The 55211-nt window shown below is 63.1% G+C and carries 59 protein-coding genes and 1 pseudogene (1 of these 60 running past the window's edge); 21 read left to right on the top strand and 39 right to left on the bottom strand.

Features of this window, described 5'->3' with window-relative positions:
* A pseudogene (locus tag HDE77_RS14965) lies at positions 1 to 189 on the top strand (IS481 family transposase); the annotation flags it as partial.
* A 291-nt stretch (positions 190 to 480) separates the two neighbouring features.
* On the opposite strand, the gene folE2 reads toward HDE77_RS14965, so the two are convergent.
* From folE2 to efp, 6 genes are all read right to left on the bottom strand, one after another.
* Complete coding sequence (gene folE2 / locus HDE77_RS14970) at positions 481 to 1428, bottom strand: GTP cyclohydrolase FolE2 (RefSeq protein ID WP_184418539.1); 948 nt, start codon at positions 1426 to 1428, stop codon at positions 481 to 483.
* 99 nt (positions 1429 to 1527) lie between these two features.
* The gene (locus tag HDE77_RS14975) at positions 1528 to 2391 is read right to left on the bottom strand and encodes a squalene/phytoene synthase family protein (RefSeq protein ID WP_184418541.1); all 864 of its coding nucleotides are present in this window, start codon (positions 2389 to 2391) and stop codon (positions 1528 to 1530) included.
* Positions 2388 to 3068, bottom strand: coding sequence for a phosphoglycolate phosphatase (gene gph / locus HDE77_RS14980; RefSeq protein ID WP_184418543.1), 681 nt, complete (start codon positions 3066 to 3068; stop codon positions 2388 to 2390). The genes HDE77_RS14975 and gph overlap by 4 nt, the downstream gene beginning before the upstream one ends.
* An 11-nt stretch (positions 3069 to 3079) precedes the next feature.
* Complete coding sequence (gene ubiG / locus HDE77_RS14985) at positions 3080 to 3787, bottom strand: bifunctional 2-polyprenyl-6-hydroxyphenol methylase/3-demethylubiquinol 3-O-methyltransferase UbiG (protein ID WP_184418545.1); 708 nt, start codon at positions 3785 to 3787, stop codon at positions 3080 to 3082.
* A 90-nt stretch (positions 3788 to 3877) separates the two neighbouring features.
* The gene (locus HDE77_RS14990; RefSeq protein ID WP_184418547.1) at positions 3878 to 5209 is read right to left on the bottom strand and encodes a TRZ/ATZ family hydrolase; all 1332 of its coding nucleotides are present in this window, start codon (positions 5207 to 5209) and stop codon (positions 3878 to 3880) included.
* 229 nt (positions 5210 to 5438) lie between these two features.
* A complete protein-coding gene (gene efp, locus HDE77_RS14995; RefSeq protein ID WP_184418549.1) occupies positions 5439 to 6005 on the bottom strand; it encodes an elongation factor P in 567 nt (188 codons plus the stop codon).
* A 178-nt stretch (positions 6006 to 6183) separates the two neighbouring features.
* On the opposite strand from efp, the gene epmB reads away from it, so the two are divergent.
* Together epmB and HDE77_RS15005 are read left to right on the top strand one after the other, a co-directional pair.
* Entirely contained in the window at positions 6184 to 7206 is a 1023-nt protein-coding gene (gene epmB / locus HDE77_RS15000) for an EF-P beta-lysylation protein EpmB (RefSeq protein WP_184418551.1), read from the top strand.
* 133 nt (positions 7207 to 7339) lie between these two features.
* Positions 7340 to 9382, top strand: coding sequence for an EAL domain-containing protein (locus tag HDE77_RS15005; protein ID WP_184418553.1), 2043 nt, complete (start codon positions 7340 to 7342; stop codon positions 9380 to 9382).
* 291 nt (positions 9383 to 9673) lie between these two features.
* Here HDE77_RS15005 and rplS read toward each other — a convergent pair whose 3' ends face one another.
* From rplS to ffh, 5 genes are all read right to left on the bottom strand, one after another.
* Positions 9674 to 10087 carry a 50S ribosomal protein L19 gene (rplS, locus tag HDE77_RS15010; protein WP_184418555.1) on the bottom strand — a complete coding sequence of 138 codons (414 nt, stop codon included), beginning with the start codon at positions 10085 to 10087 and terminating at the stop codon, positions 9674 to 9676.
* Positions 10088 to 10135: 48 nt separating this feature from the next.
* A complete protein-coding gene (gene trmD, locus HDE77_RS15015; protein WP_184418557.1) occupies positions 10136 to 10909 on the bottom strand; it encodes a tRNA (guanosine(37)-N1)-methyltransferase TrmD in 774 nt (257 codons plus the stop codon).
* Between the two features lie 47 nt (positions 10910 to 10956).
* Positions 10957 to 11472, bottom strand: coding sequence for a ribosome maturation factor RimM (gene rimM, locus HDE77_RS15020; RefSeq protein ID WP_184418559.1), 516 nt, complete (start codon positions 11470 to 11472; stop codon positions 10957 to 10959).
* A gap of 2 nt (positions 11473 to 11474) precedes the next feature.
* The gene (gene rpsP, locus HDE77_RS15025; protein WP_077444504.1) at positions 11475 to 11729 is read right to left on the bottom strand and encodes a 30S ribosomal protein S16; all 255 of its coding nucleotides are present in this window, start codon (positions 11727 to 11729) and stop codon (positions 11475 to 11477) included.
* A 217-nt stretch (positions 11730 to 11946) separates the two neighbouring features.
* The gene (ffh, locus tag HDE77_RS15030) at positions 11947 to 13335 is read right to left on the bottom strand and encodes a signal recognition particle protein (protein WP_184418561.1); all 1389 of its coding nucleotides are present in this window, start codon (positions 13333 to 13335) and stop codon (positions 11947 to 11949) included.
* Between the two features lie 110 nt (positions 13336 to 13445).
* Here ffh and ccsA point away from each other — a divergent pair, with 110 nt between their 5' ends.
* Together ccsA and purU are read left to right on the top strand one after the other, a co-directional pair.
* Positions 13446 to 14243: a cytochrome c biogenesis protein CcsA gene (gene ccsA / locus HDE77_RS15035; protein WP_184418769.1), complete on the top strand. Its 798-nt coding sequence runs from the start codon at positions 13446 to 13448 to the stop codon at positions 14241 to 14243.
* A gap of 1 nt (position 14244) precedes the next feature.
* Positions 14245 to 15096, top strand: a complete 852-nt coding sequence (purU, locus tag HDE77_RS15040) for a formyltetrahydrofolate deformylase (protein ID WP_184418563.1) — start codon at positions 14245 to 14247, stop codon at positions 15094 to 15096.
* 194 nt (positions 15097 to 15290) lie between these two features.
* On the opposite strand, the gene radA is transcribed toward purU, so the two are convergent.
* The 7 genes from radA to HDE77_RS15075 form a co-directional block, all read right to left on the bottom strand.
* Positions 15291 to 16676: a DNA repair protein RadA gene (radA, locus tag HDE77_RS15045; protein WP_184418565.1), complete on the bottom strand. Its 1386-nt coding sequence runs from the start codon at positions 16674 to 16676 to the stop codon at positions 15291 to 15293.
* Between the two features lie 294 nt (positions 16677 to 16970).
* On the bottom strand, positions 16971 to 18059 hold the full coding sequence (gene alr, locus HDE77_RS15050; RefSeq protein WP_184418567.1) for an alanine racemase: 1089 nt from the start codon (positions 18057 to 18059) through the stop codon (positions 16971 to 16973).
* A 46-nt stretch (positions 18060 to 18105) separates the two neighbouring features.
* A complete protein-coding gene (locus HDE77_RS15055; protein ID WP_184418569.1) occupies positions 18106 to 19500 on the bottom strand; it encodes a replicative DNA helicase in 1395 nt (464 codons plus the stop codon).
* A 264-nt stretch (positions 19501 to 19764) separates the two neighbouring features.
* Complete coding sequence (gene rplI / locus HDE77_RS15060) at positions 19765 to 20223, bottom strand: 50S ribosomal protein L9 (RefSeq protein ID WP_184418571.1); 459 nt, start codon at positions 20221 to 20223, stop codon at positions 19765 to 19767.
* Positions 20224 to 20357: 134 nt separating this feature from the next.
* Positions 20358 to 20588, bottom strand: a complete 231-nt coding sequence (gene rpsR / locus HDE77_RS15065; RefSeq protein ID WP_007081973.1) for a 30S ribosomal protein S18 — start codon at positions 20586 to 20588, stop codon at positions 20358 to 20360.
* A gap of 14 nt (positions 20589 to 20602) precedes the next feature.
* A complete protein-coding gene (rpsF, locus tag HDE77_RS15070; RefSeq protein WP_184418573.1) occupies positions 20603 to 21034 on the bottom strand; it encodes a 30S ribosomal protein S6 in 432 nt (143 codons plus the stop codon).
* 272 nt (positions 21035 to 21306) lie between these two features.
* Positions 21307 to 21633: an iron-sulfur cluster assembly accessory protein gene (locus tag HDE77_RS15075; protein ID WP_184418575.1), complete on the bottom strand. Its 327-nt coding sequence runs from the start codon at positions 21631 to 21633 to the stop codon at positions 21307 to 21309.
* 188 nt (positions 21634 to 21821) lie between these two features.
* On the opposite strand from HDE77_RS15075, the gene asnS reads away from it, so the two are divergent.
* The 7 genes from asnS (at position 21822) to HDE77_RS15110 (ending at position 28025) form a co-directional block, all read left to right on the top strand.
* A complete protein-coding gene (gene asnS / locus HDE77_RS15080; protein WP_184418577.1) occupies positions 21822 to 23237 on the top strand; it encodes an asparagine--tRNA ligase in 1416 nt (471 codons plus the stop codon).
* A 14-nt stretch (positions 23238 to 23251) separates the two neighbouring features.
* Positions 23252 to 24148, top strand: a complete 897-nt coding sequence (locus HDE77_RS15085) for a MalM family protein (RefSeq protein WP_184418579.1) — start codon at positions 23252 to 23254, stop codon at positions 24146 to 24148.
* Positions 24145 to 24459 carry a hypothetical protein gene (locus HDE77_RS15090; protein WP_184418581.1) on the top strand — a complete coding sequence of 105 codons (315 nt, stop codon included), beginning with the start codon at positions 24145 to 24147 and terminating at the stop codon, positions 24457 to 24459. Before HDE77_RS15085 ends, HDE77_RS15090 begins: the two co-directional genes overlap by 4 nt.
* An 18-nt stretch (positions 24460 to 24477) precedes the next feature.
* A complete protein-coding gene (locus HDE77_RS15095; protein WP_184418583.1) occupies positions 24478 to 25269 on the top strand; it encodes an SDR family oxidoreductase in 792 nt (263 codons plus the stop codon).
* A gap of 144 nt (positions 25270 to 25413) precedes the next feature.
* A complete protein-coding gene (locus tag HDE77_RS15100) occupies positions 25414 to 26880 on the top strand; it encodes an aldehyde dehydrogenase (RefSeq protein WP_184418585.1) in 1467 nt (488 codons plus the stop codon).
* Between the two features lie 42 nt (positions 26881 to 26922).
* Complete coding sequence (gene can, locus HDE77_RS15105; protein WP_343206127.1) at positions 26923 to 27591, top strand: carbonate dehydratase; 669 nt, start codon at positions 26923 to 26925, stop codon at positions 27589 to 27591.
* Entirely contained in the window at positions 27588 to 28025 is a 438-nt protein-coding gene (locus HDE77_RS15110) for a Rid family hydrolase (RefSeq protein WP_184418589.1), read from the top strand. Before can ends, HDE77_RS15110 begins: the two co-directional genes overlap by 4 nt.
* A gap of 78 nt (positions 28026 to 28103) precedes the next feature.
* Here HDE77_RS15110 and HDE77_RS15115 read toward each other — a convergent pair whose 3' ends face one another.
* The 5 genes from HDE77_RS15115 to HDE77_RS15135 all read right to left on the bottom strand — a co-directional run bounded on the left by HDE77_RS15115 (position 28104) and on the right by HDE77_RS15135 (position 32621).
* On the bottom strand, positions 28104 to 28364 hold the full coding sequence (locus HDE77_RS15115; protein ID WP_184418591.1) for a hypothetical protein: 261 nt from the start codon (positions 28362 to 28364) through the stop codon (positions 28104 to 28106).
* A gap of 309 nt (positions 28365 to 28673) precedes the next feature.
* Positions 28674 to 28919, bottom strand: a complete 246-nt coding sequence (locus tag HDE77_RS15120) for a hypothetical protein (protein ID WP_184418593.1) — start codon at positions 28917 to 28919, stop codon at positions 28674 to 28676.
* Positions 28920 to 29107: 188 nt separating this feature from the next.
* Positions 29108 to 29887, bottom strand: coding sequence for an N-formylglutamate deformylase (gene hutG, locus HDE77_RS15125; RefSeq protein WP_184418595.1), 780 nt, complete (start codon positions 29885 to 29887; stop codon positions 29108 to 29110).
* A gap of 43 nt (positions 29888 to 29930) precedes the next feature.
* Complete coding sequence (gene gorA, locus HDE77_RS15130; RefSeq protein WP_184418597.1) at positions 29931 to 31277, bottom strand: glutathione-disulfide reductase; 1347 nt, start codon at positions 31275 to 31277, stop codon at positions 29931 to 29933.
* Between the two features lie 84 nt (positions 31278 to 31361).
* Positions 31362 to 32621, bottom strand: coding sequence for an FAD-dependent oxidoreductase (locus tag HDE77_RS15135; RefSeq protein WP_184418599.1), 1260 nt, complete (start codon positions 32619 to 32621; stop codon positions 31362 to 31364).
* A gap of 180 nt (positions 32622 to 32801) precedes the next feature.
* Between HDE77_RS15135 and HDE77_RS15140 the strand changes: the two genes are divergently transcribed.
* On the top strand, positions 32802 to 33377 hold the full coding sequence (locus HDE77_RS15140; protein ID WP_184418600.1) for a C40 family peptidase: 576 nt from the start codon (positions 32802 to 32804) through the stop codon (positions 33375 to 33377).
* A gap of 151 nt (positions 33378 to 33528) precedes the next feature.
* Here HDE77_RS15140 and HDE77_RS15145 read toward each other — a convergent pair whose 3' ends face one another.
* Both HDE77_RS15145 and HDE77_RS15150 read right to left on the bottom strand, forming a co-directional pair.
* Positions 33529 to 34014, bottom strand: a complete 486-nt coding sequence (locus tag HDE77_RS15145; protein WP_184418602.1) for a peptidylprolyl isomerase — start codon at positions 34012 to 34014, stop codon at positions 33529 to 33531.
* A gap of 77 nt (positions 34015 to 34091) precedes the next feature.
* The gene (locus tag HDE77_RS15150; protein ID WP_184418604.1) at positions 34092 to 35327 is read right to left on the bottom strand and encodes an MFS transporter; all 1236 of its coding nucleotides are present in this window, start codon (positions 35325 to 35327) and stop codon (positions 34092 to 34094) included.
* Between the two features lie 344 nt (positions 35328 to 35671).
* Here HDE77_RS15150 and HDE77_RS15155 point away from each other — a divergent pair, with 344 nt between their 5' ends.
* Complete coding sequence (locus HDE77_RS15155; RefSeq protein ID WP_184418606.1) at positions 35672 to 36997, top strand: DEAD/DEAH box helicase; 1326 nt, start codon at positions 35672 to 35674, stop codon at positions 36995 to 36997.
* Between the two features lie 341 nt (positions 36998 to 37338).
* Here HDE77_RS15155 and fghA read toward each other — a convergent pair whose 3' ends face one another.
* A complete protein-coding gene (gene fghA / locus HDE77_RS15160; protein ID WP_184418607.1) occupies positions 37339 to 38181 on the bottom strand; it encodes an S-formylglutathione hydrolase in 843 nt (280 codons plus the stop codon).
* Between the two features lie 165 nt (positions 38182 to 38346).
* On the opposite strand from fghA, the gene HDE77_RS15165 reads away from it, so the two are divergent.
* Together HDE77_RS15165 and HDE77_RS15170 are read left to right on the top strand one after the other, a co-directional pair.
* The gene (locus HDE77_RS15165) at positions 38347 to 40314 is read left to right on the top strand and encodes a DEAD/DEAH box helicase (RefSeq protein WP_184418609.1); all 1968 of its coding nucleotides are present in this window, start codon (positions 38347 to 38349) and stop codon (positions 40312 to 40314) included.
* Positions 40315 to 40451: 137 nt separating this feature from the next.
* A complete protein-coding gene (locus tag HDE77_RS15170; protein WP_184418611.1) occupies positions 40452 to 41234 on the top strand; it encodes a class III extradiol ring-cleavage dioxygenase in 783 nt (260 codons plus the stop codon).
* A 263-nt stretch (positions 41235 to 41497) separates the two neighbouring features.
* Here the strand turns inward: HDE77_RS15170 and HDE77_RS15175 are convergent, their stop codons facing one another.
* Positions 41498 to 41863, bottom strand: coding sequence for a YkgJ family cysteine cluster protein (locus HDE77_RS15175; protein ID WP_184418613.1), 366 nt, complete (start codon positions 41861 to 41863; stop codon positions 41498 to 41500).
* A 70-nt stretch (positions 41864 to 41933) separates the two neighbouring features.
* Positions 41934 to 42791, bottom strand: a complete 858-nt coding sequence (locus HDE77_RS15180) for a neutral zinc metallopeptidase (protein ID WP_184418615.1) — start codon at positions 42789 to 42791, stop codon at positions 41934 to 41936.
* 119 nt (positions 42792 to 42910) lie between these two features.
* On the opposite strand from HDE77_RS15180, the gene HDE77_RS15185 reads away from it, so the two are divergent.
* Positions 42911 to 43303: an MAPEG family protein gene (locus HDE77_RS15185; RefSeq protein ID WP_184418617.1), complete on the top strand. Its 393-nt coding sequence runs from the start codon at positions 42911 to 42913 to the stop codon at positions 43301 to 43303.
* Between the two features lie 293 nt (positions 43304 to 43596).
* A complete protein-coding gene (locus HDE77_RS15190; RefSeq protein WP_255482757.1) occupies positions 43597 to 44421 on the top strand; it encodes a CPBP family intramembrane glutamic endopeptidase in 825 nt (274 codons plus the stop codon).
* A gap of 3 nt (positions 44422 to 44424) precedes the next feature.
* Here the strand turns inward: HDE77_RS15190 and HDE77_RS15195 are convergent, their stop codons facing one another.
* The 7 genes from HDE77_RS15195 to HDE77_RS15225 form a co-directional block, all read right to left on the bottom strand.
* Positions 44425 to 44997 (bottom strand): Maf family protein, encoded by a 573-nt coding sequence (locus tag HDE77_RS15195; RefSeq protein WP_221444308.1) that lies wholly within the window; start codon positions 44995 to 44997, stop codon positions 44425 to 44427.
* A 41-nt stretch (positions 44998 to 45038) separates the two neighbouring features.
* The gene (locus tag HDE77_RS15200; RefSeq protein ID WP_184418621.1) at positions 45039 to 45488 is read right to left on the bottom strand and encodes a GNAT family N-acetyltransferase; all 450 of its coding nucleotides are present in this window, start codon (positions 45486 to 45488) and stop codon (positions 45039 to 45041) included.
* 101 nt (positions 45489 to 45589) lie between these two features.
* Positions 45590 to 46060: a 23S rRNA (pseudouridine(1915)-N(3))-methyltransferase RlmH gene (gene rlmH / locus HDE77_RS15205; RefSeq protein ID WP_184418623.1), complete on the bottom strand. Its 471-nt coding sequence runs from the start codon at positions 46058 to 46060 to the stop codon at positions 45590 to 45592.
* Positions 46061 to 46165: 105 nt separating this feature from the next.
* Positions 46166 to 46552, bottom strand: coding sequence for a ribosome silencing factor (gene rsfS, locus HDE77_RS15210; protein WP_184418625.1), 387 nt, complete (start codon positions 46550 to 46552; stop codon positions 46166 to 46168).
* A gap of 88 nt (positions 46553 to 46640) precedes the next feature.
* Positions 46641 to 47723 carry a nitronate monooxygenase gene (locus HDE77_RS15215; RefSeq protein ID WP_184418627.1) on the bottom strand — a complete coding sequence of 361 codons (1083 nt, stop codon included), beginning with the start codon at positions 47721 to 47723 and terminating at the stop codon, positions 46641 to 46643.
* Positions 47724 to 47803: 80 nt separating this feature from the next.
* A complete protein-coding gene (locus tag HDE77_RS15220; RefSeq protein WP_184418629.1) occupies positions 47804 to 48493 on the bottom strand; it encodes a DUF1345 domain-containing protein in 690 nt (229 codons plus the stop codon).
* Positions 48494 to 48620: 127 nt separating this feature from the next.
* Positions 48621 to 48896: a GNAT family N-acetyltransferase gene (locus HDE77_RS15225; protein ID WP_184418773.1), complete on the bottom strand. Its 276-nt coding sequence runs from the start codon at positions 48894 to 48896 to the stop codon at positions 48621 to 48623.
* Between the two features lie 150 nt (positions 48897 to 49046).
* On the opposite strand from HDE77_RS15225, the gene HDE77_RS15230 reads away from it, so the two are divergent.
* Positions 49047 to 49472 (top strand): OsmC family protein, encoded by a 426-nt coding sequence (locus HDE77_RS15230; protein WP_184418631.1) that lies wholly within the window; start codon positions 49047 to 49049, stop codon positions 49470 to 49472.
* Positions 49473 to 49599: 127 nt separating this feature from the next.
* On the opposite strand, the gene HDE77_RS15235 is transcribed toward HDE77_RS15230, so the two are convergent.
* Entirely contained in the window at positions 49600 to 50799 is a 1200-nt protein-coding gene (locus HDE77_RS15235; protein WP_184418633.1) for a GGDEF domain-containing protein, read from the bottom strand.
* Between the two features lie 186 nt (positions 50800 to 50985).
* Between HDE77_RS15235 and HDE77_RS15240 the strand changes: the two genes are divergently transcribed.
* Together HDE77_RS15240 and HDE77_RS15245 are read left to right on the top strand one after the other, a co-directional pair.
* Positions 50986 to 52857 (top strand): 3'-5' exonuclease, encoded by a 1872-nt coding sequence (locus HDE77_RS15240; protein WP_184418635.1) that lies wholly within the window; start codon positions 50986 to 50988, stop codon positions 52855 to 52857.
* Positions 52854 to 53174: a hypothetical protein gene (locus HDE77_RS15245; RefSeq protein ID WP_184418637.1), complete on the top strand. Its 321-nt coding sequence runs from the start codon at positions 52854 to 52856 to the stop codon at positions 53172 to 53174. Before HDE77_RS15240 ends, HDE77_RS15245 begins: the two co-directional genes overlap by 4 nt.
* Before the next feature lie 44 nt (positions 53175 to 53218).
* On the opposite strand, the gene nadD is transcribed toward HDE77_RS15245, so the two are convergent.
* The 3 genes in view from nadD to lptE are tightly spaced (at most 20 nt apart) and all read right to left on the bottom strand, a layout consistent with a single transcriptional unit that may run on beyond the window.
* Complete coding sequence (nadD, locus tag HDE77_RS15250) at positions 53219 to 53851, bottom strand: nicotinate-nucleotide adenylyltransferase (RefSeq protein ID WP_184418775.1); 633 nt, start codon at positions 53849 to 53851, stop codon at positions 53219 to 53221.
* A gap of 20 nt (positions 53852 to 53871) precedes the next feature.
* On the bottom strand, positions 53872 to 54882 hold the full coding sequence (gene holA / locus HDE77_RS15255) for a DNA polymerase III subunit delta (RefSeq protein ID WP_184418639.1): 1011 nt from the start codon (positions 54880 to 54882) through the stop codon (positions 53872 to 53874).
* Positions 54882 to 55211: the 3' portion of an LPS assembly lipoprotein LptE gene (gene lptE, locus HDE77_RS15260; RefSeq protein WP_184418641.1), read on the bottom strand. The gene runs 282 nt beyond the window's last position; the window shows 330 of its 612 coding nt (coding positions 283-612); the start codon falls outside the window, past its right edge — the gene reads right to left on this strand; the stop codon is at positions 54882 to 54884. The genes holA and lptE overlap by 1 nt, the downstream gene beginning before the upstream one ends.

Consider the following 55211-nt stretch of genomic DNA (forward strand, 5'->3'; position numbering starts at 1 on the left):
CCTCACGATACGGTGCTGATCGTGCTCAGCAATGGCGTGGTCAAATTCCAGGGGCACTACATGAAGGTCTCCAAAGCCTTGCGCGGATTACCTGTCGCCGCGCGCCCTCGCGAGACCGAAGATGGCGTCTACGAGCTGTACTTCAGCCACCACCGACTCGCCACCATTGACATGCGTGAAGCCGATTAGACTTGTTACCCATGTCCCGGCACGTCTGTTACCCATGTCTCCGGTCTATACACCACGCAAGAGAAAAGTGACTCGCCCTCCGTAGGAGGACGAAACGCTCTTGACCTCTAAAGCAAGCAAGCCAAACCGCCAAGCCAGAGCATCGCGACTGAAGTCGCTCCCACAAGAGCAGAAACATGTCACGCGTACGAAAGCACTGGGCCCCTGCCTTCGCAGGGGTGACGAGGAGTTGGCATTCCCGCGAGCACCGGCCCCTCATCCCAGCCTTCCCCCGAAGGGAGGAAGGGGTCGTTACGGCGTCGAACCGTAGCCGCCGACCACGCCCTTGCTTGCATACGCGACAGCGTCGTGCGGGTGCAGGCTTTCCTGGTGCTCGACGCGGATGTGGAAGTCATTGAGGCGATCGTCGGCGTCGAGCGTCTTCTGGATGCGTCGCGCAGCGTCTTCACAGAACATCAGGTTGCTGCCGTTGGCCAGCGCGAATGCCTGTTCGTCTTCGCGCTTCACTGCGGTCTGCACCGGCGTGCCGAGTGCGTGTTCGACGCGATCGATCAAGCCGATCAGATCGAAACCCGCGCCCTGAGCCGGACGTACACGCAGGCACGCCACGCTGCGTTGCGCGTGCGGTGTGGCGATGATGCCCTGCTCGCTACCGAGCCAGGCCAGCACAGCGGCATGATCGAGTGACTTGCCGACATCGAAATCCTTGGCGAACTGATCCTGGATCAGCTGACGCGACAGCGCCGCGGATGCCGGACAGGTTGAGGAATAAACCACTTCAGTGCCGAGTTCGAGCAGGAAGGCATCGCCCGTCAGGCTCGCCTGAATGGTGACCGGATACGCACGCCAGCCGCTGTTCTCGCTGCGCAAGGCCGGGCGACGCACCAGGTGTTCGAATCGGATGCTGAGGCAGGCACGGTCGGCCAGATCCTTGTGCGAATCGAGGAAGCCGCGCAGCAGCGCATGCAGCGACTCGGAGGTCAGCGTTTGCGTGCTCAGCGCCTGTTCGACCTGCAGGTACAGCCGCGACATGTGGATACCGCGCTTGTCCGGCCGCTTCAGGTTGACGAAGGCACCGACCTTGGCACTCGACCGCTGCACCTCGCCATCACCGGCGTCGAAATGTACGGGTACCTGGATGTCGGCCATGCCGACCCAGTCCAGCGCCCCGGCAAGATGCGGCTGCGCGTGTACGGCAACGTCGGGCAGCAGACGGACGGTATTTTCCTGGTTCGGCATGGGTAGGTCCTGACATCGACGAATGACTCGCCGAGAAGAACATCAATCTTGGGGCAAATGAGCCGGCGCACAATAGTGCTGTGGCGGAAACACTGCGTCTCAGGTCGTTCTGGCCAGCTGCCGGCGCCATGCACGGGCTCCTTGCCACGCTTGCAGCGTGGTGGCGAATCCGCTGCGTGGCTGGCCTGCCTGCAGCGTGGCCAGTGCGTCGCCTGCGCGCGCGGCGCGCCGCGCCAGATGGCTGCCATGCCCCGATTCCAGTGCCCGAAACACGCTGAGCGGGCCGGTCAGGGTGGCCGAATCACGCCAACTGACCAGGAGATCGTCCAGTTGGGCCTTGACCGCCTGTTGTCGGGCGGCGCCAGGCTCACGCAATTGCGTCCGACTCAGGCCATGCCGGGCCAGCCGCGCCATTGGCAGCGGCAGGCGGTCACGTTCGGCGTCCTGCTCCAGGCGCAGCAGCGCGTACAGCAGGTGGTTGAGGGTAGCGACTCGCGTGGCGCGCTCGATCGATGCCTCCACGCCGTACCACCACGTGGTTTCCAGTGCCGCCAGTGCGCCATGCAGCTGGGTAGCAGCGGCCAGCTGTGCAGAAAAATCTGCTGCCGTGCCCTCTTCCAGCTGCGCCATCGCAGCCAGTACCGGCGCCAGCCAGAGTTCGCTGGCGATGGCATGGGCACGTTCGTCATCGAACAGCACCTGGGTCAGCGGATGGCGGCCACCACTGGCCGCCGCGCCCGCGAGCTCTTCGGCCCACCAGTTGAGCTTGGCCACGGCCACCTGCGGCTCGCGGATGCCATAGGCCGCACCGAGCAGCTCCTGCTCCAGCGCCGCCAGCGCGATGTGGCCCGGATAGCGCTGCCCATCCACGAAGACCAGGGCGATGCGCTGTTGCGGCTGCACCGCCAGCCACTTGTCGATGAAGCTCTGCAGTACCGCGTTTTGTTCGACCCGCTCGCTCATGCCGTGACCGGTTGCAGTCGCAGCAAGGCAGCCAGCTGGGCCGGCGTGTCCAGCACCGCATCGGCGCCCCACTCGTGCGGATCGCCGCCGTCGAGATAGCCCCAGCTCACCGCCACCGTATAGAGACCGGCAGCGGCACCGGCCTGGATATCGCGACGATCGTCGCCGACAAACAGACTGTGCGCAGGATCTAGTCTTGCGAGTTCGCAGGCCAGCAGCACGGGCGCGGGATCAGGCTTTTTCACCGGCAAGGTATCGCCAGACACCACCGCGCTGGCACGGGCGGCCCAGCCGATGCGGCTGACCAGATCATCAGTGAGAAAGGCGGCCTTGTTGGTCACGATGCCCCAACGCCACCCTTGCGCCTCAATGCGCTCAAGCAGGTCGTCGATACCATCGAACGGATGCGTCTGCTGTCCCATCACGCGCTGGTACAACTCCAGGTAGCGCGGCACCAGTCCCTCAAGCGCCGACTCCCCGCGCTCGGCAAACGCGCAGCGCAAAACGGCTCGCGCACCGCGTGAAACGACTTCACGCACGGGCGCATAGGGTGGCGGTGACACGCCCTCTTCGGCGCATTGCTCGACCAGCGCGGCGTAGAGATCTGGCGCGCTGTCGAGCAAGGTTCCATCCAGATCGAACAACACGCCCTGGATATTTTCCGGCACTGGCTTCATGGCAGCGCGCGTCATACCGGCATACGACCGCTGAGCACGTAGTTGACGGCGGTAAAACGGCTGAGCCAGGCCTTGCGCTGGAGCGGGTTGTAACCTAGCCCCGAAACGTCCTCCAGCTCCAGTCCGGCATGCCGCAGCAGACGGCCCAGTTCAGACGGCTTCAGAAATTGTGCGTAATGATGGGTGCCGCGCGGCAACATGCGCATCAGATATTCGGCACCCAGGATCGCCGCGCCGAACGCGGCCGGCGTGCGGTTCAGCGTAGACATGAATAGCCATCCGCCCGGTTTCAGCATCGCCACCAGGTCATTCACCAGCGCGGCCGGGTTGGGCACATGCTCGATCAGCTCCATGCAACACACGGCATCGAAACTTGCCGGCTCGGTGGCGGCCAGATCCGCCGAGGACTGCACCCGGTAATCGATGGCGAGGTCGGACTCGTGCAGATGCAATCGGGCGACTTCAATGACCTTCTGCCCCAGATCGATGCCGGTGACCCGCGCGCCGGCCCGTGCCAGCGTCTCGCTCAACAGGCCACCACCGCAACCGACATCGGCGACGCGAGCGTCGCGCAAGTCCATGCGTGCGGCGACATAGGCGGCGCGCACCGGATTGAGATCGTGCAGCGGGCGCGACTCGCCATCCGGATCCCACCAGCGCGCTGCGAGCTCGCCGAAGCGGGCGATCTCATCGGGGCTTACGTTGGGTGCAGTCTGCATCGTCGATTCCTCAAAAGCAGTGCCGGAGTTTAGTGCGTCTGCCATTCGCGCAGCGTGAGACGCATGAGAGCTCCAGCGTTTTCAACAGGCTCAATGTGCGGCGATGCGTTCGCGCCAGGCGTGGGTCCTGGCGAGCACGGCGTCGGTGTCGATGTCGAGCAGCACACGATCGGCCAGCTTGCGTCGGCCGGCAATCCACACATCGCTGACCTGATGGCGGCTGGCGGCATAGACCAGTTGCGAGATGACGTGGAACAGCGGCTGGGTTTCCAGATCGCTCAGGCGTACGGCAGCGAGATCGGCCTGCTTGCCAACTTCGAGCGAGCCGATCTTTGCATCCAGCCCAATCGCCTTCGCGCCATTCAGCGTGGCCGTGCGCAGCGCGTACGCGGCATCGAACGCGGCGGCGTCACCCGCGACCGCTTTCGCCAGCAACGCGGCGGTACGCATCTCGCCGAACATGTCCAGATCGTTGTTCGATGCGCAACCATCGGTGCCGAGCGCCACATTGACGCCGGCCTGACGCAGCTTTTCCGCCGGGCAGAAACCCGAGGCCAGCTTGAGGTTGGACTCCGGGCAATGCACCACCGATACGCCAGCCTCGGCACAGGCTGCTATCTCGCCGTCGGTGAGCTGGGTCATATGCACCGCGATCAGCCGATCATTGATCAGGCCGAGTTTCTGCAGGCGCTGGAACGGACGCAACCCGCTCTTGTTCTTTTCTTCGGTGACCTCGTGCGCGGTCTCGTGCATGTGCAGATGCACCGGAATATCAAGCTGATCGGACAGCACGCGAATGCGTTCGAAGCTCTCGTCCGAAACGGTATAGGGCGCGTGCGGCGCGAATGCAGTGCTGACCAGCGGATCGCCACGGAAGCTGTCGTGCACCTCGCATGCGCGCTCGAAATAATCGTCCTGGGTCGTTGCCCACGCGGTCGGGAATTCGATCACCGGCAGCCCGACCACGGCGCGGAAACCCATGCGCCGGTAGGTCGCTCCGATCACGTCGGGAAAGAAATAATTTTCGTTGGCACACGTTGTGCCGCCGCGCAGCATCTCGGCCACCGCCAGCTCCACGCCGTCGCGCACGAACTCCGGCCCGATCACCTTCGCCTCGGCCGGCCAGATGTGCTGCTGCAGCCAGACCATCAACGGCAGGTCGTCAGCCAAGCCGCGCAGCAGCGTCATCGGGTTGTGCGTATGCGAGTTGATCAGGCCGGGAATCAGCACGTGTTCGCGCAGCTCGACACGCTCAAGCGGAGCATACGCAGCGCGTGCCTCGGCGATCGGCAGCAGTGCCACGATGACGCTGTCCTGTACCACGACGGCGTGATCCTCCAGAACGACGGCATGCGGCTCGACTGGGACCACCCAGCGCGCTTCGATCATCAGGTCGACTAGCTGTGGTGTCGTCGGGCTCATCGTCAACTCGCTTTATGTCAGTTTTGGATACGACAAGGGGCGGTACCTTACGGTGGCCGCCCCTTGCCTTTGATCGTCATTCCGGCGAAGGCCGGAACCTGGTGTGCTGAACTGTGCAAAGCACGCAAAATCGATTTTGTGCGCTGCGCGCCAGTAGCTCACTGGGTCCCAGCTTTCGCTGGGATGACGAGCTGGCAGAGGCGCGAACTTGGGTTCGCGCGCCAGCTCGTCACTTCACGCGGCTGAAGTATTCGCCGGAGCGGGTGTCGACCTTGATGATCTCGTCCTGGTTCACGAACAGCGGCACGCGCACCACCGCACCGGTCTCCAGCTTGGCCGGCTTGCCGCCACCGCCCGAAGTGTCGCCGCGCACGCCCGGATCGGTTTCGACGATCTTCAACTCGACGAAATTCGGCGGCTGTACCGCGATCGGCCGACCGTTCCACAACGTCACCACGCACTCTTCCTCGCCCTTCAGCCATTTGGCGGCGTCGCCAGCAGCGGCCTTGTCGGCCTGGTGCTGCTCGAAGGTTTCCTGCTGCATGAAGTGCCAGAACTCGCCATCGCTGTAGAGATACTGCATATCCGAATCGACCACGTCGGCGCCCTCGAACGACTCGCTCGCCTTGAGGGTCTTTTCCACGGTGCGGCCGTTGAGCAGGTTGCGGATGCGGATGCGGGTGAACGCCTGGCCTTTGCCCGGCTTGATGAACTCCGCCTCGACGATCGTGCAAGGGTCGCCATCGACAATGATTTTCACACCGTTCTTGACGTCGTTGAGACCGTAGGTGGCCATGCAGTGAACTCCAGATTTAATTGAGGATCTTGGTGGGGATGATCTGTTGGAGAGATCTGATTAGAGTGATCGGATAGCGATGTTCTGATGGGCAAAGGGTCCGAACAAACCCTGTGCGTCATAAACAGCGGCTAAAATGTGAGGATTGACGGGCAAATGCCCGATACCTAGGCCGCACATGATAACCGCAAGCCCCGGCGCCCGCCTAACGCGGCCCGAAACCAGCACCGCGTCCGACTGGCGGCAACTGTGGCGGGACGCCGTCACCGACGCTGGCGAATTGCTCGCCTTGCTCGGGCTGGAATCGCTCGCCGAACGCCTGCCGCCCGCTGACGCCGGCTTTGCGTTGCGCGTGCCGCGCGGCTTCGTCGCCCGCATGCGTCCTGGCGACTCGCGCGACCCGCTGCTGCTGCAGGTATTACCTCAGCTGGCCGAACTGGATGACATACCCGGCTTCGTCACCGACGCCGTCGGCGACATGGCGTCGCGCGCCGCCCAGGGCGTGTTGCACAAATACCATGGCCGCGCCTTGCTGATCGCCAGCGGCAGCTGCGCGATCAATTGCCGCTACTGCTTCCGCCGGCATTTTCCCTACGGCGAGGAAATGGCCGCCGCCGGCCAGTGGCGGCAGGCGCTGGAGCATCTGCGGCAGGACTCCTCGATTAGCGAACTGATCCTCTCCGGCGGCGACCCGTTGTCGCTGGCCACGAGCAAGCTGGAGGAACTGAGCCGCGGCCTGGCCGAACTCCCGCATGTCACCCGCCTGCGCATCCATACCCGCCTGCCGGTGGTGCTGCCGGAGCGGATCGACGCCGCGTTCCTCAGCTGGCTCGATGCACTGCCGCTGCAGAAGGTGGTGGTGCTGCACGCCAACCATGCCAACGAAATCGACGCCAGCGTCGTGGCCGCCTGCTCCCGCCTGCGCGACGCCGGGGCCACCGTGCTCAACCAGTCGGTGCTGCTGCGCGGCATCAACGACGATGCGGGCACGCTGGCCGAGCTGTCCGAACGGCTGTTCACGGCCGGCGTGTTGCCCTACTACCTGCACCAGCTCGACCGGGTACAGGGCACCGCACATTTCGAGGTTGAGGACGCCCGCGCACAGGCCCTGATGGATACGCTGCGTACGCGGTTGCCGGGTTATCTGGTGCCCAGACTGGTCCGCGAAGTCGGCGGCGACCTGTCCAAGCGCCCGCTGTAAACCGGACAAGGGTCACCTCCGTACCGTTTTCCGCTGGCGGCCATTCGCGGAATCCGTTACAAACATCAGTTATAGACGATCCTGAACATGGATCCGCGTAGCCAGCGGTGATCAACGGACAGCTCGACGCCCCATGAAAAAAGACTACGTCATCAAGATCCTCTTCATCGAAAACTCGCTTGAAGAGGCGGAACAGATCATCAGCCTGCTACGCAATACCGGCATTGCCGTTCGCCCTGCGCGCGCCACCAATGTCGAGCAGTTGCAGGCGGCGGTAAGCGAACTGGAACCGGACATCATCATGTTCGATCCCGCCGTCGCCAACCTGGAATTGCGCGAAGTCGTGCAAGTACTGGACGCGTATGGTCGCGACTATTCGCTGGTAGGCCTGGTCAGCACCATGGACAACCAGCTCGTTGCGGACCTGTTCGTGGGCGGCGCCCGCGGCGTCACCGCGCGCAGCCAGCCGAAGCAGCTGATTGCTGTGCTTCGCCGCGAATTCGACGCGCTGCAGACCCGTCGCCAGGTGCGCCGACTGGAGACCTCGTTGCGCGAATCGGAGCGTCGCTGTGATGCGCTGCTCGATTCGTCCACCGACGCGATTGCCTATGTCCATGAAGGCATGCATGTACGCGCCAATCAGGCCTATCTGAACACCTTTGGCTACGACAGTTTCGACGACCTGCTCGGACTGCCAGTGTTGGACATGATCGATCCGGCGAACACGGACGAATTCAAGTCCTTGTTGAAGAGCCACGCGCGCCAGGAGAAGTTGCCGTCCCAGCTCGCCTTGCGCGCACGTCGCGCCGACGGCAACCACCTCGACGCCACAGTGGAATTTGCGCCGGCTACGTTCGAGGGCGAGCCTTGCCTGCAGATTGTTTTCCGGCGGCAGCTGGTCGATCCAGCGGTGCTGGAGCAGCTGCAGCGGGACTCGGTCACCGGCCTGTTCAACCGCGCACGCACGCTGGAATGCGTCGACGACGTCGTCGCCGCCGCCGCGAACGGCAAGAAAGGTCAGTCCTTGCTACTGGTCGAACCGGACAATTGGGCCTCGATCGTGGCCGGCATCGGTCTTGGCAAGGCAGATGAGCTGCTGGCCGGCTTTGCCGGCCGGATCCGCATGCTGCTGGGCACCGACGACGTTGCCGGCATGCTCGCCGAGCACACCCTGGGCGTCGTGCTGGATTCGCGCTCGGACGAAGCGATCAGGGAATGGATCGCCAAACTCCAGCACAGCATCAGCAACGAGATTTTCGATGTCGGCACGCGTTCGATCAGCGTCACGGTCAGCATCGGCGGCAGCATGCTGGGCGAGAAGAACGCGAACGCCGAACTGCTGCTCAACCAGGCCAGCCAGGCCTTGCGCACCGCGCAAAGCCTGGGCGGCAGCAAGGTCGAATTGCATGATCCGGCGGCCCGTGAAAAGGCCGATGACGAGCGGGATCGCTACTGGCTTGAACTGCTGCAGCAGGCGCTGGCGCAGAACGGGCTGGTGCTCTACCACCAGCAGACAGTCAGCCTGCAGGATGCCGAGGGCGACTACTCGGAGATCCTGCTGCGCATGAACGGCCCACAAGGCGAGGTACTGCCCGGCTTCTTCATGCCGATCGCCGAAAAGCACAACCTCAACAGCGCGATCGATCGCTGGGTGCTCGACCAGGCGATCAGTGCGTTGCAGGCACGTGAAGGTCAGGGCTTGCAGACGACGTTCTTCATCAAGCTCACCGCCGCGTCGCTGCAGGATGATTCACTGCTGCCGTGGCTGGCGGAACGACTCGGCAAGGCCGCACTGAAGAATGGCCGCGTCGTGCTGGAAATGACCGAAAGCAAGGTGATGACCCTGCTGCGCCCGGCACAGGAATTCGTGAAGGAGTGGAAGAAGCTTGGCGGCCACTTCGCGCTGGAGCAGTTCGGCTCCGGCCTGAACTCGTTCCAGCTGCTCAATCACATCGATGCGGATTATCTGAAGATCGACCGCAGCTACATGGCCGAACTGCCGCGACACCCGGAAAACCAGAAGAAGGTCGCCGAGATCTGCCAGCAGGCACGCGAGCTGAAACGCCAGACCATTGCCGAATGGGTGGAAGACGCCACGAGCACGTCGCTGCTGTTCGCCTGCGGCGTGGACTTTGTGCAGGGCAACTTCCTGCAGGAGCCGCAGCGACTGGCGTAAGAGAGTCTCGAGCAGCCTCTCCTTGCTCGTCATTCCTGCGAAGGCAGGAGGCGCTGTTCAACAGCGAAGCTGGTCACCCTGTGCTCTGGTCTTCACGAACTTGAAGTGGCCGGATCAAATCGAAGTCACTGGGTCCCTGCCTTCGCAGGGATGACGAGCTGGTTGGTCGAAGTGTCCAGTGCCACCATGAGATCAACAGCGACCCGGTCGCCCGCTTAGCTTCCGACACCACAGCAAAAAACCCGCGGATCGCTCCGCGGGTTTTTTATTGGCGCAGTAGCGCCGGCCGGATTATTCGGCGGCGGAAGCGGCGGCAGCAGCAGCGGCAGCCTTGCCGGCGGCCTTGGCAGCGGCAGCAGCGGCCACGTCTTCCTTGATGCGGGCAGCCTTGCCTTCCAGACCACGCAGGTAATACAGCTTGGCGCCGCGCACTTTACCCTTGCGCTTGACGGTCACCGAGTCGATCGCCGCGCTGTGCGACTGGAACACGCGCTCCACGCCGGTGCCGTGCGAGATTTTGCGCACGGTGAAGGCCGAATGCAGGCCACGGCTGCGGCGGGCAATGACGATACCCTCGAACGCCTGTACGCGCTCGCGGTTGCCTTCCTTCACCTTGACGTTGACGATCACGGTGTCGCCAGGGCCGAATTCCGGCAGCTGGCGGGTGATCTGCTCGGCTTCGAACTGTTCAATGATCTTGTTCATGGCGCACCTGTCGGTTCACTTTAGCTATGTCAATCAATGCTGCGGTCGTCATTCGACCGCACCGTCTTGCCGCGCTTGCTCTTGTCGAGCATGTTCGCGGCGGAATTCATCCAGCAATGCCCGGGATTCAGCATCCAGCGCACGCTGTGACAACAGATCCGGGCGGCGCAACCAGGTTCGTCCCAGCGATTGTTTCAGGCGCCAACGCGCAATCGCCGCGTGGTCACCGGACAACAAAACCTCCGGCACGGTACCCAGCGCATCACGCACCGGTTTCGTGTAGTGCGGACAATCCAGCAGGCCATCCGAAAATGAATCCTGCTCGGCCGACAGCGCATCGTTCAATGCACCATCCTGCAAGCGCCCCACCACGTCGATGATCACCGCCGCAGCAAGCTCGCCGCCTGACAGCACATAGTCGCCGATGGAAAGCTCCTCGTCGACCTCGTGCGCCAGCACGCGCTCGTCCACACCTTCATAACGTCCACAGAGCAAGGCGATGCGCGGCAGTTTCGCCAGCGCGGCCACCCTATTCTGCGTCAGCCGCGCTCCCTGCGGACTGAGATAAATCACATGTACCGGTTCGGGTACGGCGTCGCGCATGGCCGCAAGGGTCGCGCGCAACGGTTCGATCAACATCACCATTCCGGGACCGCCGCCATACGAGCTGCTGTCCACGGTACGGTGCCGGTCCGTGGTGTAGTCGCGCGGATTCCAGGTTTCCACCTGCAGCAACTCGCGTTGCTGAGCGCGTCCCACGACACCGACGGCAGCACACTGACGCACGAAGTCGGGAAACAAGGTAACGACGTCGATGCGCATGATCCCTGACCTCTGTCCCGCGGACTTTATCTCACCATCCGGCGACGTCAGAATTCAGGATCCCAGTCCACCACCATGCGCCCTGCGGACAAGTCCACCGAACGCACATACGAACCCTGGACGAAAGGAATCAGCCGCTCGCGCTCGCCATCCCTAACCACCACGACGTCGTTGGCACCGGTCGCGAACAGATGGCTGACCCGTCCCAGCTTCACATCTTCCGTGGTGACGACCTCCATTCCTTCGAGATCGACCCAGTAATACTCATCTTTTGCGGGAGCTGGCAGCTGGTCACGGGTGACATAAATGTCGTTGCCGATCAGCGCCGCCGCCTGTTCCCGGTCATCCACGCCAGGCAGCTGGGCCACCATGCCCTTGCCTTGCGAACGACCTTTCACTCCCGAGATCTCCGTCTCCACGCCCGGCGCTGCAGTGAGCAGCCAAGGTTGGTAATCGAAGATCCGCATGCGAGGTTCAGCCCAGGATTCGATCTTGAGCCAGCCTTGCACGCCGTACAGCCCGACGATGCGCCCGATCAGGACGCGCCGACCAGCTGCACTCATATTCAGGCAGCCTGCTGCTTGCCGGCTTCCTTGACCAACGCGGCGACCTTGTCGGTCAGCTGGGCGCCCTTGCTTACCCATTCCTTGACGCGCTCGACGTTCAGCTCAAGGCGCTTGTCCTTGCCCGACGCAACCGGGTTGTAGTAGCCGATGTTCTCGATGTTGCGGCCGTCGCGCTTGCTGCGCTGATCGGTCACGACAACGTGGTAGAACGGACGGCCCTTGGCGCCACCGCGCGAAAGACGAATCTTGACCATAACTAAAACTCCAGAGTTGCCGAACTACGGCAGCCGCACGAGAACCGTGCGCGGTAAACGGGGCATTTTAACGGATTTTGAGGAAAAGGGAAGAGCTAGAGCCCAGGGACGAGAGGCGAGTAGCGAGGGCGCGAAGATCGGACACGAACACAACCAAGCCAGCCTGCAGCTTCATGCAGAGCGCCCTCGCTACTCGTCCCTCGCCCCTGCAATTGCCTCAGCGCGGCGGCGGCAGACCGCCCATGCCGCCCATCCCGCCCATGCCTTTCATGGCGCCGCGCATCTGTCGCATGAGGCCCTTGGTACCGCCCTTGGACAATTTGGACATCATCTTTTCCATCTGCATGTACTGCTTGAGCAGACGGTTGACGTCGGCAGGCTGAGTGCCTGAGCCGCGGGCCACGCGGGCGCGGCGCGAGCCATTCAGCAAATCGGGATGGCGACGTTCCTTCTTGGTCATCGAGCTGATGATCGCCACCATCCGCTTCATTTCGCCGTCATTGACCTTGGACTTGACGCTGTCCGGAAGACCGGCCACACCCGGCAGCTTGTCCATCAGACCGGCCAGACCGCCCATGCTGTTCATCTGTTCCAGCTGATCCTTCATGTCGTTCAGGTCGAAGCGCTTGCCCTTCATCACTTTCTGGGCAAGCTTCTGCGCCTTTTCCTGGTCGACCTTGCGCTCGACTTCCTCGACCAGCGACAAAACGTCGCCCATGCCGAGGATGCGTTGCGCCAGACGATCCGGATGGAACGGTTCCAGCGCGTCGGTCTTCTCGCCGGCACCGAGGAACTTGATCGGTCGGCCAGTGACATAACGCACCGACAAGGCGGCACCGCCGCGGGCGTCACCATCGGTCTTGGTGAGGATCACGCCGGTCAGCGGCAGGGCGTCGCTGAATGCCTTGGCAGTGGTGGCTGCATCCTGGCCGGTCATCGAGTCGACCACGAACAGCGTTTCGATCGGCGTGATCGCGGCGTGCAATGCCTTGATCTCGGCCATCATCGCCTGGTCCACATGCAGGCGGCCGGCAGTATCGACGATCAGCACATCGACCACTTCGCGGCGCGCGGCCTGCACCGCGGCCTTCGCGATGTCGACCGGATCCTGGCCGGCTTCGGACGGGAAGAATTTCACCCCGACCTGTTCGGCCAAGGTGCGCAACTGTTCGATCGCCGCGGGACGATAGACGTCGCAGCTGACCACCATCACTTTTTTCTTCTTGCGCTCGGTCAACAGGCGCGCGAGCTTGGCGACCGTGGTGGTCTTGCCGGCGCCTTGAAGGCCCGCCATCAGCACCACGGCCGGCGGCTGCTGTGCAAGGTTCAGCTCTGTGTTGGCGGTGCCCATCACCGTGGTCAGCTCGTCGCTGACCACCTTGACCAAGGCCTGCCCAGGGCTGAGGCTCTTCATCACATCCTGGCCGACCGCACGCACCTTGATCCGCTGGATCAGCGCCTGCACCACCGGCAGCGCCACATCGGCTTCCAGTAGCGCGATACGCACCTCGCGAAGCGACTCGCGGATGTTTTCCTCGGTCAGCCGGCCGCGGCCGCGCAGGCGATTGACGGTGGTGGAAAGACGTTGGCTGAGTGACTCGAACATGACGGGACCGGCGTACAGGAAAGTGCTCGATTATAGCGGACGGATCCATGACGAACGATCGTCGCACCCCGCATGCACGCCCGGCGGACCCTGTGCGACACTCTCCCGCTATGGCCATTCACGTCTTTGCCCTGTTCGCGATCGTGCTTTACCTCGCCGCCGCAGGGGGGCTGGCGCGACCCATGTTGAGTGGTGGCCGGCCAATGAATTGGCTGGCGCTGAGCCTTGCCGGCAGCGCGGTGCTGATCCACGCCGGCATCCTGCTGGGCATGCATCGCGGCGCTCTGGACCTGCACTTTTTCGCCGCACTGTCGCTGGTTGCGTTCGTGGTGTCGTCGCTGACCTTGCTGGTGAATCTCTCGCGTCCGGTCGCTGCGCTCGGCGTGATCGTGTTTCCGCTGACCGCGTTGCTGATCGCGGTGGACAGCTTCGTGGCTCCGCCAACCCTGCCGCTGGCGATGGGCTGGCAGATCAAGCTGCATGTGACGGTAGCGCTGATCGCGTTCAGCGTGCTGTCGATGGCTGCCGCATTGGCGATTCTACTGGCGGTGCAGGATCGCGCATTGCGGCATCGCCAATTCAGTCCCTGGATGCGCGCCCTGCCGCCGCTGACGCTGACCGAAGCGCTGCTGTTCCGATTGATCGCCGCGGGCTTTCTGTTGCTGACCCTGACCCTGCTCACTGGGGCACTTTTTGTCGATAACCTGTTCGGCCAGCATCTCGCGCACAAGACGATCCTGTCGATCGTGGCGTGGCTGGTTTTCGGCACCCTGCTCTACGGCCGCTGGCAGCATGGCTGGCGCGGTCAACAGGCGGTGAAGCTGACCTTGGTCGGCATGGCCGTACTGCTACTCGCCTTCTTCGGCACCAAGGCGGTGCTGGAACTGATCCTGCATCGCACCGTCTGACATGGCCGCGCAATTCGTACTGACGCTGTCATGCCTGGATCGGCCCGGCATTGTCGCTGCGGTATCCGGCCATTTCGCCACGCGAGGCGACAACATCCTGGAAGCCCAACAGTTCGGCGATACCGAAACGGGGCGGTTCTTCATGCGCCTCGTTTTCCAGCCGCTGCTGGCCGACGTGACACTGGCCAGTCTGCAGGCGGGTTTTGAAGAGATCGCCAGCCGGCTTGAGCTGCAGTGGCAAATACGTGACCGCAACGAACGACGCCGGGTGATGCTGCTGGTGTCGAAATTCGACCACTGCCTGGCCGACGTGCTCTATCGCTGGCGCATCGGCGAGCTGGCGATGAAGATTTCCGGCATCGTCGCCAATCATCCTCGCGAAACGTATCAGCACCTCGATTTCGACGACATCCCGTTCCACTACCTGCCGGCCAATGCAGCCGACAAGGATGCGCAGCTGTGGGCGCTGATCGAGCAGAGCCGCACCGACCTGGTCGTGCTGGCGCGCTACATGCAGATACTGTCCGGCGAATTGACAACGAAGCTGGCCGGGCGCTGCATCAATATCCACCACTCCTTCCTGCCCGGCTTCAAGGGTGCGCTTCCCTACCATCAGGCGCACCGACGCGGGGTCAAGCTGATCGGCGCGACGACCCACTATGTCACCGCCGAGCTGGATGAAGGACCGATCATCGAGCAGGACATCGAACGCGTCAGTCACCACGACACGCCCGATGACATGATCCGCATCGGCCGCGACATCGAGCGTCGCGTGCTCGCGCGCACTCTGCGACTTTATCTGGACGATCGCATTCTGCTCAACGGCAACAAAACCGTGGTGTTCAGCTCGTAAGTTGGTAAGCGTGGTTTGCGCCTGGATTTGCGTGCTCCGCATGCTCGTGTGGGAGCGACTTCAGTCGCGATGCTGTGGCTTTGCTGTTTGGCCTGCTTCAGAGCATCGCGACTGAAGTCGCTCCCACAAGAGCCATCGCGCACGGGGTGCGCTCCTACATCTCAAGAACAGGCATCTCAACGACAGGTGTCAATTCAGCGGCAGGCGTCGATCGCCTCCGCCAACCGTTCCACGCCAATCACCTCCATCTCGCCGACCCGCCCCTTCTTCGGCGCATTCGCCTTCGGCACGATCGCGCGTCGGAAACCGTGCGTGGCGGCCTCCTTCAACCGTTCTTCGCCGTTCGGCACAGGGCGGATCTCGCCGGACAAACCGACCTCGCCGAACGTGATGGTCTGCTCCGGTAGCGGTCGGTCGCGCAACGACGAAAGCACCGCCAGCAGCACGGGCAAATCCGCCGCAGTTTCCTGCACGCGGATACCGCCGACCACGTTGACGAATACGTCCTGGTCGTAAGCTGCCACGCCACCATGCCGGTGCAGCACGGCAAGCAGCATGGCCAGACGGTTCTGCTCCAGCCCCAGCGCGACGCGGCGTGGATTGCCCAGTGACGACTGATCGACCAGCGCCTGCACTTCGACCAACAATGGCCGTGTGCCCTCGCGGGTGACCATCACCGCACTGCCCGACGTCGGCCCGCTGTGCGCCGACAGGAAGATCGCCGATGGATTGGGCACTTCGCGAAGGCCCTTGTCGGACATCGCAAACACGCCCAGTTCGTTTACCGCTCCAAAGCGGTTCTTGAATGCCCGCAGGATGCGGAAGCGACTGCCCGATTCGCCCTCGAAATACAGCACCGCGTCGACCATGTGCTCGAGTACGCGCGGGCCGGCAATGCCGCCGTCCTTGGTGACGTGGCCGACCAGAAAGACCGACGTGCCGGTCTCCTTGGCAAATCGCGTGAGCTTGGCTGCGGATTCGCGTACCTGGCTGACTGAGCCCGGCGCCGCCGGCAGTGACTCGGTCCAGATTGTCTGGATCGAATCGATCACCAGTACCCGCGGACGAGTTTCCATGGCCTGCTCGAGAACGCGCTCGATGCACGTTTCGGCCAACGCCTGCAACGGCTCCAACGGCAGACCCAGGCGCTGCGCGCGCGAGGCCACTTGCGACAACGATTCCTCACCGGTGACATACACACTGGGCAGATGCGCACCCAGGGTACCCAGCATCTGCAGCAGCAAGGTCGATTTGCCGATACCCGGATCGCCGCCGATCAGCACCACTGAACCCTGCACCAGCCCGCCACCAAGTACCCGATCCAGCTCGCCGATGCCGGTCAGCGTGCGCGCCTCAGTCGTCAGTGCCACTGCGACGAGTGGAGTAATGCGCGCCGCGCCGGCGGCATTGCCGGCGTAGTTGGAGCGCTGCGCACCCATCGATGCATTCGCAGCCGACGCCGGCGTCAGCACGATCGAACTGAGCGTGTTCCACACCCCGCATTCGACGCACTGACCCTGCCACTTGTTGTGCTCGGCGCCGCACTCGGTGCAGACATACGCGGTCTTGGCTTTGGCCATGGAGGATTCCGACTGGGAGGCTGTGATGACGGAGAGCTTAGCCTGCCGGCATCGCAAACCGCGAGACGCATCGGCGCATGATGCGGTTAGCGAACGGTATCGCGAATGCCCTTCGACTTCGCTGCGCTCGGGGCGAACGGCTCAACTGAATCGCTTCCATGAATGTTGGGCATCGCTGCGCTCACCCCAACCTACCCGCAACAATCAGCAGCCCCGTAGGTTGGGGTGAGCGCAGCGATGCCCAACATCCCCACCACGCCCGGCACCCCCGTAAGTTGAGGCGATCAAAGCGACTTACTGTTCGTCTTCGACGAACAGCACGCGGCGGGTCATACCGCAGGTGAGGTCGTAGGAGATCGTGCCGGACTGCGCGGCGATCAGCTCCACTGGCAGCTGCGGCCCCCACAGAGTCACTCGATCACCGACCTTTGCGTGTGGCGCTTCGCGCAGGTCGAGCGTGATCAGATCCATCGAGACGCGGCCGATCAGCGGCACGCGCTGGTCGCCGACCAGCACCGGCGTGCCGGCTGCGGCGCTGCGTGGATAGCCGTCGCCGTAGCCCACCGCCGCCACGCCTACCGGCATGTCTTCGGGACAGGTCCAGGTACCGTTGTAGCCGATGCGCTCGCCGCGCTTGATCGGGTTGATCGCGATCAGGCAGGTGCTCAGCGTCATCGCTGGACGAAAACCGAAATCCGCGCCGGTCTTGCCATCCACCACCGACAATCCATACAGCAAACCCCCGGTGCGTACCCAGTCGGCGCGCGCATCGGGCCAGCCCAACACGGCGGCGGAATTGGACAGCGAGCGCGGCCCGCGCAGGTCACGTGTGGCTTCGGCGAAGCGAGCGATCTGCAGCGGCGTCTGCGTGCCATCGAATATTTCGGAATCGGAAAAATGCGTGAGCAGTCCGATCTCCGGATCGATGCCGGGCATCGCCGCGAGTTGTGCATGCACTCCGGCCACTTGTTCGGGCGCGAAGCCGAGTCGATGCATGCCGCTGTCGACCTTCAGCCACACGCGCAAACGACCGCGGGTCGATGGGGTCTGTGCCAGCCATTGCAGTTGCGTTTCGTGATGGATCGCCGCATCCAGCTGCAGCCGCTGCATCTCGGAAATATCGCGGGCACTATCGGGGCCCGACAGCACCACGATGCGCTGCTGGTGTCCTGCCGCGCGCAGGCGCAGGCCATCACCGAGCGCCGCCACCGCAAACGCATCGGCCTCGCGATCCAGCGCGCGCGCGACCCGTTCCAACCCGTGCCCGTAGGCGTCGGCCTTGACCACGGCCATCACCTTTGCGGGCGCGGCAAGCGCCTTGATGCGCGCCAGGTTGTGACGCAGCGCGCCCAGATGGACGGTGGCGACGGTGGTACGACTCATCGTGAACGGGGCATCGGCAGAGTGGCTTCCTGACGCTCGCCGGGCATCAATCGAACGACCCGGAGAACGAGTCCGGGGCGTAGTTCTCGAACTTCGTGTAGTGGCCCAGGAAGGTCAGCTTGCACGTGTCGGTGGGACCGTTACGCTGCTTGCCGATGATGATCTCGGCAATGCCCTTGTCCGGCGATTCCTTGTTGTAGTACTCGTCGCGGTAGATGAACATGATGACGTCGGCGTCTTGCTCGATCGCGCCGGATTCGCGCAGATCGGACATCATCGGGCGCTTGTCGGCGCGCTGCTCGAGCGAGCGGTTCAACTGTGACAGGGCGATCACGGGCACGTTCAACTCCTTGGCGAGGCCCTTGAGTGAACGCGAAATTTCTGAAATTTCGGTGGCGCGATTCTCTTTGTTTCCGGGCACCTGCATCAACTGCAGATAGTCGATCACGATCAGGCCCAGCCCGCCGTGTTCGCGATGCAATCGTCGCGAGCGCGAACGCAGCTCCACCGGCGACAGGCTGGGCGTGTCGTCGATGAAGATCTTTGCATCCGACAGGATCGAGATTGCATTGGAGACGCGCGGCCAGTCTTCTTCCTGCAGGTCGCCGTTACGCAGGTGCTGCTGGTGGATACGTCCGACCGAGGAGATCAGGCGGAACGCCAGCTGCGAGGCGGACATTTCCATCGAGAACACCACCACCGCCTTCTTGCTGCGCAGCGCAGCGGTCTCGGCAATGTTCAGCGCAAACGCGGTCTTGCCCATCGACGGGCGTGCCGCCACGATGATCAGGTCCGACGGCTGCAGGCCGGAAGTAAGGTTGTCCAGATCGGTGAAGCCGGTGGTGATGCCGGTAAGCTGGCCGCGATTTTCATAGCGCTCGCTGAGCAGACGGAAAGCATCCTTCACCGCCTCGCGCATGGAGACGGAATCCTTCTTGCCGCGCGTACCGGATTCGGCGATGTGGAACACGCGCTGCTCGGCGCTTTCCAGCACCTCCTGCACGCTCTTGCCTTCCGGGCGATAGCCGTCCTCGGTGATCGAGGTACCCGCGTCGATGAGCTGACGCAGCACCGACTTCTCGCGCACGATGTCGGCATAGGCGACGATATTCGCGGCGCTCGGCGTGCTGTTGGCCAGCTCGATGAGATAACCGGCACCGCCGACCATCTCGGCCAGGCCATTGCTCTCGAACCAGTCGCCCAGGGTCACCGCATCGCACGGCATGCCCTTGTTCGCCAGTTCGTTGATCGCGCGCCAGATCAGTCGGTGATCCTTGCGGTAGAAGTCCAGCTCGGCCAGCTTGTCGGCGACCTTGTCCAGCGCGTCCGGTGCCAGCATCAGACCGCCAAGCACCGCCTGTTCACCGTCGATGGAGTGCGGCGGCACCCGCAGCGCCTCGATGGCGGAAGATGACGATTTGCGCTCAGGCACGAAGGACATTGACTTACCTCACGGAGGATTACCTCACGGAAAAACGGGCACCCGCCGACATATCTCGAATGGGAGCACTGACGATCATCATACGCGGCAGCGTCTCAGCCGCCGAGACAATAACTCTGTGGATAACCTGTGCGTTGCTGTGGATAGAACGCGGGTTGTCGGCACGCTGGCGACTTTGTCGATGGCGCGGCTGTCGGTAGGCCGAGCGCCAAAACAGACGGGCGCCCGAAGGCGCCCGTCCATGACCAGCATCTTGCGTGTAGCTTACTTGTCGCTCTTGTCGCCGACCACGATCACCTTGACGGTGGTGTGCACGTCGGCGTGCAGGTGGATTGCCACGTCGAACTCGCCGGTGTGGCGAAGCGGGCCTTCGCCCAGAATCACTTCACCCTTGTTGACGGTGTGACCAACCGCGGCCAGGGCCTCGGCGATGTCGCGCGGGCCAACCGAACCGAACAGCTTGCCTTCAGCACTGGCATGCGCGGCGATTGTCACCGACGCATCGGCCAGCTTGGCCTTGCGCTCTTCGGCGTCGGCCAGCTGGGTGTTGGCCTTGGCTTCGTATTCGGCGCGACGCTGTTCGAACGCAGCCAGATTGGCGGCATTGACGCGTACGGCCTTGCCCTGCGGCAAGAGGAAATTACGACCATAACCGGGCTTCACGACGACCTTGTCGCCGAGCGTGCCGAGGTTGCGGACTTTCTGCAGAAGAATGAGTTCCATGATGCTTCCTTTTCGTTAGCGCCGGTGTGGCCCGACGCAGCCAGAGGACGGTTGTCCGAAGGATGTCTGAAGTCAGACCCGACCGAGGTCGGGCGCAACAGCTGACCGCAACACAAGGTTGCGGTCAGTCACGATCAGACGTCGTGGTTATCGGTGTACGGCAGCAACGACAGGAAGCGTGCGCGCTTGATCGCGGTGGCCAGCTGACGCTGATAGCGCGCCTTGGTGCCCGTGATGCGGCTCGGCACGATCTTGCCGTTCTCGGTGACGTACTGACGCAGCGTGTTGAGATCCTTGTAGTCGATCTCTTTGACGTCTTCGGCAGTGAAGCGGCAGAACTTGCGGCGGCGGAAAAACTTGGACATGGTCTGGATTCCTATCAGTCGTCGCTGTCGCGATCATTGTCGCGGTCATCGCGGTCACGGCCGCGGCCTTCGCCTTCACCATCGTCATCACGGCGACGGGTGGACTTGGCGTCATCCTTTTCCTTGCTCTTCAGGATGAAGGACGGCTCGATATCGGCTTCGTCACGACGCACAACCAGGTGACGCAGCACGGCATCGTTGAAGCGGAAACCCGACTCCAGCTCGTTCAGCGCGTTCTGGCTCACTTCGATGTTGAGCAGCACGTAATGTGCCTTGGCCAGATTGACGATCGGATAGGCCAGCTGACGACGGCCCCAGTCTTCCAGACGATGGATCTTGCCGCCGTCGGTCTCGATCAGCGCTTTGTAGCGCTCGATCATCGCCGGGACCTGTTCACTCTGGTCAGGGTGGACCAGAAACACAACTTCGTAATGACGCAGGGTCATCTTGGGGTTAGCTCCTTGTGGATGCGGCCTTGCGGCCTCGCAGCCTCCCGCTGGTGCGGTGAGGCAAGTACCTACCCACGCCTATGCGGCGCAGACAGAAGCGGAATAGTACGTTACTTGCGGATCGTCGCGCAAGTCGTTGATGGATAAAGGGGCGAGGGACGAGTAGCGAGGGCGCCAAAACCGAGCGACTTTGCCTGGCCGGGGGTCAAAGCTCGTCGTGAGGCATGACTCGTCGCCCTCGCTACTCGCCCCTAACCCGTGCCCCTACATCAGCTGACAGTAAAGCTCTCGCCGCAGCCGCATTCGCCGGTGGCGTTCGGGTTGTGAAACACGAAGCTGGCGTTGAGGCCCTGCCGCTGAAAATCGATCACGGTGCCCTGCACCAGCGCCAGGCTCTTGTCATTGACGATCAAAGGCAGACCGTCCACCTGCACCAGCTGGTCGCCATCCTCCATCGCCTCGGCCAGATCCACCACGTAGGCGAAACCCGAACAACCGGTGCGCTTGACGCCAAACCGCACGCCAGCGGCCGCCGGCGTGCTGGCCAGGAAATGGCGCATGCGTTCGCTGGCAGCGGGAGTGATGGTGATGTTCATGCGGGCGTAGCCAACCTTAGACGGTGATGCGGAATGCAATGCTCCGGAAACGCGCAGCCCGGGCAGCAGCTACATTATCATGGCGGTTTGTTCGTGCGTGCCAAGAGCGGCGCGCCACTTCATCGAGCTTCATATTCATCAACGACAACTAGCGCCGATATGTGGCGCTTTGGCAGGAGTTTCAATTCATGGCAGTGGTCAGCCCGGCGGTATGCAGTGTGAAGCAGGCTTTATCCGGCGCGATCGAGGCCGGCAGCGCAGTGACGGTGCGCGGCTGGGTCCGCACCCGACGCGACTCCAAAGCCGGCCTGTCGTTCGTCAACGTGACTGACGGCTCCTGCTTCGACCCGATCCAGGCGGTGGTACCGGCTACGCTCAGCAACTATGAGAACGAGGTGAAACACCTCACCGCCGGCGCCGGCGTGATTATCAGCGGTACCCTGGTGCCGTCGCAGGGCAAGGGCCAGAGTTTCGAGCTGCAGGCCGCCGAGGTGATCGTCACGGGCCTGATCGACGACCCGGAAACCTACCCGATCCAGCCAAAGCAGCACTCCATGGAATTCCTGCGCGAGGTCGCCCATTTGCGCCCGCGCACCAACCTGTTCGGCGCAGTAACCCGCGTGCGCCACACCATGATGATGGCGATCCATCGCCATCTCACCGAACAGGGCTTTTTCTGGATCAATACGCCGATCATCACCACCTCGGACGCGGAAGGCGCCGGCGACATGTTTCGCCTGTCCACGCTGGATCTGGCGAACCTGCCGCGCGACGACAAAGGCAAGATCGACTTCCGCAAAGACTTCTTCGGCCGCGAGGCGTTCCTCACTGTATCCGGCCAGCTCAATCTCGAGGCGTACTGCCTGGCCATGAGCAAGGTCTACACCTTCGGGCCCACGTTCCGCGCCGAAAACTCCAATACGCCACGTCATCTGGCCGAGTTCTGGATGATCGAACCGGAAATCGCGTTCGCCGATCTGGCCGCCGACGCCGATTGCGCGGAGGCGTTCCTCAAGGCGATCTTCAAGGCCGTGCTGGACGAGCGCGCAGACGACATGGCGTTCTTCGCCGAACGCGTGCAAGCGGATGCCATCAGCCGTCTGGAAGCATTCATCAGGGAGCCGTTCGAGCGCATCGACTACACGGATGCGATCACGATCTTGCAGAAGTCCGGCCAGAAGTTCGAATTCCCGGTGGCGTGGGGCGTCGATCTGCAGACTGAACACGAGCGTTACCTCGCTGAGAAACATATCGGCCGTCCCGTGGTCGTAATGAACTACCCGGAGCAGATCAAGGCGTTCTACATGCGTTTGAACGATGACGAGAAGACCGTCGCCGCGATGGACGTGCTGGCGCCTGGCATCGGGGAGATCATCGGTGGCGCGCAACGCGAGGAGCGACTGGACTACCTCGATCGCCGCATGGCCAAGTTCGGCCTCGATACCGCGACCTATGGCTGGTACCGCGACCTGCGCCGTTATGGCACGGTGCCGCATGCCGGTTTCGGCCTCGGCTTCGAGCGCCTGCTGGTCTACGTCTGCGGGTTGTCCAACATCCGCGACGCCATCCCCTACCCGCGTGCGGCCGGTACGGCCGAATTCTGAGCACTTTGCCCGCAATGACGTATCGACTTCCTGTCTTCGCCGCCGTGCTGGCCTGCACTGTTTTGCTGGGTGGCTGCCACAGCGTGAAAGCGCTGATTCCGCCGACTCTGCTGCCACCAGCGGAAGACACTGCTGCCGCTCTGAAACTGGCCAAGCAGCAGCTGCAACAGGCTTCGCCCTGCTGCAGCAGCTTTGCGGATTTCTCTTACCAGAACATGCTTCCATGGCAGCCGCAGAAGTTCACGCTGGGCAGCGGCAGCATGGTCGCCAACCTCAACAACGCGCACAGCTACTTCCTCGCGTTCCGCCTGCCGGACAACGCAAAACTGCCTTACCGGATCGCGTTGAAATCGGAATTGAATGGTCGCTGGCTACACTCCAGTTACCTGTTCGCGCCGACCATTGTGCTGCTCGATGCCGGCTTCCAGCCGATCGGTACCAACGACATCAACCTGTGCGAACACATGGGCTGGGGCAATGAAACCACCGGCGCGTTCGGCAGCGTCGAGGTCAGCAATGACAAGGCGCATTACGTGCTGGTCTACAGCTCGGCGGCGCAACAGTCGGGAAAGACTTATTGGGAACAATCGCCCACCGCGTTTTCCACCACCGCATCTACTCCGACAACAGTCCAGTTGGACAACACCGCCAGCTTCAGCGTGCCGCACGGACCGGACGGTACGATCTGGGTCGGCATGATGAACAAGACCTACGCCAAAGCCGTGGACAACGCGATCTGCAAAAAGCCCGCGCCAGGCGATGGTGTACTCAATACTCTGCGCGCCACGCTGCCCACCCCCTGGAGCAGCACCAGCAGCAGCGGTGGCAGCGGCAGCGGCAACAACAGCAACAACAGCAACAACACAGACACCGATACCAGCAACAAGACCGGCAGCAACAATATCCAATGATCATCCTGTATCTCGCGTTGCTGGTCGCCGGCGGCAGCCTGTTTGTGCTGTCTTACGTGGCGCAATTTCGCATCGCTGCGTTGATGCGCAGTCGCTATCCGCAGCACTGGAAGGTCGTTGCCGAACCGGAACACGGCAAGGCAAGCGCATTCCGCACCTGGGTTCGCATGCAGCATGTGTTGCGCTCACCTGCGCTACCAGCGCTGGAGGATGCGACCATCGACGGCTGGCAACGCATCTGGCGCTACAGCCCCTGGCTGGGCTGGGTATGCTGGCTGGCGGCACTCGCGATGCGCTTGCTGCTGCACTGACCACGAAGGAGTTTCTGCATGCAACTGAATCTGAGCGGGCGTCATGCCCTGGTGTGCGGCGCATCCCAAGGCATCGGTCGTGCCAGCGCAATCGAGCTGGCCGAACTGGGCGCCAATGTCACGCTGCTGGCGCGCTCCGGCGACGCGCTGCGGGCAGTCGCCGAGACTCTGCCGCGACCCTACGCCGGTCAGCGGCACGACTGGCGCAGCGTCGACATGCTGGATACGGCGGGCCTGCATGCGGCAGCCACCGATATCGCCGCCACCCAGTCAGTGCACATCCTCATCAACAACACCGGCGGCCCGCCCGGCGGCCCCGCGCATACGGCCACGCCGGACGCTTTCGAAACGGCGTTCCGTCAGCATCTGCTGGGCAACCAGACACTGCTGCAGGCGTTGTTGCCAGGCATGCGTGCCAGTGGTTACGGGCGCATCGTCAACGTGATCTCCACGTCGGTGAAAGAGCCGATCGTCGGGCTTGGTGTCTCCAATACCGTACGCGCCGCGGTCGCCGGCTGGGCCAAGACCCTGGCCGGCGAACTGGCTGCGGACGGCATCACCGTCAACAACGTGCTGCCCGGCTACACCCGCACCAACCGCCTTGATGGGTTGCTGGCCACACAGTCCAAGGCCAGCGGCCGCAGCGAGGATGAAGTCGCGCAGGGCCTGATGGCCACGATTCCGGCACACCGTTTCGGTGAGGCCAGCGAAATCGCGGCAGTGATCGCGTTTCTGTGTACGCCTGCTGCGGCTTACGTCAACGGCGTCAGCATTGCGGTGGATGGCGGTCGCACCCGTGCGCTGAGCTGATGTAGAGCGAGGGACGAGAGGCGAGTCGCGAGGGCGCCAAAACCGATCTGTGCGTGAAAACGATGTTGCGCCCTCGCTACTCGCCTCTCGTCCCTCGCTCTTCGTCCCTCGCCTTTGTGACACGCTGGTTTTAAGCTTGCCCTGATGCCTACCCTACGCTTAGCCAATCTGATTGACGGTCGCCTGCAGCCACCACTCCACGATGCATGGCTTGATGTGCATGAACCCGCCACCGGCGCGGTGTTTGCGCATTGTCCGGATTCCAGTGCGGCTGATGTTGACGCGGCGGTCGCTGCCGCCAGTCGCGCCGCGGCCGATTGGGCGAACACACCCATCGAAGAACGCGCACACCTATTGCATCGGCTTGCCGATCTGATCGAGGCGCGGCTGGAAGAATTCGCCGCACTGGAATCGCGCGATAGCGGCAAGCCGGTGAGCCTCGCACGCAAACTCGATATCCCCCGCGCGGTCAGCAATCTGCGCTACTTCGCTGCGGCGATCATGGGCTGGAGCAGCGAATCGCACGCGATGGAACCGGGCACGCTGGGTGCAAGCGCAATCAACTACACCTTGCGTCAGCCGCTCGGCGTGGTCGGCTGTATCAGCCCATGGAATCTGCCGCTGTATCTGTTCACGTGGAAGATCGCACCGGCACTGGCCGCTGGCAACACGGTCGTGGCCAAGCCCTCCGAGGTGACGCCCTGCACGGCTGCGCTGCTGGGCGAATTGTCGATTGCCGCAGGCTTCCCGCCCGGTGTGCTGAACATCGTGCAAGGTCGCGGGCCGACGGTCGGCCAGGCGATCGTGGAGCACCCTGCGGTACAGGCGATCTCCTTCACGGGAAGCACGATCACCGGTGCACAGATCGCCAGCGCTGCCGCGCCGCAATTCAAGAAAGTATCGCTGGAGATGGGTGGCAAGAATCCGGCTATCGTGTTCGCCGATGCGAATCTGGATGACGCGAACCTGGACACCATCGTGCGCTCGGGCTTCGCCAACCAGGGCGAAATCTGCCTGTGTGGCTCGCGCCTGCTGGTGCAGAAATCCATCTACGAAACGTTTCGCGAACGCTATATCGAGCGCGTGCAGGCACTGCGCGTCGGCGATCCGAACGATTCAGAAAGCAACCTCGGCGCACTGGTGTCCAGGGCACATTTCGACAAGGTGTCAGCCTGCATCGAACAGGCTCGTGTCGAAGGTGGCCATGTGCTGTGCGGCGGCCACGCGATCACCCTGCCCGGCCGCTGCGCGGACGGCTGGTTCATGGCGCCCACCGTCATTGAAGGACTGCCGTCGTCGGCGCAAACCAACCAACAGGAAATTTTCGGGCCGGTGGTCAGCCTGATTCCGTTCGAGGACGAGGCCGAAGCGCTCGCAATCGCCAACGACAGCCGCTACGGCCTGGCTGCATCGTTGTGGACACAGGATCTTTCCCGCGCCCATCGACTCGCCGGCCAGCTAGACTTCGGCATTGTCTGGATCAATTGCTGGCTGTTGCGCGATCTGCGCACACCATTTGGCGGAGCCAAGCAATCCGGAGTCGGCCGTGAGGGTGGCAGTGAAGCGCTGCACTTCTTCACCGAACCGAAAAATATCTGCATTCGTTACTGACGGAGATCGATCCATGCAAGCCACGCCGATGGAATGCCTACCGTGACCAACCCACTGCAAGAACTACTCGACGGCAACCGTCGATGGTCAGCCGCCATGAACGCGGCGGATCCAACATTCTTCGAACAGCTGGCCAAGCAGCAATCGCCGAAATACCTGTGGATCGGCTGTTCCGATTCACGTGTGCCGGCGACCCAGATCGTCGACCTGCCACCCGGTGAAATTTTCGTCCAGCGCAACGTGGCCAACGTGGTCGCGCACAGCGACCTCAACTGCCTCAGCACGATCCAGTTTGCGGTCGATGTTCTCAAGGTCGAGCACATCATCATCGTCGGCCACTACGGCTGCGGCGGTGTTCAGGCGGTGCTGGACGAGCGTCGGCTTGGGCTGGTGGACAACTGGTTGCGGCACGTCGGCGATGTGGCGGAAAAGCACTCCTCAATGCTCACCGCACTGGATCTGATGTCGGTTCGCAATGCACGTCTGTGTGAGCTCAATGCGATCGAACAGGTGACGAACACCTGCCGCACCACGATGGTGATGGATGCCTGGGAGCGCGGCCAGAGCCTCTCGGTGCATGCGTGGTGCTACAGCCTCGAGAACGGCCACATGAATGATCTTGGCATGCACGTCGATTCGCGCGCATCGCTACAGCCAGCCTATGAAGCGGCTTTGCAGCGATTGGTGCGGCCTGCGGTCGTGCGCCCGTGAACCAGGTCATCCGCACCGATGCCGCGCCGGCACCCGTAGGGGCCTATCCGCACGCACGCAAGGTAGGTGACCTGCTGTTCCTGTCTGGTGTCGGGCCGCGCCTGCCTGGCAGCAACGGGATTCCCGGCAACGTGCACGATGCCGATGGCCGGCTGATCAGTTACGACATCGAAGCACAATGCCGGCAGGTCTTCGCCAATGTGCGTGCCGTGCTGGAAGCCAGCGGCGCCGCGTGGACCGACCTGGTGGATGTCACCGTTTTTCTGACCGACATGCAGCGCGATTTTGCTGTCTACAACCGGCTGTACGCAGAGCATTTCGTCGGCGTCGATGCCTGCCGCACCACCCTGGGCATCACCGCGCTACCCACGCCGATCGCGATCGAGTTGAAGTGCATTGCGGCGCTGCCGCACGCTGAAACGCCTGCAAGATAGACGCACGTCGCACCGTGCCCATGAAAAAACCCCGCCGGTTGCACCAGCGGGGTTTCGATTCACAGCAATCCGAGCAAACTACTGCCCTGCCGTGCCAGCAGCTGCCGGAGCAGGCGGGGTGGCGGGCTGTTTCTTGGGGTACTTGCTCTTGTTCCTGGTGGTCTTGGTCTTGGTCGCCTTGGGGGCAGCAGCCGTACCGGCGGCAGCGGGTGCCGCCGCAGGAGCCATCTGCGCAGTCGCCGCCGGCGCGGCCTGCGGAGCAGCAGGCTGGGCCAGCACCGAACCGGTAAGAGCTACGCCCGCCACAAGCAATGAAGCGATTACAAGTTTACGCATCATGATGTTGAGCCTCGACGATTAGGTATCGCGGACCCGGCCGGAACCCGGCATCTCGGGTGGCGCGACGAGCAAACAATAGCAGCACTAAGGGAATATGACGCCTGAACACAACACGTAACTCCACCCCGAATCTGCAGGCGGGCATTTGACTTTCTTTTGCTCCAGATTGACACGTAACAACCTGTAATCGTTGCAAGCAGGTTGCCGCAGAGGATTGAACAATTCCTGCACGGCCAGTGCGATCCCACAACGAAAAACCCCGTCGGTTTACACCGACGGGGTTTTGATTCACCACAGATCAGCTGACTATCAGCCAGCGGTGCTGGAAGCAGCAGGAGCCGTCTTGGCAGGAGCCTTCTTGGTGTGCTTGGTCTTGTGCTTGGTGGTCGTCGCTGCCTTCGGAGCAGCAGCGGTACCGGCAGCAGCCGGGGCGGCGGCGGGAGCGGCCTGCGGGGTTGCCATCGCTGCCTGCGGGGCAGCAGCCTGAGCCAGCACAGAACCGGAAAGAGCCACGCCCGCCACGAGCAGGGAAGCGATCGCAAGTTTACGCATCATAGTGTTGAGCCTCGGACGATTAGGTATCGCGATCCCGGCCGGAACCCGGCAACTCGGGTGGCGCGACAACTCCACAATAACAGCACGAAGGGGGTACGCCACCTGAACGAAACACGGGATTTTCACCTCGCGTCTATACCCGGGCATTGACTTGCTTTTGCGCTAAATCCACCCGCAATAGCTTGCGATTATTGCAGGCTGATCTGCAACAGTTGACTGATCAAGTCCTGCACAGCGCGCGCTTTTACCTCGTCGAATTCGAAGGTCTCTTCGTCCATGTAATTGAGCTGCGAAAGTTCCAGTTGCACCGCCTGCACAGCCGCCTCGGGATTCCCGTATTGCCGGGTGATGTAACCGCCCTTGAAGCGCCCGTTGACCGCAAAACTGAAGCGCGACTGCGACTCCAGACACGCCTGCAATGTGGCTTGCAGAGTTGCACCGCAACTTGTTCCCGATGCTGTGCCAAGATTGAAATCCGGCAGTTGGCCTTCGAACAGCATCGGCACCCGGCTGCGGATGGTATGGCCTTCCCACAGCACTGCCCGGCCGTGCTCAGTGCACAGATCAGCAAGTTCTTTCGATATCGCCTGGTGATACGGCTGCCAGAAATCGTTTATCCGCTGTTGAACTTCGACGCTATCCGGCGTGTCGCCGTCCAGATAGAGCGGCTCGCCGTCAAAACCGATCGTCGACACCAGGCCTGTCTCGCGCTGGCCTGGATAGAGGGCGTGACCATCGGCGGGCCGGTTGAGGTCGATCACGTAACGCGACGCCATTGGCTTCAACAAGCTGGCGCCAAGCGCGTGCGCCAACGGCTCATACAGGCGCCCCACATGCCAGTCGGTATCCGGCGAACGCCGCGCCGCCGGGTGCATGCGCGCGGCAATCGCGTCGGGGATGAAGCTGCCGTCGTGCGGCAGGCTGATCAAGAGCGGCACGCGACCGCGCTGCAAGGTGTAGTTGGCCATACGCCACATTGTAGTGGCGATGGATGATGGCCACAGCCTGGGCTTAGCCCATCAGCACCAGTTCTTCTGCCGAGCTGGGGTGGATCGCCACGGTGGCATCCAGATCGCGCTTGTGCAGACCCAGTTTCAACGCCACGGCGAAGCCCTGCAGCATTTCCTCGACACCTGGACCCAGCGCATGGATGCCAACTACACGCTCGTCAGCACCCACGCAGACCAGCTTCATCAAGGTCTGATCGTGCCTGCCGGCCAGCTTCCATTGCATCGGGGTGAACCGGCTGCGATAAACGGTGACCTGATCACCGTGTTCGGCGCGCGCCTGCGCCTCGGTCAGCCCGACGATGCCGAGTGGTGGCTCGGCAAAGAGCACGCTGGGAATATTCCGGTAATCCATTTGCGCATCCGGCTGCCCCCCAAACAGCCGATCCGCCAGCAAGCGGCCGGCGGCAACGGCGACCGGCGTCAATGCCTTGTGCTCAGTGACATCGCCAACCGCAAGAATCCCCGTGATGTTCGTGTTCTGCCGGGCGTCCACCAGCACGTGTCCGCGCTTGTCGGTCTCCACACCGACCGTCTCCAGGCCCAAAGCCTCCGTATTCGGCACCCGCCCGACCGCCCACAGCAGCGCATCGTAAGGCCCGCGCAAACCCGTCTGGGAGTCGTCCAGCATGATGCCGTCGGCGTTACGATGCGCTGCCCGGACCACACTCTGCAGACTGATACGAATGCCTTGCACCTCCATCTGTTGCTGTAAGGCCTGCACCAGTTCGGCATCGAAATCCTGCAGCCACGACCCATGCGCCAGCATGTCCACTTCGGCGCCGAGTGCCCGCAGCAACCCGGCGAATTCCACCGCCACATAACCGCCGCCAACAATCGCGACGCGACGGGGCAGCGCACGTAGCGCAAAGATGTCGTCGGAGACCATGCCCAACTCGAAGCCGGGCAGCTCAAGCCGGCGCGGCCTGGCGCCGGTGGAAATCACGATCTGCGCAGCCTGCAACCGATCGCCATCCGACAATTCGATCGTATCGGCCGCGACAAAGCGTCCCGACTGACGCAGCAGCTGCACACCGGCTTCCTGCAAGCGCGCGGCATAGCGTTGCTCGATCACGTCGATGTAGCCCTGTCGCACCCCTCGAAAACGCTCCCAGTCGAGCGGCCCCGGCTGCGAGGCAAAGCCGAACTCGAGCGCAAGTTGCTGTGCCTGCGCCAATTGCGCGGCAAACCACAACGCCTTCTTCGGCACGCAGCCGCGGTGCACGCAGGTGCCACCCAGGCCAGCGGGATCGAGCAAGGCCACGCGGACGCCGTGCTGTGCGGCGCGGATGGCTGTGGCCAGGCCGCCTGAGCCGGCGCCCAACACGATCAGGTCATGGCTTGCGGTCATTGCTGCATCCTCGATGATTCATTGCGAAGCTAGCAGCAACGCGCCTACCTTGCCTCAAACTCACAAGCGCCTGCGCAACGCGCTCTACAAGCCAAAGCGTGCTGGCGCAAACGGTGTCGCATCGACTGGCGATGCCGGGCCGCCAAGCATCGACGCGATCAATTCGCCGGTAGCCGTCGACATGCTGACGCCGAGCATGCCGTGCGCCGTCGCGAGCAGCAGGTTCGACCAGCGTGTGCTCGGCCCGATGATCGGCACCTCATCCACGCTCATCGGCCGCCAGCCCCACCACTCTTCCAGCAACTGGGGACCTTCCGGCTCGTGCAGGCCGTTGGCCGCACCGCGCCGCAACGCATCGATCCGGGTGCGATTGAGGCCCTCGGCATAACCGGAAAATTCCATCGTGCTGCCCAGTCGGTAGCCGCTGTCCCAGGTCGTCACGCAGACGGCTGCCTCGCGCAGCACCAGCGCATGCTTCGGCGCCCGTGCGGGGCGGCTGTAGGTCAGCGAATAACCCTTGCCTGGCTGCATCGGCAGGCGCAAGCCCAGCGTTTTTCCCAGCAACGGCGACCATGCGCCGAGCGCCAGCACCACGCGATCCGCCAGGAACGCGCCACGACTGCTGTGCACCTGGCTGATGCGGCCATTGTCCGTAGTGAAGTTTTCAATCCGCGCGCCGGTCTCGATCACGCCGCCCAGCTCGCGCACGCGTCGCGCCAGTTCGGCCACGTAACGATCCGGACGTAACCGGGCATCGCCGGGATGAAACAGGCCGCCGACCACGCCAGGCTTCAGGGCGGGCTCCATCGCTTCGACGTCGTCGCCATGCAGCCTTTGCACCTCGATGCCAAGGCGATCCAGCATCGCGGCATGATGGTGTTCGTCGGCCGCGCGCTTTTTCGAGCTGCGATAGACGTACAGCACGCCTTCTTCGGTGAATTCGCAATCCAGTTTATCGTCGCGTACCAGCTCGCCCAGCAGCAGGCGTGAGCGCGACAGGATCGCCGAACGCGCCATCGTGGCGCGTTGGAAATCACCCCAGTTGCAGTGCCGTGCAAAGCCAAGCAGCCAGCGCAGGCGTGGCCCGTCAAACCGGGGATTGAGATACAGCGGAGCTTCCGCCGTGAGCATCGAACGCAGCGCCACACCGATCATTCCAGGCATCGCCAGCGGCGGTGCATGGCTGGGAGTGATCGTGCCGCAGTTCCCGTGCGAGCTGCCACAGCCGGGGGTGCCCTGCTCCAGCACGCGCACGCTGGCACCGGCCTTGAGCAAATAGAGCGCGCAGCTGAGGCCGACCACGCCGCCGCCAAGAATCAAGATATCGCTGTTTGTGGCATCCATCGGCCCATTCTAACGGTGCCGAAACACAGATCGCCTCGACGCCGGCGCAATCCGATCGAGCGCAACGCCCCGCAACCAGCTCCAGGAAGCTTGCCGCCCGATGGTTCGTCCAAATTCTGAGAACTTCCTTCCAAGTGATTGATTTGATAACCTCGGCGCCACTAACGCTGAGGTTGTTCCATGGGCTTGGATCCGGTTGCCAGCTTCGCGTCAACGTCATCGCCATGGCGCACGACGCGTCAGTTGCTGTTGGCGACCACCCTGCTATTGCTGGCCGCCTGCGCCAGCAGCCCGCATCGGCGCGAGGCGACCTTCAAGGATTCGCATTCCGCATTGGCCGATGAGCCGGCGCGGGCGCCTTCCGACGCGAGCGCGGGCACCGCGAACGATGTGTTGTTCCGTGCCATGGCACTGGTTGGCACGCCCTACCATTGGGGCGGCAACACGCCAGAAGGCGGCTTTGATTGCAGCGGTCTGGTCGGTTACGTCTATCGCCATGCTGCGTACATGCAGCTGCCGCACAGTTCACGCGAGATGGCCGCGATGAGCGGCCTGAAGGTTTCGAGGATGACCGACCTGGTCAGTGGTGACCTGGTGTTCTTCGGCAGCAGCGGCGGTATCAGCCATGTCGGCGTGTATGTCGGCAAGGGTCGCTTCGTGCATGCACCGAACAGCGGCGGTACGGTGCGGCTGGATGATATCGACGGGCCGTACTGGCGTGACCATTTTGAATATGGGAAGCGGTTGCTGGATTGAGCGACGGCTTCGTTTTCGTTGCATCGGATCCGATTGGATTTGAGGCGACGTGAACCCTCACCCCAACCCTCTCCCGATGGGAGAGGGTGCAAACGAAGAACGGCGCCCTCGGGCGCCGTTCGCTTTTACACAATAAGAGCGGGCACTCTACTCAGTGCGCGTCGGCGCCCGGCGCATGCGCGTGGCCGTGCTGGATTTCTTCTTCGGTGGCATCGCGCACTTCGCCGATACTCACATCGAAATGCAGGTCCTTGCCGGCCATCGGATGATTCAGGTCCACGTCGATCGTGCTCATGCCGACCTTGTGCACGGTTACTGCACGCTGACCGCCTTCCTTCAGCTGCAGTGCGGTCGCCATACCCGGCTTGAGGCGATTTGCCTGCGGGAAATACTTCTTCGACACGCGCTGGATCTGACCTTCCTGGCGTTCGCCGTAGCCTTCGGCTGCCGGCACATCCACTTGCAACGTATCGCCGGCCTCGTGGCCCTCGATCGCCTTTTCCAGGCCCGGAATCAGCTGGCCGTGGCCAAGCAGGATCCACAACTGTTCGTTGCGATCATGCGAACTCTCAACCTTTTCACCATCCACTGTCAGCGTGTAGTGGATCGCGATGACCTTGTCTTTGCCAGCCTTCATTGCCTGTCTCGTCGATGGGATCAAACCGGGGATTCTAGCAGCACCCCGGTCGGCAGCCCGGCATTGGCAGCCCGTGGTCAGGATGACCGCTTTACATCGCCGAAACCAACCCCGCGCGCTTCCGGACCCAACCAGGTGAGCAGCGCCAGCAACACGGCAACCGCGCCGATCCACAGCGACATCGACCACGCGAAATCGCCGCCATGCCGCTGCGCGATCCAGGTCTGCGCCGTGGCCGTGATCGCCGCCAGCAGATTGCCCATCTGGTAAGCAAAACCCGGCAGCGTGCCGCGCAGGTGATCGGGCGACAGCTCGTTGAGATGGGTCGGCACCACGCCCCAGGCGCCCTGCACCATCACCTGGATCAGGAACGCGCCCAACCCCAACAACAGCAGCGAGCCGCCGTACATCCACAACGGGATCACCGGTATCGCCAGCAGCGCGGCGATGATGATCGCCTTGCGCCGGCCAATGCGTTCGGAAAGTGAACCGAAGTACAGGCCACCAGCCAGCGCGCCAAGATTGAGCAGCGCGGCCAGCATGAAGGCGGTGGCCGAGCCGGCCGGGATGTGCAGATTCACCTGCAGGAAGGTCGGGTACATGTCCTGCGAGCCATGGCTGAACATGTTGAACGCAGCCATCAGGATCATCAGATAAAAGGCCAGCTTCCACTGCCCGCGCATCGACTCCAGCAGACTGCGCCGCGGCTGCGCGTTCTGCTGCTGCCACACCGTCGATTCGGGCACTTTGCGCCGGATATACAGCACCAGCAGCGCGGGCACGGCACCGACCACAAACAATCCGCGCCAGCCGATGTGGTCGACCAGAAGCCAGTTCGCCAACGCCGCGAGGAAAAAGCCGCAGGGGTAGCCGCTCTGCAACAGCCCGGAAATGATCCCGCGTGCCTTGGGTGGAATCGATTCCATTGCCAGTGACGCACCGATACCCCACTCGCCGCCCATCGCTATGCCGAACAGGAATCGCATTACCAGCAAGATCGTCAGCGACGGTGCAACGGCGGTGGCCAGCTCAAACACCGAAAACAGGATCACGTCGAGCATCAGGATCGGGCGCCGCCCAAAGCGATCGGCGAGCCTGCCAAACAACAGGGCCCCTAGCGGCCGTGCGGCGAGGGTCAGGAACAATGCATAAGTGACTTCGGCCTTGCCCACCCCAAACTCTTTGGCGACTGCAACAATCACGAACGTCAGCAGAAAGTAATCGAAGGCGTCCAGCGTCCAGCCGAGAAAACTTGCCAGAACCGTATGTCGCTGGGTGACGTTGAGTTCCCGCAGGGGTGCAAACAGCGACATCGGGCTTTCCTTGGATCGGATCGGCAGGTTGCCGCTATCGTATGCATGACAGAGGCAAAACGCGCAACGTCGGCGGCGCGCCAGCCACTGGACAAGTTGCAGACACCGGATCAGAGCCGGAGGCAGCACATCATCGGTACCCGATTGTTGCGAGATGGCGCCATTCGGCGCCCCGCCGGCGATCACGGCGCATCCATTCAGGTTGGCTATGGCAAAAACCAGACGCGACAGCCATTGACCGGCTATACTTGCCGGCGCAGTCGCTCTGACTGCTGCGACAACCGTCGCCCCTTCCCCCAGTTTGCAACACGGTATGAACACTCCGGGTTGCTCAGGAGTGTTACATGTCTTTCGATTCGCTGGGCCTTGCGCCCGCGTTGTTGCGTGCGCTTGCCGATTACGGCTACACCCAGGCCACCCCGATCCAGGCCGCCGCGATTCCACCGGCGCTGGAAGGTCACGACCTGCTCGCTGCCGCCCAGACCGGCACCGGCAAAACGGCTGCGTTCGCGCTGCCGCTGTTGCAGAAGCTGTCAACCAGCGGCCAGACCATGACGCGTCGCCCGCGCGCGCTGGTGCTTACCCCAACCCGCGAGCTCGCTGCCCAGGTGCATGAGAATCTGCGCGACTACGGCAAGCATATGCAGGTCAGCGCCACCACCATCTTCGGCGGCGTCAGCATGGGCCCGCAGATCAACGCGCTGCGTCGCGGCGTTGATGTCGTCATCGCCACGCCTGGCCGCCTGATGGATCACATGCAGCAGCGCACGCTGGATCTGTCCGGCGTCGAAACGCTGATCCTCGACGAAGCCGACCGCATGCTCGACATGGGCTTCCTGCCGGCGCTGAAGCGCATTCTTGCCGCGTTGCCGAAGAAGCGGCAGACGCTGCTGTTCTCGGCCACCTTCGCACCGGCGATCAAGACGCTGGCGATGGAGTTCATGCACAACCCGCGCGAGATCTCGGTGAGCTCGCCGAACACCGTGGCGACCCTGGTCAGCCATCAGGTGCATCCGGTCGATGCGTCGCGCAAGCGCGATCTGCTGCTGCATCTGCTGTCGGCCGATAGCCGCCGCCAGACGCTGGTGTTCAGCCGCACCAAGCATGGTGCCGACAAGCTTGTGACCTTCCTGAACGCGTCTGGCCTACGCACCGCGGCGATCCACGGCAACAAGAGCCAGAACGCCCGCACCCGCGCACTGAGCGATTTCAAGAGTGGCCGCGTCACCGTGCTGGTCGCCACCGACATCGCTGCCCGTGGCATCGATATCGAGCAGCTGCCGATCGTGATCAACTTCGATCTGCCGATGGTTGCTGAAGACTACGTGCACCGCATCGGCCGCACCGGCCGTGCCGGCTCCGAAGGTCTGGCCGTGTCGCTGGTCAGCCATGACGAATCCGGTCTGCTGCGCGACATCCGCAAGCTGCTCAGCCAGGATATCGCCCTCAACAACGTTGCAGGCTACGAGCCGTCGGCACCGCTGCGACTGGATGCCGGCGCACCGCGTCCGGTGCAGCGCCCGCAGCAGCGTGCACCGCAGCGCCAGCCGCGTCAGGGCAAGACCTCGACGTCGGCACGGCCGAATGGTTTTGCGCCGGCTGGCCGCGGCGATCACGCCGCCGGCAATCACAAGCGTCGCTCGAACCAGCGTCCGGCCGCCAAGGCTTGAAGCTACACGTAAGATGAGTTGGTGATACTCGAAAATGGCGGCCAGTGGCCGCCATTTTCGTTTGTGGCAACCGGATTTCTGCCGCGGCTTTGCGTTTATTGATCCGGCCCACAAGTGTTGCGTAAGAACCGTTCGCCCTGAGCGTGGCGCAGCAAAGTCGAAGGGCATCTGTGCACAACATCTTGAAGACGAAATCCATAGCGATGCCTATAGATCCGGCCCGTAAATAGTTTCCCGCGTGCCCTTCGACTTCGCTGCGCTACGCTCAGGGCGAACGGGATGGGCGAGGCAAACGGGGCAAACGTAGCAATTGCGGCCGAATCGATAAACATTCGCGGGATTCACAGCAAGCCCAAGGCCCGTGCGTGATGGCGCAGATGGTCGTCGATGAAGCTGGCGATGAAGTAATAGCTGTGGTCGTACCCGGGGTGCCTGCGCAACAGCAGCGCCTGTCCGGCCTCAGCGCAGGCCTGATCGAACAGCTCGGGTTTCAACTGGGTCTGCAGAAACTGATCGGCGTCGCCCTGGTCGATCAGGATGGTGCCGGGAAACGTCTGTCGCCGCACCAGTTCGCAGGCATCGTAGTCGGCCCACGCCCGGCGGTCGGGGCCGAGATAGCGTGACAACGCCTTGTCACCCCAAGGCACCTGACCAGGCGCCACGATGGGCGCGAACGCGGACACCGACCGGTAGCGCTGTGGATGTTTTAACGCGATGGTGAGTGCGCCGTGGCCACCCATCGAGTGCCCTAAGATCCCACTGCGCGCTACATCCACCGGAAAGTGCGCGGCGATCAATGCCGGCAACTCACTCACCACGTAGCTATGCATGCGAAACCGCGACGACCACGGCGCCTCGGTGGCATCGACATAGAACCCGGCGCCTTCACCGAACTCCCAATCACCGGTGGCACCGTCGATGCCGGTGCCACGAGGGCTGGTATCGGGCATCACCAGGACCAGGCCGTACTTTGCGGCCAGCCGCTGCGCACCGGCCTTGATCGTGGCGGTTTCCTCGCTGCAGGTCAGCCCAGCCAGGAAATACAGCACCGGGCACGGCTGCGCCGCTGCTTGCGGCGGTTGATAGACCGCCAGCCGCATCGGCCCGGCGCAGACGTCCGAGTGGTGCCGGTAAAAGCCCTGCACACCACCATGGCAGCGCTGTTCGGAGAGCGTTTCGAGCATGCCTTGGTCATCCTTATCTGGCTAATACCATCAACCCGAAGCATAACCGCGCGCCGCCGCTGCACCGCGTTCAGCTAGCGCGGCGACGCGCAAGCGTTGAGACTGGTAGAATGCACGGCTTGCGCCCCGCATTTCCGGTGCCGCTCCCTGTTTCGAGGTCCCCCCATGTCATCCCCCGTTTCCGACAACGCCCCGGTTCCGTCCGGCTTTGGCGCACTCGCTCTGCACCCCGACGTATTGCGCGTGCTGGCCGACGTCGGCTATGAATCGCCCTCGCCGATTCAGGCCGCGACCATTCCACCGCTGCTGGAAGGGCGCGACGTGCTCGGCCAGGCGCAGACCGGCACCGGCAAGACCGCCGCGTTCGCGCTCCCGATCCTGTCGCGTCTAAGCCCGCGCGCCGGCAAGCCGCAGGCACTGGTGCTGGCGCCGACGCGCGAATTGGCCATCCAGGTGGCTGAAGCTTTTCAGAAATACGCCACGCACATTCCCGGTTTCCAGGTGCTGCCGATCTACGGCGGCCAGAGCTACGGCCCCCAGCTGCACTCGCTCAAGCGCGGCGTGCATGTCGTGGTCGGCACGCCCGGTCGCGTGATCGATCATCTGGACAAGGGCACGCTGGATCTGTCCGAGCTTAAATATCTGGTGCTCGACGAAGCCGACGAGATGCTGCGCATGGGCTTCATCGACGATGTCGAGAAAGTGCTGCTGGCCACACCGCCGCAGCGCCAGGTCGCGCTGTTTTCCGCGACCATGCCGAGCGTCATCCGCAAGATCGCGCAGAAGCACCTGAAGGACCCGGTTGAGGTCACCATCAAGTCCTCCACCAGCACGGCGCCGAATATCCGCCAGCGCTACTGGTTCGTCAGCGGCATGCACAAGCTCGATGCGATGACTCGTATCCTCGAGGCCGAACCGTTCGACGCGATGATCATCTTCGCGCGCACCAAGCAGGCCACCGACGAGCTGGCCGGCAAGCTGCAGGCGCGCGGCTTGGCAGCTGCAGCGATCAACGGCGACATCGCGCAACCGCAACGCGAGCGGGTGATCCAGCAGCTAAAGGACGGCAAGCTGGACATCCTGGTTGCCACTGACGTGGCCGCGCGCGGCCTCGACGTGGATCGCATCAGCCACGTGATGAATTACGACATTCCGTACGACACCGAGAGCTACGTGCACCGCATCGGCCGCACTGGCCGTGCCGGGCGCAGTGGTGAGGCGATCCTGTTCGTCAGCCCGCGCGAAAAAGGCATGTTGCATGCGATCGAGCGTGCGACCCGCCAGCCGATCGAACAGATGCAGCTGCCCTCGGTCGACGTTGTCAACGACGTGCGCATCGGCAAGTTCAAGCAGCGCATCAGCGACATGCTGGCGGTCGGCGAACTGGGCCAGTTCCAGCAGCTGATTGAGCAGTACGAGCGGGAGCACAACGTACCGGCGATCGAGATCGCCGCCGCGCTGGCGCGCATCGCGCAGGGCGACCAGCCGTTGCTGCTGCCGCCGCAGCCGAAGCGCGAAAAATACGAACCGGCCACGCGCGAAAATACGTCGCGGGATCGCCCCTCACGTGAGCGGTCTTCAGCCGAGCGGGCACCACGCACGAGTAGCGCCCACGAACGCCGCCCCTCCGCCGAGCACGACAGCGCCGCCAGTCGTCCGCCGCGCGAGCACAAGCCGCGCGAGCATGCGGCGCGTGACGTCGCGCCAGCGCGTGACTTCGGCCAGCGGCCGGCGCGCGCGCATGCCACCGAGGAAGGCAAGCGCACCTACCGCATCGAGGTTGGCCACGAACATGGTGTGAAGCCCGGCAACATCGTGGGCGCGATCGCCAACGAGGCCGGCCTGGAAAGCCAGTTCATCGGACGCCTCAGCATCCGCGACCATTACAGCCTGATCGACCTGCCCGATGGCATGCCCGCCGAAGTCTTCGAGCATCTGAAAAAAGTCTGGGTCGTGCAACAGCAGTTGCGCATCCACGAGTGGGACGGCACCGACAACGATGCCGCCAGCGCCACGCCGCCACGAAAACCCGGCGGCTTCAAGAAGCCTGGCAGCTTCAAGCCAGGTGGCTTCAAGCCCGGCGATGGCAAACCACGGCACGCTGGTGGCGGCAAGCCGCCGCATCGCAAGTGATCCGCAGGCACCACGGATCGCCGTCGCCCGATCGTTTCGATCGGGCGACGCAACGTTTTCGTATGGCATTCGCCAGCAATGCTGGAAATAGCCGAAACGCCCATATGTCATGGCGATCCTCTTGAGATGATCCTGCCATGACCGCCCTGCCCAGCCTGTACATCTCCCACGGTTCGCCGATGACTGCCCTGCAACCCGGCCTGACCGGTGCGAGGCTGGCCGAACTGGCGGCAGCATTGCCGCATCCCAAGGCGATCGTGATCGCCAGTGCGCACTGGTTGGCGCGTCAGCCGCAAGTCGGTGGAGCGGTGCGGCCGGAAACGATTCACGACTTCTACGGCTTTCCGCAGGCATTGTTCGACATCCAGTACCCAGCACCGGGAGCGCCGGCGTTGGCGGCGAAGGTGGTGACCCTCCTGGACGCAGCCGGACTGGCGCCGACGCTCGATCCCGATCATGGCATCGACCACGGCGTGTGGGTGCCGCTGCATTTGCTCTATCCCGATGCCGATATCCCGCTGGTACCGCTGTCGATCCAGCCCGAGCTGGGGCCGGCACACCAGTACGCGCTCGGCCGTGCGCTGGCATCGTTGCGCGAGGAGGGCGTGCTGCTGATCGGCTCGGGCAGCATCACCCACAACCTGCGCGACCTGCGTGTCGGTTACAGCGATGAACGGCAGGCACCGTACGTGAAGCCGTTCATCGACTGGATCGAGCAGCGACTGGGCGCCGGCGACATTGATGCCCTGCTTGACTACCGTCATCAGGCCCCGTTTGCCGAACGCGCACATCCCACCGACGAGCACCTGTTGCCGTTGTTCTTCGCTCTCGGTGCGGCGGGAGCGAATGCGCATGCACAGCGCATCGACGCGGGCATCGACATGGGTCTGCTGGCAATGGACATCTACCGCTTCGATTGAGCCGGCTTCGATTGAGCCGTTGCGCATGGCGCAGCTGCCCGCGTAGGTTGGGGTGAGCGCAGCGATGCCCAACGCGATGCCCCGCGAGGTTCATGTTGGGCATCGCTGCGCTCACCCCAACCTACGTACGGCTCTTGTGGGAGCGACTTCAGTCGCGATGGCGCTTGTAGAGCTATCGCGACTGAAGTCGCTCCCACAGGTTCTTCTCGACGTGTTTCGCGCAGACTCGATCCTGGAGTGCGTTCAAACAAATCAACGAACGACTACGCGCCGGCATCCGACCGCTCAATCCAGTCATGCGGCGTGAGCACCGGCAATCCGTACTTGAGACGCGCCCGGTCGCATTGCGGATTGATCGTGCCGAACTCCCATGATGGGATTACCTCGCGGCACACCGATGGTCGCTGCATGTAGATGCTGCAATGTGTGGCTTCACCGACCGTGCCTCGCAATGCGACGCAGTGCGGCTGCGCGACGTTGGTGCCGCGCATCGCGAGCCGGTGTGGATCCAGCTTTTCGGTGAACTCTGGCGGCACGCTGCCGCCCAGCGAGGCTTCCGCCTCCGACCAGTGAAACGCCACACGAAAAGCGGCGCAACAGGCGCCGCAACGCAAACAGGGATGTTCCATCAAATTGACCAACGCGCACCCGCGGCGCGCAACGCGCGAAATTAAAACGTTGAAGATCTGTCAGCTTTGCCTATGGCTCGCCGGCAAACGTATTGCACTGACCCATGTCACCACTGTTGAAGCCGGCCTTGAACCATTTTACCCGTTGCGCCGAAGTGCCGTGGGTGAACGAGTCCGGCACGACGCGTCCCTGCGCTTGCTGCTGCAATGTATCGTCGCCGATCTGGCTGGCGGCATTGAGGGCGGATTCAACATCACCCGGCTGCAGCCATTGCAGGCGTTGCTGGGTGCGATTGGCCCAGACGCCGGCAAAACAGTCGGCCTGTAGCTCCTGTCGAACGGACAAGCCATCAGCACCATCCATCGGCGCACCCTGGCGGCGCGCCGCATCCACCTGGTCGAACACGCCGATCAGTTTCTGCACGTGATGACCGACCTCGTGCGCAATCACATAGGCGCGGGCGAAATCGCCGGAGGCGTGAAAGCGATCCTGCAGCTCCTGGAAGAACGCCAGGTCCAGATACACCTTCTGATCGCCCGGGCAATAGAACGGCCCTACCGCCGTCGATGCGGCGCCGCAAGCGGTACTCACGCCGCCGCTGAACAGCTCGAGCTTGGGATCGACGTAGGTTTTGCCGTTGGCGGCGAAGATGTCGCCCCAGGTCTTCTCGGTCGAGCCGAGAATCTTGCTGACGAACTCCTTCTGTTGCGGATCGACCTGCGCCGGCACCGCAGTCTGGGTCGATGCGTCGGATTGGGTGCCACCCTGGTCCAGCAGCGCCAGCGGATTCTTGAAAAAAATCCAGCCAAGGATCGCCATGATCAGGATGCCGCCCAGGCTCATGCCCCGACCGCCTCCAAAACGCGGACCGCCGCCGCCGCTGTCGACTTCGACGTTGTTGCTGCTTTCGCCTTTCTGCCAGTCCATACGTCCCCCGCTGAGAGGTGCACAACGTCCCATAACGTCACTCGACGATAACCCGTTCGCCGGGATCACGCCAAGCACTCGCTGCAGCTACAGTAGGCCCTCTTTCACGAGGACCCACCATGACCTATCTGCCCGCCCTGGTTACCCTGCTCACCATGTTCTTGTTGGCCGGCACCATGTACGCGGTCAGTCGCGCCCGTGGCCGCCATGGCATCAAGGCGCCCGCGGTCACGGGCCACCCGGCATTCGAGCGCGCTTACCGCGTGCAGATGAACACGCTGGAAGGCACCGTCATGTTTTTGCCGACGCTATGGCTGGCGGCAAACTATGGTTTCAGCGGGTGGGCGGGCATCGCCGGACTGGTCTGGCTGGTTGGCCGGGTGTGGTACGCGCTGGCCTATCTGAAGGACGAGACTAAGCGCGGCCCGGGTTTCACGGTGAGCGCGATCGCCTGGGTGGCCTTGCTGGTGATGGCGTGCATTGCGGTGTGCCGCCTCATGCTGCTCGGCTGAAGTTCGGGCATCGCGCCGGCCATCAACACGCCCTTGCAATCTTCATTGTGGTGAAGGGTGCCGGGATCACGCCGTGCATCAAGACACCTCGGACAAGAGTGCAAGTCGCTCATGCGGTCACTTCATCAGCCTCGATCTCACCGCAACCGTGCCAGATGGCAGGATTGCCCGCGCTGCCAGCATGCCGGTAGCGTGCAATCCATGAACACCACGCGCGCAGTCCGTCCCGACGACACGCGTGTCCTGCAATAACCGCGGCCCTGCTGGATGTCATGTACGCCGAAACTTCTCCCATGCCGCCGTTGATGCCTCCCGCGCGGAACGAGGGGCATGCCGATGCGCGGCCTCCGAATCTGTGGGGGGCGTTGGGACTGATCTTGCTGTATTTCGTATTGCAGGCCGTGAGTAGCACGCTGGTTGTGCTGGCCATCGAAGTTGCAGAAGGTTTCAATCTACACGGCGGCGCGGCACATCTCGGTGCCACAGCTCAAGCCCTGCTGGCGCAACCGGACGTCCAGGCAGTGACGGCCATGCTCACACTGAGTGTGAGTGCATCACTGACCTTGCTGGTGGCACACCAGAAATGGCCCCGGCTGTGGTCGCTGGCATGGCCGCCGGGTTTCGGTTTCACGCTGCCGGCACGCCCGCAGTTCTTTGTGCTGGCGGTTGTCGTGGGCCTGGCTGCTCCGATGCTGGGGGGACTACTGACCCACCTGCTTGCGCACGACCACGACGTCAGCCAGAACATCCAGCAACTCGGCCGAGCTGCGCCTCCAGGGCTGCGCATCCTGCTGGTACTTATCGTGACAAGCCTGGGGCCGCTGGTGGAAGAGCTGCTATTCCGCGGCGTGCTGCTGTCGGCACTGATCCAACTGGCGTGGATACGGCGATGGCGTGTCGGTTGGGCGGTAGTGCTCAGCTCGCTGGCATTCGCGCTGGTCCATCTGCCGGGCCTGCATTGGCAGTGGTACGCGCTGCCCCAGTTGATGCTGCTGGCGCTGGCACTGGCGTGGTTGCGGCTGCGCTCCGGCTCGATCTGGCCTGGGGTGCTGGCGCATGGTGCCTACAATCTGCTGGCGGTGGCCGCATGGTTTGCAGCGACCCACCTACCGGCTTGATCTCTACGAAGAGGCCGCATTGAAACCGCGCAACAAACGCGCGGTTTCAAATACCGGCAAACCCATCACGCCGGAGTAGCTGCCTTCCAGGTGTTCGATGAGCAGGGCACCTCGACCCTGGATCGCATAGGCGCCCGCCTTTCCGAATGGTTCGCCGGTGGCAACATAGGCTTCGATGGTCGACTCGTCCAGCGTGGTGAAACGCACGCGTGAGATGCATGTTTCGGATCGCTCTTGCGCTGCACTGACCACCCACACCGCGGAAATTACCGCATGCGTTCGGCCCGACAATCGGCGCAACATGGCGGCGGCATCGTCCGCATCCCGCGGCTTGCCGAATACTTCGTCGTCGAGCACTACTTCGGTATCCGCACCCAGCACCACGGCATCCTGCGCATTCACCAGGCTGGCCAATCCGGCACGCGCCTTGTCGCGTGCGACACGACTGACATAGTCCTGTGGCGACTCCCCCAGAGCACGCTGCTCGGGCACATCGACATGGAGAGCGGTGAAATCGATGCCGAGCTGCTCTAGCAACTGGCGACGGCGCGGCGACTGCGAGGCGAGGTGGAGCATGGAGATTCCGGATCAGCGGCAGGACGCAAGCATAGCTGCGCTCAGAGCGCCAGGCCGTACTCGCAGAACTCTCGGTCACGCTGCCAGCCCAATGATTCGTACAACGCCTGCGCCGCCGCGTTGTCCAGCGCGGTGGACAACGACAGGCTTGCCGCACCGAGCGACCGAGCCTCCTCTGCGGCCGCGTTGAGCAACGCCGCCGCCACACCCTGGCGACGCGCATTCGGAGATACGAAAAGGTCGTTGAGCAGGTACGTGCGCACCGTGCGCACTGAAGAGAACAATGGATACAGCTGGGTGAAACCGATCCCTTCACCCTGCCCATTACGTGCAAGCAGAATCAGCGATTCACGCTGCCGCGAACGCTCCTCAAGAAAGCTGCGCGCGCGCGCGAGATCCGCCGGCTGACCGTAGAACTGACGATAGCCATCGAACAGCACCGCCAAGGCTTCGAGGTCGTGGATCGTGCCTTGTTGAATCTGAAAGGACATGCGGCTGGACGGCTTGGTAGGTTGGGTTGAGCGTAAGCGAAACCCAATATCAACGCATCCTCAGTGTGTTTCGCTGACGCTCAACCCAACCTACGCACAGGTCAAGCCCTGTGATAGGGATGACCTGTTGCGATGGTGGTGGCGCGATAGAGCTGCTCGGCCAGCACCAGTCGCACCAGCATGTGTGGTAGGGTCAGCGGCCCCAGTGACCAGCTTTGTTCGGCGCGCGCCAGCACTTCGGGTGCGTGGCCGTCCGGCCCCCCGATCAGGAACGCAAGATCGCGCCCTGCCATGCGCCACTTCGACAGCTGTTCGGCCAGCTCCTCGCTGGACCACGTTTTGCCACGGCCATCGAGCGCGACGACATGCGTATCGCGCGGCAAGGCGGCGAGGATCGCCGTGCCTTCCTCGTGAATCGCGCGGGTGTCATCGCGGCCTTTGCCACGCAGGCCAGGTTTCAGTTCAACCAGTTCGAGTGGCAGCTCATGCGAGAGCCGCTTGCGGTATTCGGCAAAGCCTTCCGCCACCCAGCCGGGCATGCGTTCGCCAACAGCGATCAGGCGTGCGCGCATGCCACGCTCTTATCAAACAAAACGCGCGAAGCGCCGCGTTTGCCTCCTCTCCCCAGCCGGGAGAGAATTGAAGTGGCCCCATCTTGCGGCTCACCCCACACGAAGTCAGCCAGCTTGCGCGGTATCGGCGTCGTGCCCGTGGTCGCCCACCGTCCACAGGCGCTCGAGGCCGTAGAACTCGCGGATGCGCGGCAACATCACATGGACGATCACGTCGCCCAGATCCACCAGCACCCATTCACCCTCGACCTCGCCTTCCACGCCCAGCGGCATCACGCCCGCCTTCTTGGCAAACTTGGCGACTTCGTCGGCAATCGATTTCACATGGCGCGCCGAGGTGCCGGAGGCAATCACCAGCAGGTCAGCGATGGAGGTCTTGCCGCGAACGTCGATCTCGCGAACGTCCTTGGCTTTCAGTTCTTCCAGCGCGTCGATGACCGACTTGCGCAGGGTGGCCGTGGTAACGGACTTGTTCGTACGGGCAGTACTCAAGAGGGAGAGCCTCAATGCGTGATCGCAGCGCGAAATGGCGCGGGCGCAGTATAACCGCCCTGCCGTCAAGGGGTATTTTGGAGCCTTATCAGGGCTCCAGCGTCCGCTTGGCCAGCCGGTACTCGTACATCAGGCGGGCTACCAGTTCGGCAGCCGGTTGCGGACGGACCAGACTGGCCGCCTGCCCGCACCATTCGGACAGCAGATCACCGCGTCCGGCCGCGGCGGCGGCCCGGCGCAATGGGGCCGTGAGCGCGTTCAGTATCGGATACGGCAGACCCTGCGCGGCCGAAGGCATCGCCTCGACGAAGCGGTTGCGCAAGCCGCGCGCCGCCCGGCCTGAGAAGCCGCGGATGGTCGTGACCTGGTAATCCTCGACACGCGGCAGATCCTGCTTCCAGGCCTCGGCCGCCGAACATTCCGGGCAGGTGAGGAAGGCGGTACCCAGTTGACTCGCCGCCGCGCCCAGAATTTCAGCCGCCAGCACGCCGCGGCCATCCATGATGCCGCCGGCAGCAATCAGCGGAACATCCCTTGAATAGGCTGCCATCGCGCGCACCGCCAGCGGCAGCAGCGCAAACAGGCCGATCATGCCGTCCTCGGCATCGTGCAGGAAGGTGCTGCGGTGGCCGCCGGCTTCAGCTCCCTGCAAGGACACGGCATCGGCGCCGCCGTCGGCCCAGGCACGCGCCTCGTCTACCGTGGTCGCGGTGCCGATAACGTAGATGTCGCGCTGCTTAAGTTCGCGCAACTGCGCCGGAGTGATCACGCCAAACGCAAACATCGCCACCGCCGGTCGCGCCTCGCACAGGGCGGCGAACTGGTCGGAATAGCGCGGCGCCCATTGCGCCGGCATGCTGGTGCGCACGCCAAGGCCCTCGCGTGCCATCAACGCATCAAGCTGTTCGCGCGCTTTCGCCACCGCCTCCAGATCGGCTTCGAACGCGTCCGGCAATATGAACAGGCCGATCGCATACGGACGATCGCTGAGCGCACGGATCTGTGCCGCCTGATCGAGGATCGCCTGTGGTTCCAGATAGCCCGCGCCGAGCGACCCGAGGCCACCTGCGTTGGACACAGCCGCCACCAGGGACGGTGGCGTAGAGCCGGACATCGGCGCCTGAATCAACGGATGTTCGATATCGAGACGGCGGGTGAATGGTGAGCTCATGCTTCACGTCCTGCGGCTGATTGACGGCCAAGTATCCGCCGCTCCCGGGCGCGGAGGAAGTGAAGCCGGGTCGCTTGGACCTACCCCAGCCCGGCCACGATGTTCACCGTGATCGCGATGATGAACACGTTGAAAAAGAACGAGATCACGCTGTGCAGCAACGCCACGCGACGCAAGTATCGACTGGTGATCTGCACATCGGAAACCTGGAACGTCATGCCGATAACGATCGCGAAATAGGCGAAATCCCAGTAATCCGGCGTCTTCGTATCGGGAAACTCGAGCCCTGAATGTTTATCGCCCTGATCGCCATAAAAACCGTGCGCATAGTGGATCGCAAACATGGTGTTGAGAAACATCCAGCACAGCACCACGCTGACCGCACCGACCACCACGGTCATTGCGCCACCCGTCTTGGCCGCATGCAGCTCGTTGCTCAGTGCCACCATCACCACCGTCGACAGCACCACGCCACTCCACAGGACTCCCCAACGCCCGGAATCCTGCTCCTTCGCCTGGGTGCGCATGGCCGTCGGTGTGGCCCGGTTGAACATCCGCGCCAGGATGGACAGAAACACCACGGCGCCGAGGTCGAATCCCAGCAACACGGCAATCGTCGGCTTCAATCCGGCAACCACCAGCAAGACACTGACGACAATGAAAATCGACAGTGAAATGAGCATCCGCGGCCTGACTTTCAGAAAGTGAAATGGCTGCCAGCGGCGTTTGTTCGGTGGCGGCGTCAAGCTCGCCTTGTCTGCACCGCTCATGCGTGACACCACAACGGCGCGGTCATCGGCAGCATCACGACGACTATCGACAGATCGGCACGATTGGACAAGAAAACCTCCCGCATACCCGGCGCAATGCCCGGTCAAGCGGCCATGATAATGGGACTCACACGCACAAATCCTGATATTCCGGATGCCGTTTTATCCACGCCGATGCGTACGAACAGGCCGGCACCACCTTCCAGTGTTCTGCCCGCGCCGCCTCCATGGCCGTCTGTACCAGCGCCGACGCGATGCCGCGACTACCCACCTCAGCCGGCACCCCGGTGTGGGTGATCGTCATCACGCCAGCGGCGAGGGTGTAATCAAGCTCGCAATCCGCACCATCCACCTGCGTTTCAAATCGATGCGCGACACGATCGTGGCTAATGGTAAACGGCATACGCATCCCAACCCGGGCGAGGAAAACGCCGAGCATACGGCTTGATGGCGATAACTGCAGGTGAAACCGGAGCGCCGATTCCTTCGCGCGGTCTGCATGAACCGGCCGACACACTGACTGCTTGCCCAGCACACCCCACAGGAGAACCCTATGAAGAAATCCGCATCCGCCCACTGGTCCGGCGGCCTCATGGACGGCCAAGGCAGCATCACGACGGAAACTCCCGCGCTGCGCGAGGCGCCGTACGGTTTCAAATCCCGTTTTGAAAGTGGCCCAGGCACCAACCCGGAAGAGTTGATCGCGGCAGCCCATGCCGCATGCTTTTCGATGTCGCTTTCGCTCGGGCTGGGCAATGCCGGGCTCACGGCGGACAGCATCGATACCAAGGCCGTGGTGACGCTGGACAAGGATGGCGACGGCTTTTCGATCACCACGTCGCACCTCACCTGCAAAGCCAAGGTGCCCGGTACCGACGCGGCCACGTTCGCCAAGATCGCCCAGGCAAGCAAGGAAGGTTGTCCGGTATCGAAGGTGCTCAAGGCGACCATCACGCTGGATGCCGTGCTGGACAGTTGAACGCCAGCCAGCGCGCCCGACGGGCGTGTGTAGATTGGCGGTGAGCGTATGCGAACCCCAACTGGGCAGGCCTCGATGTCGGGTTTCGCTGGCGCTCAACCCAACCTACAAAGCGACTCCGCTGGACTTAGGCTGGCAACGCAAGGTCGTCATCTTCGAACGCTGCGGTCGCCATCACCCGATTGCGACCCGCACGTTTGGCGGCGTACAGCGCCTTGTCGGCGCGTTTCAACACCGCCGACCCATCACTCTCGGCCGGCGCGGCCACGGCTACCCCGACCGACACGGTAAGTTGCAGCACATGGTCATCGATCAGCATCGGGGTGCTCTCGACCATCAGCCGGATGCGCTCGCCGAGCAGTAATGCAGCGGGCAGATCGATCCCCGGCGACAGCACCACGAACTCCTCACCGCCGACGCGGCCGATCACGTCGCTCTCGCGCAAGGTGGCTCGAATGCGCGATACCAGCGCGCGCAGCACCTTGTCGCCGCTGCTGTGACCGAAACGGTCGTTGACACTCTTGAAATGGTCGGCATCAAGCATCAACACGCCTAGCGATTGTCGCTGCCTGATGGCCCGATCCAGCAGTTGCGCGGTTGATTCGTCGATCGCCAGCCGGTTGTTCACCCCGGTCAGCGGATCGATCCGCGCCAGCGTATGCAACTCCTGCTGCAGGATCTCGTTGTAGAGCAGCAGAAACCCGATGCTGGCAAACAGGGGTTGTTGTCCGGAGAACAGGATGTAAATGAAATTGGTGGCGGACGGCGCGCTGATCTGATCGGGCGGATTGACGCCCAGCCAGAGCTCGCCGTTGCGCCACACCACGAGCACGAACGCCAGCACGCTGATCAGTAGCAGCAGATTGCGTGCCCGCGAGCCCCGTGGCTGCAAGCGGCTGCGCAGTGCCTCGATGTTCAGCAGGATATAGAGCGCGACGGCGAAGGAACCCCACAATACCCGGTGGCGATAGTCCACTTCGATCAGACCGAACCATGCGACGCCCAGCCAGCCGACGACGCCAATCGCCAGTACCAGGCGCCACCGCAACGGTTCGCCAAGCAACATCCGCAGCGCGACGACGCAGATGCCCTGCGAGATCAGGCTGAGCCCATTGCCGCCCAACAGCAGCAGTAGGGGCGAAACATAGGCACGCAACACCAGGATGCCCCAGCCCGCCGCTTCCAGCCCCAGGGCAAGAGCGCGGATGCGCAAGCTGGTACGTGCGCGACCCACATCACCGTGGATACCGACCCATAGCATCAACGCCAACACCGCAGCCTGCACGGCGGTGATCAGCGACAGCGTGTCGATATGAAGAGGCAGCATGCGCGCTCGGGTCAGATGGGACGGGTTGATCCTTTGTTGCCTGTTGTACCACCCCTTCGGTCGGCCACGCTTGCGCGGCTATCACGGTAGCGATGGTCATGTTATCGGCCGATTCCGAGAAACTTGAGCGTTGACAGGCCGCCGCGTTTCGCTACTTTCAGTGGCTGGAATCTCTCTGGAAGCAGGATGGCCACGCTCATTCCGACCCGAAACGGCTGTCTACCCCGCATGACCGGAGGCGAGAAGCGCTTTTCCGAACGATTGGAGACCAAGCTCGAAGACGACTATCTGCTCTGGTACGACGTGCCGGTGGGGCTGAAACAGCGCCGTCCTGATTTCGTCGTCTTCCATCCGCGTCGCGGCATGCTGGTGCTGGAAGTGAAGGACTGGAAGCCGGACACCATCCGCCACGCCGACAGTACCCAGTTCACCCTGATCACCGATCGCGGGCTGGTGAAGGAGGCCAATCCGCTGCTGCAGGCACGTGCTTACGCGCTGGAAATCGGCGTTGTCCTGGAACGCGACCCCGCACTGCGCCACCCTCCCTCCAGCCATTACGCCGGCAAGCTGGTGATGCCATGGGCATACGGCGTGGTGCTGGCCAACATCAGTCGCCAGCAGTTCGTCGACGGCGAACTTGACGCGGTGATCCCGGGGCACCTGGCGATCTGCCGAGACGAGATTTACGACGGCGTCGAGCCCGAAGCGTTCCAGGAGCGGCTATGGGCGATGTTCCCCCAGGTATTTCCCACGGCGTTGACCCTGCCGCAAATCGACCGCGTACGCTGGCATCTGTTTCCGGAAATTCGCGTTTCGCCCGGCGAAGGCCAGTTCGGCCTGTTCGACAACATCGCGACCGGCACCACCAAGTCATTGGAAATCCCCGACCTGATCAAGGTGATGGACGCACAACAGGAACAGCTCGCCCGCTCGCTTGGCGACGAGCATCGGGTCATCCACGGCGTCGCCGGCTCCGGCAAGACCATGATCCTGGGCTTTCGCGCAATGCAACTGGCGTGCGAACTTGCCAAACCGGTACTGGTGCTTTGCTACAACAAGACGCTGGCCGCGCGCCTCGGCCAGCTGATGGGTGAGCGCGGCCTGGCCGACAAGGTCGACGTGCGCAACTTCCATTCGTGGTGCTACCAGATGCTCCAGGCCTACCACGTGCCGCTACCGGAGAAAGACGAGAACTATTTTCCGGCGATGGTCGCGAAGGTCATGGAAGGGGTCGAACGCGGTCAGATTCCGCGCTTCCAGTATGGCGCCGTGCTGATTGACGAAGGTCACGACTTCGAGCCGGACTGGTACAAGCTGATCGTGCAGATGATCGACCCCAACACCAACTCGCTATTGGTGCTGTATGACGATGCGCAAAACATCAATGGCAGTGCCAGTCGACGCAAGTTCACCTGGAAGAGTCTCGGCGTGCAGGCGCAGGGACGCACGACCATCCTCAAGCTCAACTACCGCAACACGCTGGAAATCCTTGCCGTCGCGCGCAGCTTCGCGAACGAACTGCTCGATGCACAGGCCGGCCAAGACGATGGCGTCCCGCTGATCGCGCCGGAAAGCGCAGGCCGCAGGGGCGCGTTGCCGGAGCTGATCCGGGTCGAACACGCCCGCGACGAACTGCCCTGCCTGGTGCAGCGCATCCGCGATGAGCAGGCCCGTGGTCGCCGCCTCGACGACATCGCGGTGCTTTATCGCTATGGCTGGCAAGGCGACAAGCTGCGCGAAGCATTGACCCGCGCCGACATTCCCTGCCGCCTCGCCGAGGGCAAGGACAAGAGCTCGCTGTTCTTGGTCAAGGATTGCGTGAAGCTGATCACCATGCACTCCAGCAAGGGCCTGGAGTTTCCGCTGGTGATCATCCCCTACCTCGGCCAACTGCCGAAACCCGGCGAAGACGAATCGCATGAGGCCCGTCTGCTCTACGTTGCCATGACCCGCGCCACCGAACGCCTGCTGCTGATCCATCACGAAGATTCGGTATTCAGCAAGCGCATCCGCGATTCGATCAACGAAGTGCAGGGGCAGCTGGAGCTTAGTGCGTGAAATCGCGACCACCGCCGCTGTCGCGCATCATCGCGATTTGGGCCACGTTAACGGCGTGTGCCGTCATCGGCTTCGTTATTTATTCACACGGCCGAGCGCCTGACGAACTGGTCATGGCGAACACATGGGGCTTCCAGATCGTCGTGGCACTGCTGTTCGTCGGTGTTCCAGCGGTAATGTTGTTAATCGCGTGCTTACTTGTCGGCTCATTGATCTGGTGTCGCCGACCAACGGAATCCCTGCTTACCGTCAATCCTGACGAAAGTGGAAATGGCTATACAAGCCAGGAGCCTACTGATGAACAACACCCACTCTGACACCACTGAGTGATTGATCGCCAGAGCCCTCCACGGAAAAATGCTCAGCGGCGATACGGCGCCAGCAAACGGGGGTCCTCAAACAGACCCCCAGGCAGCAGATAGCGCGGATCGCGTCCGGCGGCGAGCAGCTCGCGGATGCGGGTGGCGGAGATTTCCAGCGGAGTGACCGCCAGCTCGATCAACTTGCCGGCGGACGTCTGTCTCAACGCGGCCGCATCATCGACACGGCGGTCGGCAATCATGTGCTGCAGTTCATCGGGGAGCTTGGCCTCCATGCCGGGCCGTCTCAACACACCGATGTGCGCCACATCGAACAACTCGCGCCAGCGATGCCAGCTCGGCAAGCCGGCGAACGCATCCGCACCGAGCAGCAGCACCAGCGGACGCTCGCCCTGCTCTCTACGCAATTCAGCAAGCGTATCGATCGTGTAGGACGGGCCGCCTCGTTGCAGTTCGCGAGTATCCAGCGTCAAGCGCGACTGGCCCTGCAAGGCGGCGCTCAGGATCGCCACACGCTGCTCCGCCGATGCGATCGGTGCGGCCCGGTGCGGCGGCACGCTGGCCGGCAGCAGCCGCACTTCGGCATCGAGCAGTTCCGAAGCTTCCCAGGCCACGCTCAGATGCCCCAGGTGCACCGGGTCGAACGTGCCACCGAAAATGGCGAGGGGGGACACCTTTTCTTTTTTTCGCTGGTTCACGCCAACGCCTGCGCCGCCCGCGGCTCGGCGATGGCTGCGATCAGGCGCTCCGCTTCCTGCCAGGCATCACCGGCTTCACGGCCCTTTGCCATGCGGTCGATGCGCGAGGCGCGGGCAAGGCATTGCAGCCAGTGTTCTCGTGGCGCACGGCGCAGCGCCTTGCGGAACAGTTGTTCGCGCGCGGGCCACAGGTGCTCAATGCGTACCTGTGCGGCGAGATCGTTCGCATTGGCCAGGCGCAGCGCCAATTGCAGCTGATTGACCAGCCAGCCCATCAGCGCAATCAATTCGTCACCTTCGGCGCGCAGGCCGGCGAGCACACGCAACGCACGCGCGCCGTCGCCAGCAAACGCGGCGTCGGTGAGCTTGAAGGCGTCGTAGCGAGCGCTATCGGCAACCAGGGTTTCCATCTCGACGGCATCGATGCGACCGTGCCCGTGCAGCACGGCGAGCTTGTCGATTTCCTGCGCGGCGGCGAGCAAATTACCCTCCACGCGCTGTGCCAGCAGTGCCGCAGCATCGGGTGTGGCGGTCAGCCCGCGGGTCGCGAGTCGCGCGCCGATCCACGCGGCCCATTCGTTCGGTCGCGGTGCGTTGAACACCACCATCGTGCCGCTGGCGTCGAGCTTTTTGCTCCACGCGCCGTCGTGCTTGTTGCTCCACTCCATCGCGGTGACCAGCAAAGTGACATCCGGCGGTGGATCGGCGCAAAACGCGTTGATGGCCTTGGCGCCCTCGATGCCGGGACGGCCACTGGGCAGGCGCAGATCGATCAATCGACGGGTGGCAAACAACGACATGCTAGCGCCGGCCCGTGCCAGATCGTTCCAGTCGAAATGCTGACCGACGTCGAGCACCTCACGTTCGCTGTAACCGAGCTTTTTCGCCTGCGCGCGCAACGCGTCGGCCGCCTCCAGCACCAGCAGCTCCTCGCCGGCAAGCAAATACACCGGCGCCAGGTGGTCAGCCGTCAACGCCTTCTGCCACTGGCCGTGACTGAGCGGCATCAGCGCGCGCTGGAGGTGGTCGCCGGGGCGGCTACAGGCGTGATGGGCGCCGGCGTAGCCGTGGTTGAGCCAGCGGCCGGCGGCGCGGCCACTTCACGTTTGTTGACCGCCTGCAAGCGGAACATGATCGCCTGCACCATATCGCTGATCAGGCTGCCCTGGATCTCCTGCACTTCCGAAGCGTTACCGATGGTCTGGGTGGCGTCGTAGCTGTATTCACGCGACATGCTGATGGTCTGCATGGGCATCAGCGTGTTCCCCTTGGGGTCGACCAGGTCGAATCGCACCTGATAACGAACGGCGTATTCGGTAATCAGCGAGTAGCCACC

Source organism: Rhodanobacter sp. MP7CTX1 (genome assembly GCF_014205795.1).
In the GTDB taxonomy this organism is placed as follows: Bacteria; Pseudomonadota; Gammaproteobacteria; order Xanthomonadales; family Rhodanobacteraceae; genus Rhodanobacter.

What these genes read in the sequence shown, in the direction of transcription:
- folE2 (WP_184418539.1), bottom strand. Translation starts at nt 1,428, where the DNA reads ATGCCGAACCAGGAAAATACCGTCCGTCTGCTGCCCGACGTTGCCGTA.
- HDE77_RS14975 (WP_184418541.1), bottom strand. Translation starts at nt 2,391, where the DNA reads ATGAGCGAGCGGGTCGAACAAAACGCGGTACTGCAGAGCTTCATCGAC.
- gph (WP_184418543.1), bottom strand. Translation starts at nt 3,068, where the DNA reads ATGAAGCCAGTGCCGGAAAATATCCAGGGCGTGTTGTTCGATCTGGAT.
- ubiG (WP_184418545.1), bottom strand. Translation starts at nt 3,787, where the DNA reads ATGCAGACTGCACCCAACGTAAGCCCCGATGAGATCGCCCGCTTCGGC.
- HDE77_RS14990 (WP_184418547.1), bottom strand. Translation starts at nt 5,209, where the DNA reads ATGAGCCCGACGACACCACAGCTAGTCGACCTGATGATCGAAGCGCGC.
- efp (WP_184418549.1), bottom strand. Translation starts at nt 6,005, where the DNA reads ATGGCCACCTACGGTCTCAACGACGTCAAGAACGGTGTGAAAATCATT.
- epmB (WP_184418551.1), top strand. Translation starts at nt 6,184, where the DNA reads ATGATAACCGCAAGCCCCGGCGCCCGCCTAACGCGGCCCGAAACCAGC.
- HDE77_RS15005 (WP_184418553.1), top strand. Translation starts at nt 7,340, where the DNA reads ATGAAAAAAGACTACGTCATCAAGATCCTCTTCATCGAAAACTCGCTT.
- rplS (WP_184418555.1), bottom strand. Translation starts at nt 10,087, where the DNA reads ATGAACAAGATCATTGAACAGTTCGAAGCCGAGCAGATCACCCGCCAG.
- trmD (WP_184418557.1), bottom strand. Translation starts at nt 10,909, where the DNA reads ATGCGCATCGACGTCGTTACCTTGTTTCCCGACTTCGTGCGTCAGTGT.
- rimM (WP_184418559.1), bottom strand. Translation starts at nt 11,472, where the DNA reads ATGAGTGCAGCTGGTCGGCGCGTCCTGATCGGGCGCATCGTCGGGCTG.
- rpsP (WP_077444504.1), bottom strand. Translation starts at nt 11,729, where the DNA reads ATGGTCAAGATTCGTCTTTCGCGCGGTGGCGCCAAGGGCCGTCCGTTC.
- ffh (WP_184418561.1), bottom strand. Translation starts at nt 13,335, where the DNA reads ATGTTCGAGTCACTCAGCCAACGTCTTTCCACCACCGTCAATCGCCTG.
- ccsA (WP_184418769.1), top strand. Translation starts at nt 13,446, where the DNA reads ATGGCCATTCACGTCTTTGCCCTGTTCGCGATCGTGCTTTACCTCGCC.
- purU (WP_184418563.1), top strand. Translation starts at nt 14,245, where the DNA reads ATGGCCGCGCAATTCGTACTGACGCTGTCATGCCTGGATCGGCCCGGC.
- radA (WP_184418565.1), bottom strand. Translation starts at nt 16,676, where the DNA reads ATGGCCAAAGCCAAGACCGCGTATGTCTGCACCGAGTGCGGCGCCGAG.
- alr (WP_184418567.1), bottom strand. Translation starts at nt 18,059, where the DNA reads ATGAGTCGTACCACCGTCGCCACCGTCCATCTGGGCGCGCTGCGTCAC.
- HDE77_RS15055 (WP_184418569.1), bottom strand. Translation starts at nt 19,500, where the DNA reads ATGTCCTTCGTGCCTGAGCGCAAATCGTCATCTTCCGCCATCGAGGCG.
- rplI (WP_184418571.1), bottom strand. Translation starts at nt 20,223, where the DNA reads ATGGAACTCATTCTTCTGCAGAAAGTCCGCAACCTCGGCACGCTCGGC.
- rpsR (WP_007081973.1), bottom strand. Translation starts at nt 20,588, where the DNA reads ATGTCCAAGTTTTTCCGCCGCCGCAAGTTCTGCCGCTTCACTGCCGAA.
- rpsF (WP_184418573.1), bottom strand. Translation starts at nt 21,034, where the DNA reads ATGACCCTGCGTCATTACGAAGTTGTGTTTCTGGTCCACCCTGACCAG.
- HDE77_RS15075 (WP_184418575.1), bottom strand. Translation starts at nt 21,633, where the DNA reads ATGAACATCACCATCACTCCCGCTGCCAGCGAACGCATGCGCCATTTC.
- asnS (WP_184418577.1), top strand. Translation starts at nt 21,822, where the DNA reads ATGGCAGTGGTCAGCCCGGCGGTATGCAGTGTGAAGCAGGCTTTATCC.
- HDE77_RS15085 (WP_184418579.1), top strand. Translation starts at nt 23,252, where the DNA reads ATGACGTATCGACTTCCTGTCTTCGCCGCCGTGCTGGCCTGCACTGTT.
- HDE77_RS15090 (WP_184418581.1), top strand. Translation starts at nt 24,145, where the DNA reads ATGATCATCCTGTATCTCGCGTTGCTGGTCGCCGGCGGCAGCCTGTTT.
- HDE77_RS15095 (WP_184418583.1), top strand. Translation starts at nt 24,478, where the DNA reads ATGCAACTGAATCTGAGCGGGCGTCATGCCCTGGTGTGCGGCGCATCC.
- HDE77_RS15100 (WP_184418585.1), top strand. Translation starts at nt 25,414, where the DNA reads ATGCCTACCCTACGCTTAGCCAATCTGATTGACGGTCGCCTGCAGCCA.
- HDE77_RS15115 (WP_184418591.1), bottom strand. Translation starts at nt 28,364, where the DNA reads ATGATGCGTAAACTTGTAATCGCTTCATTGCTTGTGGCGGGCGTAGCT.
- HDE77_RS15120 (WP_184418593.1), bottom strand. Translation starts at nt 28,919, where the DNA reads ATGATGCGTAAACTTGCGATCGCTTCCCTGCTCGTGGCGGGCGTGGCT.
- hutG (WP_184418595.1), bottom strand. Translation starts at nt 29,887, where the DNA reads ATGGCCAACTACACCTTGCAGCGCGGTCGCGTGCCGCTCTTGATCAGC.
- gorA (WP_184418597.1), bottom strand. Translation starts at nt 31,277, where the DNA reads ATGACCGCAAGCCATGACCTGATCGTGTTGGGCGCCGGCTCAGGCGGC.
- HDE77_RS15135 (WP_184418599.1), bottom strand. Translation starts at nt 32,621, where the DNA reads ATGGATGCCACAAACAGCGATATCTTGATTCTTGGCGGCGGCGTGGTC.
- HDE77_RS15140 (WP_184418600.1), top strand. Translation starts at nt 32,802, where the DNA reads ATGGGCTTGGATCCGGTTGCCAGCTTCGCGTCAACGTCATCGCCATGG.
- HDE77_RS15145 (WP_184418602.1), bottom strand. Translation starts at nt 34,014, where the DNA reads ATGAAGGCTGGCAAAGACAAGGTCATCGCGATCCACTACACGCTGACA.
- HDE77_RS15150 (WP_184418604.1), bottom strand. Translation starts at nt 35,327, where the DNA reads ATGTCGCTGTTTGCACCCCTGCGGGAACTCAACGTCACCCAGCGACAT.
- HDE77_RS15155 (WP_184418606.1), top strand. Translation starts at nt 35,672, where the DNA reads ATGTCTTTCGATTCGCTGGGCCTTGCGCCCGCGTTGTTGCGTGCGCTT.
- fghA (WP_184418607.1), bottom strand. Translation starts at nt 38,181, where the DNA reads ATGCTCGAAACGCTCTCCGAACAGCGCTGCCATGGTGGTGTGCAGGGC.
- HDE77_RS15165 (WP_184418609.1), top strand. Translation starts at nt 38,347, where the DNA reads ATGTCATCCCCCGTTTCCGACAACGCCCCGGTTCCGTCCGGCTTTGGC.
- HDE77_RS15170 (WP_184418611.1), top strand. Translation starts at nt 40,452, where the DNA reads ATGACCGCCCTGCCCAGCCTGTACATCTCCCACGGTTCGCCGATGACT.
- HDE77_RS15175 (WP_184418613.1), bottom strand. Translation starts at nt 41,863, where the DNA reads ATGGAACATCCCTGTTTGCGTTGCGGCGCCTGTTGCGCCGCTTTTCGT.
- HDE77_RS15180 (WP_184418615.1), bottom strand. Translation starts at nt 42,791, where the DNA reads ATGGACTGGCAGAAAGGCGAAAGCAGCAACAACGTCGAAGTCGACAGC.
- HDE77_RS15185 (WP_184418617.1), top strand. Translation starts at nt 42,911, where the DNA reads ATGACCTATCTGCCCGCCCTGGTTACCCTGCTCACCATGTTCTTGTTG.
- HDE77_RS15190 (WP_255482757.1), top strand. Translation starts at nt 43,597, where the DNA reads ATGCCGCCGTTGATGCCTCCCGCGCGGAACGAGGGGCATGCCGATGCG.
- HDE77_RS15195 (WP_221444308.1), bottom strand. Translation starts at nt 44,997, where the DNA reads ATGCTCCACCTCGCCTCGCAGTCGCCGCGCCGTCGCCAGTTGCTAGAG.
- HDE77_RS15200 (WP_184418621.1), bottom strand. Translation starts at nt 45,488, where the DNA reads ATGTCCTTTCAGATTCAACAAGGCACGATCCACGACCTCGAAGCCTTG.
- rlmH (WP_184418623.1), bottom strand. Translation starts at nt 46,060, where the DNA reads ATGCGCGCACGCCTGATCGCTGTTGGCGAACGCATGCCCGGCTGGGTG.
- HDE77_RS15215 (WP_184418627.1), bottom strand. Translation starts at nt 47,723, where the DNA reads ATGAGCTCACCATTCACCCGCCGTCTCGATATCGAACATCCGTTGATT.
- HDE77_RS15220 (WP_184418629.1), bottom strand. Translation starts at nt 48,493, where the DNA reads ATGAGCGGTGCAGACAAGGCGAGCTTGACGCCGCCACCGAACAAACGC.
- HDE77_RS15225 (WP_184418773.1), bottom strand. Translation starts at nt 48,896, where the DNA reads ATGCCGTTTACCATTAGCCACGATCGTGTCGCGCATCGATTTGAAACG.
- HDE77_RS15230 (WP_184418631.1), top strand. Translation starts at nt 49,047, where the DNA reads ATGAAGAAATCCGCATCCGCCCACTGGTCCGGCGGCCTCATGGACGGC.
- HDE77_RS15235 (WP_184418633.1), bottom strand. Translation starts at nt 50,799, where the DNA reads ATGCTGCCTCTTCATATCGACACGCTGTCGCTGATCACCGCCGTGCAG.
- HDE77_RS15240 (WP_184418635.1), top strand. Translation starts at nt 50,986, where the DNA reads ATGGCCACGCTCATTCCGACCCGAAACGGCTGTCTACCCCGCATGACC.
- holA (WP_184418639.1), bottom strand. Translation starts at nt 54,882, where the DNA reads ATGCCGCTCAGTCACGGCCAGTGGCAGAAGGCGTTGACGGCTGACCAC.